The 57,671-nt window shown below is 59.0% G+C and carries 45 protein-coding genes, 1 other RNA gene and 1 riboswitch (2 of these 47 cut by a window edge); of the genes, 31 read left to right on the top strand and 15 right to left on the bottom strand.

The features are described from left to right. The 5 genes from ABC336_RS13115 to ABC336_RS13095 form a co-directional block, all read right to left on the bottom strand. Nucleotides 1-3,400, bottom strand: the 5' portion of a protein-coding gene (locus ABC336_RS13115; RefSeq protein ID WP_413239059.1) for a DEAD/DEAH box helicase. Its footprint begins 1,580 nt before the window's first position; the window shows 3,400 of its 4,980 coding nt (coding positions 1-3,400); the start codon lies at nt 3,398-3,400; its stop codon lies beyond the left edge, outside the window. A 68-nt stretch (nt 3,401-3,468) separates the two neighbouring features. Further along, nucleotides 3,469-4,818: a cryptochrome/photolyase family protein gene (locus ABC336_RS13110; protein ID WP_413239058.1), complete on the bottom strand. Its 1,350-nt coding sequence runs from the start codon at nt 4,816-4,818 to the stop codon at nt 3,469-3,471. Between the two features lie 293 nt (nt 4,819-5,111). Next, nucleotides 5,112-5,546, bottom strand: coding sequence for a C40 family peptidase (locus ABC336_RS13105; RefSeq protein ID WP_413242507.1), 435 nt, complete (start codon nt 5,544-5,546; stop codon nt 5,112-5,114). 12 nt (nt 5,547-5,558) lie between these two features. Continuing rightward, nucleotides 5,559-5,712: riboswitch (cyclic di-AMP (ydaO/yuaA leader) on the bottom strand. 178 nt (nt 5,713-5,890) lie between these two features. Continuing rightward, nucleotides 5,891-6,706, bottom strand: coding sequence for a hypothetical protein (locus ABC336_RS13100; RefSeq protein ID WP_413239057.1), 816 nt, complete (start codon nt 6,704-6,706; stop codon nt 5,891-5,893). A gap of 11 nt (nt 6,707-6,717) precedes the next feature. Beyond that, nucleotides 6,718-8,730, bottom strand: a complete 2,013-nt coding sequence (locus tag ABC336_RS13095; protein WP_413239056.1) for a M1 family metallopeptidase — start codon at nt 8,728-8,730, stop codon at nt 6,718-6,720. Nucleotides 8,731-8,938: 208 nt separating this feature from the next. Here ABC336_RS13095 and ABC336_RS13090 point away from each other — a divergent pair, with 208 nt between their 5' ends. After that, nucleotides 8,939-9,451, top strand: a complete 513-nt coding sequence (locus ABC336_RS13090) for a YwhD family protein (RefSeq protein WP_413239055.1) — start codon at nt 8,939-8,941, stop codon at nt 9,449-9,451. A 202-nt stretch (nt 9,452-9,653) separates the two neighbouring features. Here the strand turns inward: ABC336_RS13090 and ABC336_RS13085 are convergent, their stop codons facing one another. Continuing rightward, nucleotides 9,654-9,806: a DUF1540 domain-containing protein gene (locus ABC336_RS13085; protein ID WP_020618486.1), complete on the bottom strand. Its 153-nt coding sequence runs from the start codon at nt 9,804-9,806 to the stop codon at nt 9,654-9,656. 308 nt (nt 9,807-10,114) lie between these two features. On the opposite strand from ABC336_RS13085, the gene ABC336_RS13080 reads away from it, so the two are divergent. Both ABC336_RS13080 and ABC336_RS13075 read left to right on the top strand, forming a co-directional pair. Beyond that, nucleotides 10,115-11,095, top strand: a complete 981-nt coding sequence (locus ABC336_RS13080; RefSeq protein ID WP_413239054.1) for an iron-siderophore ABC transporter substrate-binding protein — start codon at nt 10,115-10,117, stop codon at nt 11,093-11,095. Nucleotides 11,096-11,155: 60 nt separating this feature from the next. Beyond that, nucleotides 11,156-11,971 carry an AraC family transcriptional regulator gene (locus ABC336_RS13075; RefSeq protein ID WP_413239053.1) on the top strand — a complete coding sequence of 272 codons (816 nt, stop codon included), beginning with the start codon at nt 11,156-11,158 and terminating at the stop codon, nt 11,969-11,971. A 37-nt stretch (nt 11,972-12,008) separates the two neighbouring features. Here ABC336_RS13075 and ABC336_RS13070 read toward each other — a convergent pair whose 3' ends face one another. Beyond that, nucleotides 12,009-14,132: an alpha-amylase family protein gene (locus ABC336_RS13070; protein WP_413239052.1), complete on the bottom strand. Its 2,124-nt coding sequence runs from the start codon at nt 14,130-14,132 to the stop codon at nt 12,009-12,011. A gap of 279 nt (nt 14,133-14,411) precedes the next feature. Here ABC336_RS13070 and ABC336_RS13065 point away from each other — a divergent pair, with 279 nt between their 5' ends. The 7 genes from ABC336_RS13065 to ABC336_RS13035 all read left to right on the top strand — a co-directional run bounded on the left by ABC336_RS13065 (nt 14,412) and on the right by ABC336_RS13035 (nt 25,706). Continuing rightward, entirely contained in the window at nt 14,412-15,176 is a 765-nt protein-coding gene (locus tag ABC336_RS13065) for a glycerophosphodiester phosphodiesterase family protein (RefSeq protein ID WP_413239051.1), read from the top strand. 107 nt (nt 15,177-15,283) lie between these two features. Then, nucleotides 15,284-15,571, top strand: coding sequence for a hypothetical protein (locus ABC336_RS13060; protein ID WP_413239050.1), 288 nt, complete (start codon nt 15,284-15,286; stop codon nt 15,569-15,571). 201 nt (nt 15,572-15,772) lie between these two features. Then, nucleotides 15,773-16,132 (top strand): zinc ribbon domain-containing protein, encoded by a 360-nt coding sequence (locus ABC336_RS13055; protein ID WP_413239049.1) that lies wholly within the window; start codon nt 15,773-15,775, stop codon nt 16,130-16,132. A 12-nt stretch (nt 16,133-16,144) separates the two neighbouring features. After that, a complete protein-coding gene (locus tag ABC336_RS13050) occupies nt 16,145-22,309 on the top strand; it encodes a VWA domain-containing protein (protein WP_413239048.1) in 6,165 nt (2,054 codons plus the stop codon). Between the two features lie 133 nt (nt 22,310-22,442). Beyond that, complete coding sequence (locus ABC336_RS13045; RefSeq protein WP_413239047.1) at nt 22,443-23,114, top strand: response regulator transcription factor; 672 nt, start codon at nt 22,443-22,445, stop codon at nt 23,112-23,114. After that, nucleotides 23,111-25,138 carry a sensor histidine kinase gene (locus ABC336_RS13040; protein ID WP_413239046.1) on the top strand — a complete coding sequence of 676 codons (2,028 nt, stop codon included), beginning with the start codon at nt 23,111-23,113 and terminating at the stop codon, nt 25,136-25,138. The genes ABC336_RS13045 and ABC336_RS13040 overlap by 4 nt, the downstream gene beginning before the upstream one ends. Before the next feature lie 10 nt (nt 25,139-25,148). Next, nucleotides 25,149-25,706 (top strand): hypothetical protein, encoded by a 558-nt coding sequence (locus tag ABC336_RS13035; protein ID WP_413239045.1) that lies wholly within the window; start codon nt 25,149-25,151, stop codon nt 25,704-25,706. A 600-nt stretch (nt 25,707-26,306) separates the two neighbouring features. On the opposite strand, the gene ABC336_RS13030 is transcribed toward ABC336_RS13035, so the two are convergent. Together ABC336_RS13030 and ABC336_RS13025 are read right to left on the bottom strand one after the other, a co-directional pair. Continuing rightward, nucleotides 26,307-27,497 carry an IS256 family transposase gene (locus tag ABC336_RS13030; protein ID WP_413237562.1) on the bottom strand — a complete coding sequence of 397 codons (1,191 nt, stop codon included), beginning with the start codon at nt 27,495-27,497 and terminating at the stop codon, nt 26,307-26,309. A 301-nt stretch (nt 27,498-27,798) separates the two neighbouring features. Beyond that, a complete protein-coding gene (locus tag ABC336_RS13025) occupies nt 27,799-28,290 on the bottom strand; it encodes a hypothetical protein (RefSeq protein WP_413239044.1) in 492 nt (163 codons plus the stop codon). A 340-nt stretch (nt 28,291-28,630) separates the two neighbouring features. Here ABC336_RS13025 and ABC336_RS13020 point away from each other — a divergent pair, with 340 nt between their 5' ends. Beyond that, nucleotides 28,631-30,472, top strand: a complete 1,842-nt coding sequence (locus ABC336_RS13020; protein ID WP_413239043.1) for a DUF2339 domain-containing protein — start codon at nt 28,631-28,633, stop codon at nt 30,470-30,472. 26 nt (nt 30,473-30,498) lie between these two features. Here the strand turns inward: ABC336_RS13020 and ABC336_RS13015 are convergent, their stop codons facing one another. From ABC336_RS13015 to ABC336_RS13000, 4 genes are all read right to left on the bottom strand, one after another. Beyond that, nucleotides 30,499-30,765 (bottom strand): hypothetical protein, encoded by a 267-nt coding sequence (locus ABC336_RS13015; RefSeq protein WP_413239042.1) that lies wholly within the window; start codon nt 30,763-30,765, stop codon nt 30,499-30,501. Between the two features lie 172 nt (nt 30,766-30,937). After that, a complete protein-coding gene (locus tag ABC336_RS13010; RefSeq protein ID WP_413239041.1) occupies nt 30,938-31,963 on the bottom strand; it encodes a 1,4-dihydroxy-6-naphtoate synthase in 1,026 nt (341 codons plus the stop codon). Further along, the gene (locus tag ABC336_RS13005; RefSeq protein WP_413239040.1) at nt 31,960-32,664 is read right to left on the bottom strand and encodes a futalosine hydrolase; all 705 of its coding nucleotides are present in this window, start codon (nt 32,662-32,664) and stop codon (nt 31,960-31,962) included. The genes ABC336_RS13010 and ABC336_RS13005 overlap by 4 nt, the downstream gene beginning before the upstream one ends. 122 nt (nt 32,665-32,786) lie before the next feature. Next, nucleotides 32,787-34,895 (bottom strand): transglycosylase domain-containing protein, encoded by a 2,109-nt coding sequence (locus tag ABC336_RS13000; RefSeq protein ID WP_413239039.1) that lies wholly within the window; start codon nt 34,893-34,895, stop codon nt 32,787-32,789. A gap of 186 nt (nt 34,896-35,081) precedes the next feature. Here ABC336_RS13000 and speE point away from each other — a divergent pair, with 186 nt between their 5' ends. The 3 genes from speE to ABC336_RS12985 all read left to right on the top strand — a co-directional run bounded on the left by speE (nt 35,082) and on the right by ABC336_RS12985 (nt 37,486). Further along, nucleotides 35,082-35,909, top strand: a complete 828-nt coding sequence (gene speE, locus ABC336_RS12995) for a polyamine aminopropyltransferase (protein ID WP_128660662.1) — start codon at nt 35,082-35,084, stop codon at nt 35,907-35,909. A gap of 34 nt (nt 35,910-35,943) precedes the next feature. Next, entirely contained in the window at nt 35,944-36,813 is an 870-nt protein-coding gene (gene speB, locus ABC336_RS12990) for an agmatinase (RefSeq protein WP_413239038.1), read from the top strand. Between the two features lie 304 nt (nt 36,814-37,117). Beyond that, complete coding sequence (locus ABC336_RS12985) at nt 37,118-37,486, top strand: hypothetical protein (RefSeq protein WP_413239037.1); 369 nt, start codon at nt 37,118-37,120, stop codon at nt 37,484-37,486. Nucleotides 37,487-37,583: 97 nt separating this feature from the next. Here ABC336_RS12985 and ABC336_RS12980 read toward each other — a convergent pair whose 3' ends face one another. After that, entirely contained in the window at nt 37,584-38,414 is an 831-nt protein-coding gene (locus ABC336_RS12980; protein WP_413239036.1) for a helix-turn-helix domain-containing protein, read from the bottom strand. Nucleotides 38,415-38,600: 186 nt separating this feature from the next. Between ABC336_RS12980 and ABC336_RS12975 the strand changes: the two genes are divergently transcribed. Both ABC336_RS12975 and argS read left to right on the top strand, forming a co-directional pair. Beyond that, nucleotides 38,601-39,041 carry a YwiB family protein gene (locus ABC336_RS12975; RefSeq protein ID WP_413239035.1) on the top strand — a complete coding sequence of 147 codons (441 nt, stop codon included), beginning with the start codon at nt 38,601-38,603 and terminating at the stop codon, nt 39,039-39,041. After that, nucleotides 39,038-40,720 (top strand): arginine--tRNA ligase, encoded by a 1,683-nt coding sequence (argS, locus tag ABC336_RS12970; protein WP_413239034.1) that lies wholly within the window; start codon nt 39,038-39,040, stop codon nt 40,718-40,720. The genes ABC336_RS12975 and argS overlap by 4 nt, the downstream gene beginning before the upstream one ends. Before the next feature lie 27 nt (nt 40,721-40,747). Here the strand turns inward: argS and ABC336_RS12965 are convergent, their stop codons facing one another. Continuing rightward, nucleotides 40,748-41,881 (bottom strand): S8 family peptidase, encoded by a 1,134-nt coding sequence (locus tag ABC336_RS12965; RefSeq protein ID WP_413239033.1) that lies wholly within the window; start codon nt 41,879-41,881, stop codon nt 40,748-40,750. 405 nt (nt 41,882-42,286) lie between these two features. Between ABC336_RS12965 and rpoE the strand changes: the two genes are divergently transcribed. The 15 genes from rpoE to ABC336_RS12890 all read left to right on the top strand — a co-directional run. Then, a complete protein-coding gene (rpoE, locus tag ABC336_RS12960) occupies nt 42,287-42,835 on the top strand; it encodes a DNA-directed RNA polymerase subunit delta (protein WP_413239032.1) in 549 nt (182 codons plus the stop codon). A gap of 293 nt (nt 42,836-43,128) precedes the next feature. After that, complete coding sequence (gene pyrG / locus ABC336_RS12955; RefSeq protein WP_413239031.1) at nt 43,129-44,736, top strand: CTP synthase; 1,608 nt, start codon at nt 43,129-43,131, stop codon at nt 44,734-44,736. Between the two features lie 122 nt (nt 44,737-44,858). Then, nucleotides 44,859-45,257 (top strand): response regulator, encoded by a 399-nt coding sequence (locus ABC336_RS12950; protein ID WP_413239030.1) that lies wholly within the window; start codon nt 44,859-44,861, stop codon nt 45,255-45,257. Between the two features lie 440 nt (nt 45,258-45,697). Further along, on the top strand, nt 45,698-46,552 hold the full coding sequence (gene fba / locus ABC336_RS12945) for a class II fructose-1,6-bisphosphate aldolase (protein ID WP_413239029.1): 855 nt from the start codon (nt 45,698-45,700) through the stop codon (nt 46,550-46,552). A gap of 156 nt (nt 46,553-46,708) precedes the next feature. After that, a complete protein-coding gene (gene murA, locus ABC336_RS12940; protein WP_413239028.1) occupies nt 46,709-47,962 on the top strand; it encodes a UDP-N-acetylglucosamine 1-carboxyvinyltransferase in 1,254 nt (417 codons plus the stop codon). Between the two features lie 87 nt (nt 47,963-48,049). Continuing rightward, complete coding sequence (gene rho, locus ABC336_RS12935; protein WP_413239027.1) at nt 48,050-49,396, top strand: transcription termination factor Rho; 1,347 nt, start codon at nt 48,050-48,052, stop codon at nt 49,394-49,396. Nucleotides 49,397-49,409: 13 nt separating this feature from the next. Continuing rightward, on the top strand, nt 49,410-50,675 hold the full coding sequence (locus ABC336_RS12930) for a radical SAM family protein (RefSeq protein ID WP_413239026.1): 1,266 nt from the start codon (nt 49,410-49,412) through the stop codon (nt 50,673-50,675). A 124-nt stretch (nt 50,676-50,799) separates the two neighbouring features. Continuing rightward, nucleotides 50,800-50,997: a 50S ribosomal protein L31 gene (rpmE, locus tag ABC336_RS12925; protein WP_413239025.1), complete on the top strand. Its 198-nt coding sequence runs from the start codon at nt 50,800-50,802 to the stop codon at nt 50,995-50,997. A 68-nt stretch (nt 50,998-51,065) separates the two neighbouring features. Beyond that, on the top strand, nt 51,066-51,473 hold the full coding sequence (locus ABC336_RS12920) for a hypothetical protein (protein WP_413239024.1): 408 nt from the start codon (nt 51,066-51,068) through the stop codon (nt 51,471-51,473). 100 nt (nt 51,474-51,573) lie between these two features. Continuing rightward, nucleotides 51,574-51,841, top strand: an RNA gene (ffs, locus tag ABC336_RS12915) — signal recognition particle sRNA large type. A gap of 181 nt (nt 51,842-52,022) precedes the next feature. Then, complete coding sequence (locus ABC336_RS12910; protein ID WP_413242506.1) at nt 52,023-53,465, top strand: ATP-binding protein; 1,443 nt, start codon at nt 52,023-52,025, stop codon at nt 53,463-53,465. Between the two features lie 135 nt (nt 53,466-53,600). Continuing rightward, entirely contained in the window at nt 53,601-55,388 is a 1,788-nt protein-coding gene (dnaX, locus tag ABC336_RS12905) for a DNA polymerase III subunit gamma/tau (RefSeq protein ID WP_413242505.1), read from the top strand. Between the two features lie 57 nt (nt 55,389-55,445). Further along, nucleotides 55,446-55,757 carry a YbaB/EbfC family nucleoid-associated protein gene (locus ABC336_RS12900; RefSeq protein WP_413239023.1) on the top strand — a complete coding sequence of 104 codons (312 nt, stop codon included), beginning with the start codon at nt 55,446-55,448 and terminating at the stop codon, nt 55,755-55,757. A gap of 83 nt (nt 55,758-55,840) precedes the next feature. Continuing rightward, nucleotides 55,841-56,440, top strand: a complete 600-nt coding sequence (gene recR / locus ABC336_RS12895; RefSeq protein ID WP_413239022.1) for a recombination mediator RecR — start codon at nt 55,841-55,843, stop codon at nt 56,438-56,440. A 487-nt stretch (nt 56,441-56,927) separates the two neighbouring features. Beyond that, on the top strand, nt 56,928-57,671 hold the 5' portion of the coding sequence (locus tag ABC336_RS12890) for an NAD(P)/FAD-dependent oxidoreductase (protein ID WP_413239021.1). Its footprint extends 498 nt past the window's final position; 744 of the gene's 1,242 nt are visible here — the first part of the coding sequence; the start codon lies at nt 56,928-56,930; its stop codon lies off the right edge, out of view.

Genomic DNA, 57,671 nt, shown 5'->3' with positions numbered 1-57,671 from the left:
AGGCGCAGAGCAGATCCAGCGTCTCCCGGCGGTAGTCGTGCAGCCGCGAGGGGAGGATGATGGATTCCCAATGCGATAGCGGCAGGAAGAAGCCTTGCAGCTGCCCGATGACGGTACGCAAGCCCTCGCTGCCGCTCAGTCGGGCGCTCTGGGTCACATGCTGCATCCTCGCGATTTGTCCGCACCAGCGCTCGGGACTGGCCGGCTCGCCCTGCCGTCTGGCCGACTGGATCGACAACCGTACGATGCGCGAGGCGACCTTGCGACTGCTCCACAGCGGCTCGTCCGGGTCTGCGGCGAACGGAGCCTGCTCGATCTTGTCCTGCAGCACCAGCTCTTCGACCACCTGCTCCGCTTCGCTGTCCGACAGGGCAGGGTAACGATCCTGCAGCTCTTCCCGGGTAAAGGCCATGCGGTACTCCGCGAACCGGCCCGCAATCAGGGCTACAGAGGCTGGCGTCGCAGGGAACTGCTCATAGAGCTCCTGCTCGTCGGCGCATACCCAGCGTTCCTCTGCGCCGAAGGCCCGGCGCAGGGCAAGCCGCGAACGCTCCAGCTCCTGGAGCCAGCCTGCTGTCTCCGCGCCTGCCAGCCGCTGGAGCTCGCTCAGGGAAGCGTCGCCGCGCCGCTTGAGGAGGCCCAGCAGCTCGCCTGCGTCGCGCGGAGTCTGAGCCGGCTCGGCCAGCCGCTGCCGCTCGCGCTCGATCACCTCGGGGTCGAGCGCCTGCTGCAGCGTCTCCTGCCCGAACAGCCGCCCGGCCCATTCCTTGCTGACCTGCATCAGCTGCAGCTGTACAGCCGGATCCAGCCCCTCGCCCTCGTACAGCTGCATGCTGGCATAGTCCTCGACGAAGCGGGCGGCCAACGGCGAGGGACGGCGGGTCTCGCAGATCTCCACGGCAATCTCACCGCTCTGGATCCGCTCGAGCTGCTGCTTGAGGGTATCGAGATCCAGGTAAACATGCAGACACTCCTGCATCGCTTCCTGCAGATAGGGGAACTGCTCGGCGTAAGGCAGCGATTCCTTCAGCAGCTCCTCGCTGCGCAGCCTTTTTTGCCACATCGGGGTGCGCTTGAAGCTGCGGGAGAGCAGCAGCGACGTCTCGGCGATCCGCCGGAAGGCGATGGCGAGCAGCGGCGATCCCGGAATCGCCGTCAGCAGCAGCTCTTCCAGGCTGTCCGGCGTCACCTGCCAGAACAGCTCCAGCCAGGAGCTGTCCCACTCGGGCAGGACAAACTCGATGCCGCTGTCCTTGGCATTGCCGTAGATCCGGTAGGGGAGCACTTGCTGCATCTGTCGCTCCAGCGCCAGCTGCCAGGTGCGGTTGACCCTTCGGCCCCAATGATTGTGCAGGATGACATGCGTCTTGCCCTGCAGGTCCTGATAACGCTCGATGACGAGACAGGTGTCGGTGGGCAGCGGCGTCACGGCGGCTTGGGAACGGATGAGCTCGATCAGCCGGTCGCCGGACCGCCCATCCATGCCATAATCGTCGGACAGCCAGTTCATGACCTGCTCAGGCATGCCTGCGTCTGCAGGATCCCGCTCAAGGCGCTCCAAGAGCTCAGCCAGGAAGCGGCCGAGCGCCTCGCCTAGCTCGTAGGAACGGCCACCCGCTTCATTGCGCCAGAAAGGGATCTCGCTGAAGGCATTGGCCGTCTCGGCCACATACACGCGGTCCTGGCGGATCTCGCGGATCATCCAGGAGCTCGTGCCGAGCTGGAAGACGTCGCCGACACGGCTCTCGTGGACGAACTCTTCGTCCAGCTCACCCAGATGTGCCCGGCTATCGGCGTGGTGGACCGGGTACCCGGAGCTCTGAGGGATCGTGCCGGCGCCGGTGAGGGCGGCCATCGCCGTGCTGCGGAGCTTCGTCAGACGATCCTGTCCCTTGTCCCACTGGAGGAGCGGCCGGGCGAAGGGATAGAAGCCGGAGAGCACCTGCAGCATCGCCTCCAGCCGGGGCTGAGGCAGACTGCGGAAGCTGTCGCTGCGGACGATCAGGCGGTGCAGAGCGGTCAAGGTCCAGTCGTCCATCGCAGCCATCGCGACGCATTGCTGGGACAGTACGTCGATCGGGTCGCGGGGGATCGTGATCGCTTCGATATCCCGCTCGCGGATCATCCGCGAGAGGACGGCGACCTCCGGCAGGCCGCCCGGGTGGCGGGCCAGCAGATAGCCGCGGCTCGGCGCACCTACCTGATGGCCGGCTCTGCCGATCCGCTGGATGCCGGCAGCGGCGCTGAGCGGCGAATCGATCTGGATAACGAGATCGATATGTCCGACGTCGATGCCGAGCTCCAGCGAAGAGGTTGCGATCAGCGCACGGAGCTCGCCGTTCTTGAGCTGCTGCTCGACCTCCAGCCGGCGTTCGCGGGCGAGGCTGCCGTGGTGGGACTTGGCCATCTCATAGCCGACATAGTCATTGAGGCGCAGGGTCAAGCGCTCGCACAGCCTGCGGCTCACCGTGAAGATGAGCACCGAGCGGCAGCCCTCCATCAGCTGGAGGATCCGGTCCATCAGGGGGAACCACACGGACTCGCGGGTCGTCATCGGCAGCCCTTGATCGGGCATCGTCACCTGGACATCGAGCCGCTTCTCCATCGGACTCTCGATGATCGTCACAGGGCGGGGGCGGTACCCGAGCGGGTGCCGGAATGTCTCACTCTCGTCCGAGCTGCTATCCATCAAGGCTGCTCCTCCTGCTGCTTCCCCGTCCGGCTCCCAGCCGCCGAGGAACTGCGCGACCCGCCAGAGCGGACGCTGGGTAGCCGAGACGCCGATCCGCTGGATCGGACGGCCGCAGGCATGGACGAGCCGCTCCAGCGTCAGCGAGAGATGGGAGCCCCGTTTGTCGGAGGCCAGATCGTGGATCTCATCGACGATCACCTGCTCCACAGGTGCCAGCATCTGCCGGCCTTTCTCCGATGTGAGCAGGATGTAGAGCGACTCTGGGGTCGTCACCAGCACGTCTGGTGGCTGCCGCAGCATGGCGGCGCGCTGGCTGCTCTTGGTGTCGCCTGTCCTCACCGCGCTGCGCAGGCCGGGCCACGAGCCGCCGCTGGCGACAGCGGCGGCATCGATCTCTGTCACGAACGATTCGATATGATGATGAATATCGTTGTTGAGCGCCTTGAGCGGCGTGATGTAGACGACACGGACACCTCGCGGGGCGCCACCCCCGGCCAGCTTGGCCCGGACGATCCGGTCGAGACAGGGCAGCAGGGCAGCGAGCGTCTTGCCGGAGCCGGTGGGGGCGGCGATCAGCGTATCCGCTCCGGAGCGGATCGCCCGCCAGGCGTCGACTTGCACGGCTGTCGGCTGCCCGAAGGCAGCGGCGAACCAGTCTGCTAGCACAGGATGGAAGAGCAGGTGCGCTTCATGTGATGAAGATGCCATGGCGAGGCCTCCTTTGTTGATAGCTATATACTCATTGTAGCCGCCAGGCGGGGTTCGTCAAACCCGGATCAGGAGCGAAGGATCTCCTTGTAGACTTCGATGGCGCGGGCCCGGGAGGTCTTCAGATCGACGATCGCATCCGGCTGCGGACGGTGGATTGCCTTGTCATCAAGATCGGCGAGATGAGGCAGCCAGCGGCGGATGTAGGCGCCGTCCGGATCATGCTTGAGCGACTGGCTGGCAGGATTCATGATGCGGAAGTAAGGCGCCGCATCGTAGCCGAGCGAAGAGCTCCAGAGCCAGCCGCCGCGGTTCTGACAGTTGTCGTAATCCGTGAGCTGGCGGCGGAAATACTGCTCTCCGAGCGTGAACGGACAGAGGAGGTTTTTGGTCAGAAACATGGCGTTGATCATCCGCAACCGGTTGTGCATCTCGCCCGTCTCGTTCAGTTCTGTCATCGAAGCGTCGATAATCGGGATGCCGGTACGCGCTTCCTCCCATGCCTGATAATGATGATCGGATAGGGCAGAGAGGTCGTAGCGGGATTCGTAGCGGAAGAAATCTTCGTTAAAAATAGCCTGGTAGAGATAGAAGTCGCGCCATGCCAGCTGCCGCACCCATGTCTCGCCTTCGTCCTTGTCCGATGCCGCCGCATACGCGGCACGGGCGGACAGGGCGCCGCTGTTCAGATACCGGGCGATCCCGCTGGTGCTGTCCTCTCTGGCGTATCGGTCGCGCCGCGAGGCATAGCTGCCGAGACCTTCGCCCTCTGCGAATTCCGCCAGCTGCGACCAGGCATCTTCGGCTTCATCCCGCTGTTCCTGCAGCTGTTGCCGCAGCTCAGAGGGCAGAGAGAAGGAATCCCACCCATCGCCTGTCAGCTCATCCACCGTGTCAAGGTCCGTCAGCTCGGCCGAAGCCTGTGGGCTGGCATACTGCTGCATATACGAGCGCCATTTATTATAGAAAGGGGTGAAGACCTTGTAAGGCTCGCTTCGCCCCGTATAGCTATGAAAGTCTTCGGGATCGGCCAGCGGCAGGTCGTCGATCAGCACCCAGGGTACGCTGCGGCGGTCCGCGATCTCCTGGATCCGCTCATCACGCGAGTTTGCATAGGGCGTGTAGTCGTTGTGGGCGACGATGCCCTTGATGGGATGCGCCTCCAGGAGGGCGTCTATGACCTCCCAGGGAGCCCCGTACAGCAGATGGAGCGTGCGGCCCGCTGTGCGATACTGCGCCTCCAGCCGGGCCGCCTCGCGGAGGAATCGCCGCCCGCTGTGGGCATCCATCCGGCCGTCCCCGAGCAGTCGGGGGTCGAAGATCAGCAGATGGATGCCGGGCATGTCCCGTTTCTTCAGGGCGTCGAACGCCCGCATATCCCGGATACGCAGATCTTTGCGGTGGATAAACAAGTACAATGATGAAACCTCCTCGAGCGGGGGTCGTATAAACCGACATAAGTTGTTCGGCAGAACAGCTTCCCAAATGATAGATACAAGTATAAGCCAATACACCAGCCGGCGGATTCGTAAACACCGGGAAGGTGACCCTGCGGCGCTCATCTGCGTACAAAAAAGCAGCCGTCTGCGGAAGCAAACAGCTGCTGGGAGATGGGTGCGGGTCTAGGGCCGAGCCTGGCCTGTGATCCGCAGTGCAAGTCGGATTGATGAGATCACACCCCGACTTGGCATGGTTAATCGTTTGTACTGGACTAGAGCCCAGCTACGCGGCGCGCGCCCATGTAGCGCGTATCCCAGTAGGCTTCGCTCAGCTTGCTGATGATGACGCCTTTGCTCGAGGAGGCGTGAGCGAACTTGTCGTCGTCTACGACGATGCCGACATGGGATACGCCCTTGCCGCTGGTGTTGAAGTAGACGATATCTCCAGGCTGGAGCTCGTCGCGCTCGACACCTTCGCCATGCTGCGCCTGACCGCCCGAGGTGCGGGGCAGGCTGATATCGAATTGCTTGAACACGTACGCGGTAAAGCCGGAGCAGTCGAAGCCGCTCGTGGTGTTGCCAGCGTACTTGTACGGCGTGCCGATCAACCCGGCGATCACATCCTCCATCTTGGCGAAGGAAGACGCGGATACGGCTCCTGCTGTCAAACTCATGATCAAGACAAGAGCCGCCAATGAGGTCAACACTTTTCTCAAGCAAAAAGCTCCTTCCGTGCCTACGAGGTTAGCTGAGGGTTCGGTTGAAGGCTCCCTATGGTTCCTCCGGTCAGCCTGCGTAGCAGGCGGCCGGGGATCAATTCACCCGGAATGGGTCCCCCGTTTCCTGATGTCAGGAACTCGGCTTTCTATGTAATACATCGACATTCATTTCGAGGCTTTTTTTAGTTTTCCTGCTTTTGTCACATAATGTTCACAATTGAAAGCGATTTCCTAAGCCTTAATTGGCAGTTTTTGTGTGATCGTGGCATGCAAAATTAAAAAGACATAGCAAAAAATCGCCTTCTGCCGGAGCAGAGAGGCGATGGGTACGATCAGCTCTGCTTGGACTGCCAGAGCTTGTATTGCGATGCGAGTGTCCAGACCCTGATCATGGAGCGGATCAGATAGTAGGTCTGGTGGAAGATCAAGGCAAGCAGGCCGGCCCATATAAGCGAGACTGAAGAGGCCGCCAGTCCGATCCCCGCCCCGATCCCCCACATGATCACCGTGATCATAGCGAGCGGCAGGAAGGCGCGGACGGAATGCAAGGTGCTGCCCAGTACTCCTGACCCGGAGGCGACCCCAAACTGCATCGAGAGAAAGAGCAGATGCAGCAGCAAGCCCCAGAGCAGCCAGCCGGCTGCGTAAGGCGCTGCGGCCGTAGCGGCTTCCGTCAGCGAACTGCTGGAGAGCAGCAGCTGCAATCCGGCAGGCAGCAGCCACCAGGCAGGAGCAAGGGTGAGTATGGACTTGATCCAGTAGAGCAGTGTAATCTTCTTCCAGCAGGTCCGGATGCCTTGGAAGAACCGGGTGCCGCTCTCCTCGGTGGCGTGGGTCAAGGAGTAGAGCAAGCCGCTCTGAATCAGCGGCGTAAGCAGCATGCGGAGCAGGATCAGGATGCCGAAGGTGAGGAGATAGGGCTGGATCAGATCGGTCTTGAGCAGCTGGAACTGCGCTTCCATCAAGAAAACTTTTACTGCCTGCTCGGATGGGAGCGTATCGGGATAACGCTTGAGCAGCGGGATGAAGGTGGCTTCGACATAACGATAGAGTCCGAAGCCCCACAGCAGCTGGTACAGGAACAGGAAGATAACGATATAAAAATGCTTGACGGCCAGACGCCAGCCTTGTCGGATATGTTCTTTCATGTTCTGCCTCCTCACCAGCCCAAGGAGCCGAACAGCCCCTCGATGAATTTGACGATGCCGAGATTCCAACGGGTGCCGCTGCGACCCGGCAGCTCGGCTTTCATATAATTGTTGATCCGGTTGTTGTCGAGAACGATCGTATAGCCGGGATCAACGGCGGCCCATTCCAGCGGAGCGCTATGGGTGATTTTATATTGTATATGCGTCTCCTGCGCGTCCCATATCTTCTCGACCGTTTTTCCGTCCCGGAATTGGAGCAGGATCGGCACTTTATCATAGTCGCCGCCCCGCTTGCGGATGAGCACGACCGATTCATACACCTTCTGTTTATCCTCCTTAACGGCGCGTACAGTGATCGATTCAACCGCAAAATCGGCCATTTGCTTGCCATAGATGTATTGGTCAAAATAGGACTTCCAGCTCTGCCTGGTGACTTGCTCGACAACGCGCTGGAAATCGCCGGTGGAAGGGTGCTTGAAGCGGTACCTTTGGAAGTAAGTCCGCAAAATTTTGCGCATCGTCTGCGCACCGACCCGCTGCTCCATGTCGACCAATACCAGCTTGGCCCGCATGTACACATTTTCGGCATAGTGATCATGATCGCGATACGACCAGGACAGCTGCTTGAGCGGCGCGGGGTGGGTCATGTAGCTGGATTCGACGAGCAGATTGGGCAGTACGCCATACTCGCTCTCCATCACCTTGTCCTCCGCATAGGAGGTGAATCCTTCGTCCAGCCAGGCCTCTTCGAACTCGCTGGAAGCAACCATCCCATACCAGTATTGATGGCCGATCTCATGGACGACGACCCGCTCCAGCTCATAACCGGGATTGTCCGTCTCGGCAGCAAACGCGGTGACGAGCGTCGGATACTCCATACCGCCGGCGCCCCCGCCGCCTGCAGGCGGGACTACGATCGAGAGCGTAGAGTAGGGGTACTCGCCGTACCACTGGGCATATTTGGCCAGCGCGGATTTGGCGGCATGCATGTAGCGGTCCTGCAGCTTGGCATGCAGCGGGTCGAGATACAGCTTGATCCGCACGCCGGGCACGCCGCTGGTCGAGTAAGGCTCCTCGGCATAGATGAAGTCCGGTGAGGCCGCCCAGGCGAAGTCATGGACATCGTCGGCGTAGAACTGATAGATCTTGCTTCGGCCCTCAGTGACAGGGGATTTGGCAGGGAAGCCGGTAGCGGCGACTTTATAATCGGCTGGGACCTGGATGCGTACGTTATAGATGCCAAAATCGCTGTAAAACTCCGAGTTGCCATGGTACTGGTGGGGATTCCAGCCTTCGGCATCCCTTCCCCGGGTACCGGAGGTTTCATATTTGGCCAGCTTAGGGAACCACTGACCGGCCATGACGAAATCGCCGGCGTATCCCATTCTGGCGAAGACGGCCGGCAGTTGCACGACGAATTCGGTGGACAACGTCACGCTTTGGCCTGGCAGCACCGGGTCCGGGAGCTTCAGCTTGGCCAAAGTACGGTCATGCGTATTGCCATCGTCGGGTTGTACATAATGCAGGCGGGGCAGCAGGCTCTCGCCTTTCTCGGTCTTCAGACTCAATAGCTCCATGGAACCGATGCTGGAATCGGTAGCCTTGTCCTCCCGCAGCTTGCCTCCGGACTCCTGCATGAAGGTCGACTCCGGCGACGCAAAAGCGTTGGGGTAGAGATGCCAGTACATCTCGGCTACCGGCTGCTTGCCGGGATTGGTCCAGGTCACAGTCTGCTTGCCCCGCAGCTGACGCGCCTGCTCGTCCAATCTCACATCCATGTGATATTCGGTGATCCGTTGACTGAGCACGCGTGTAGGCGGGATCTGGATGATCTCCGGTTCGGCCGCTTCCACAGACGGGCTTTGGCCGGGCTCAGCGGTGCTCTGCTCCGCCTTGGATGATGGAGCATAAGCGTACGTGTACTGCGACTGCCAAGCCTCTCCAAAACCGTGCTGCAGGGACCATACGAGCAAGGAGGCCAACAGGACAACAAAAACGATTTTCTTGGCATGACGTGGGATCATGGCTCCAATACCTCCCGTTGACAAGCATTCTAAGGCATGTATATGTTGGCTTTTCGCGGATTATTAGCTAAAATAGAATTTAAATTCGCACCGGAGGCCAGATGGCCATGCCGGTGCCTGATCTGAGTAATGACGGATGCGCCGTCCGGGCGGGCGGGCACGCTGCGATAGGACAACCAACTATAGACAAGCGGGAGTGGATGGACATATGGAGCAGAGTAATGGTCCGGAGAAAAAAAAGAAGCTGGCGTTTAACGTCATCGCTGGAGAGAAGCACAGAGGGTTCGGCGCGGGCTCTATCGATCTGAATTCGGTCGCTTGCGTCATCATCGACGGCGACGAGGCGTACATGGATGCGGGCGCGATGCACGCCAAGAGCAAGATCGAGAAGCGGATCAAGTTCAGCGTGAACAAGGAGGATGTCCCAAACGGACGGCAGTGCTGGATCGTCTGGGTAGCGGTGGACCGTGCCGAGGAGGGCGCTTTCTATGGAGGAGCGACTGCATGCGAGATGTTGATCGACGAGGAGGCGCGGCGCGGCTGGAAGATACTCGCGGATCACGTCAACAAGCTGGATTATGCGCTGAAGCGCCGGTATATCCTTGGCGAACTCGGCGACAAGGAGAAGGGCCTCTTGAAGAATCTGCTGACCCAGCACAATGAAGAATGGTGGAACAACTCCCCGGAAGCGCTGCATGAAGCGCTGGATGTGAGGAACTGATCCAGATGGTCTGGTAGCATCCCCAATCACTTGCCGTCCGGTACAAAAAAAGAGCATCCCCCAATGATCAACCGATCATTGGGGGATGCCCCCTTTAGATGAGCAGAAAAGAAGTTTCAAAAAAAACTTGATAATGGTTATCATTATTGGTAAAATACAAAAAGAAAGAAGGGACCGTCGAAATCCCTTCAATCTTATCAGCTTATTTCGGATCAAACGTTTTGCAGTCGGTTTCTGCGGAACGATGCGCGTTGGACTCTTTATTGTTGACGATAAAGATCGACTCAGCGCTGCAACGATTGTTGCCTGCCCAGTTGCGGCAGGAGCTGACTTCACAGATTACATCTTTAGCCATGTGGATTCACCTCCTCTGCCTGTGCACAATCGCATAGACCGGTACAAGCGCCAACTTGTACCATCGCCAGCTAGCCGTTTCCTTTGTGGAAAGGGTTATTTGTGCTTTTATTGTATTACCCCCTCATTGTAGCAGACAATCATGGGGTTGGCAATCATGGCTGTGGTGTCCTCCGGCACACCGGAACCCCAAGATCCGATGCATAAAATCCATCCCTCCAATGCAGATACTCCATTGTTCGGGACGCATAGATTTCTTATACTGTATATTGATAGTGATAATCAGTATCAACTAAAGGGGATTACAGGATGAATATGAACAGAACATGGATGAGACTGCTTGCGGTCACGGTGACAAGCGTATGCGTGCTTCTGGCGGGCTGCGGTAGCAATCATACTTCGACGAATAAGAAGGATGCTGAAGGGAACCGGGTAGCTGGTGACAACGGTCTGCGAACCGTTCAAGATGAAAAGGGAGAACAGGGTGTGCCGAACAAACCGCAGCGAATTGCGGTCACGTATTTTGCGCTGACAGAGCATTTGTTGGCGCTGGAGAGCCCGCCTGTAGCAGCCAATTATTTCGATGAAATGGTCTCCAAGCTGGTAGCGCTGAAGCCCTACTATGCAGGGACTGAGATTATCGACATCGGAAGCTATAATGAAATCAATCTGGAGCAGTTAGTGGAGCTGGCGCCCGATCTCATCTTGGCTGGCGGCGCGGAGGGGGACCCCTCCGGCAACGAGCTGATCTATGACCGTTTAACGAGGATTGCACCCGTGTTCTACGTCGATACGGCCAAGACCAACGACGACTGGCAGTTCGGCCTGCGGGAAGTGGGCAAGGCAATCGGCAAAGAGCAGGAAGCGGACGAACTCATCGTCGCTTTTGAAGAGAAAGCGGAGCAGGCGCGCTTGCAAGTTGAGCAATACAGCGATCAAAGCGTACTCTTCATTGATGTACAGGAGAAGGATTTCTATGTCTGGGGAGCCGATCGTATGGCCCCTTATTATGATGGGCTGGGTCTAAAGCTGCCTGACGGGTTTGACGGCGCCGCAGCCGCGATGTCCCTAGAGGGTCTGAGTGCCATCGACCCGGATCATCTCTTCGTGCATAACCGCGCCGATGAGCAACTGGAACCGCTACTCGAGACGTTGAAGGAAAGTGCTGTATGGAATCAACTGCAGGCTGTAGAGGCCGGACAGCTCCATGTTATCGACAGCTCGGCGTTTTCCCCTGGTCCGATCGGTACTGTCTATGGCATCGATGCCATCCTGGAAGCCTTGGAATAGCGCTTCGAACATGGTATAACTGATGTGATAGTGAATGGTGTCTGAGGGGTTGCTCGGAAGATGATTGAACATACAGACCTGGCCAACATAGCCGGATTTTTTGCCAGTAGCGATGTGCGTATGACCGAATTGTACTGGGTGGATCTGGAGGAAGGATTCGCTCGGGACGATTTTCTTACGCCTGCTCCTGGCTTTCTTTATATCTTGCAAGGGGTGGGGAGATTCACATTCGGTGACGCCGGTTACCTGCTCCGTCCTGGCGAGGTGCTGCACGGCGGAGGAGATACGCGTATGGCGTTCAGTAACGCCGGTCAGAACAAGCTGCAATATTGCCTGATCCATTATGCGCTGCTCGGAGGGGAGTCCTCCGTATGGACACAGCGGCATTATCGTCTGCAACCCGGTCCCGAGCCGGTAATCACCGGGCTGCTCCTGGAGCTTCGCAGCCACCAAGACACGCCTGGTGCGCTGGCTGAGCTGCGGAGACGCTTTTTGCTCTATCAACTCATTCATGAGACCCTCACATGCTGTGAGCGGAGTAAGCAGCCTTCGGGATACGAGAATTTTGTCCAGGATGCAATCGCCTACATTCAATCCCACTATGCGGAACCGCTCACGCTGTCGGACCTGTCGGCCCGTTACGGAGTCAGCCGGGGATTCTTCTCAGCCCAATTCCGTAAAATCGCCGGCATCAGTCCGATCGATTATCTGATCGGCATTCGGATCCGCAGAGCAAAGGAATTGTTGTCGTTCAGCGGCTCCTCCGTCAAGGAGATTGCCAAAAGCGTCGGTTACACTGACATGTACTACTTTAGTAGACTTTTCAAAAAACATACAAGCCAGCCTCCCAGCAGCTTCCGGCCGCAGGGAGACTGACCCGTCAAGCGCCTGAGCACAGCGGACGCTCGCTCGTCTACTCCAGCACGATCAGCTCGTGATGGACGATCTCGGGCAGCTCGAGGTGGGCCCAGCCACCGCGGAGCACCACCTCGTGCGTAGTACCTGCTACGCGCAGTTGAGCCGTCTTTGCCTGGCAATCGTCCATACGGACAGAGACGCGGATCGGACCGACGGGCAGATATTCCTCTAGCGGCCCGGGGGTCTGGTTGGCACCGCTGAGATTGACGATATGGACGATTCGCCTGCCTGGCTGGCGGTAGATCTTGCAATCGAGATATCCCGGTCCGCTCACCTGCAGCGGGATGCTGTCCGCCGCTGCCCAGGAGACGCTGCCAGCCAGGAGATCGCCCAGATCGGGCAGGTGCGTACGGCCATAGCAGCGATCTGCGTCAGCAGCGAGATAGACGATCCGGCCGCCCCCGGCGTGTTGGCCGGCAAGGAGAGCGGGGGTAGCCGTGTGAGACGTCCGCATCCAGCTGAATTCCGGCGGATACATAGGAAAGCTTGGGATATATGTGGCGATCGGCTGCATCGATCCGCTGGACGTCACCCGATGCAGCTTGCCGCCGAACGGCAGGATGGCCGTGTCCTCGAACTTGCGCATCACCGGGTGTTCGGGCTCCGCAATGCGAAGATAATTATGCGCCTCATGCACCTCAAGGTTGAAGTCTTTAGACTCCAGCGCCCCATCGAGGTTATGCTCATATCGGATCCCCGTCCATGCCTCCAATGGGGATACTTCCCTGATCTCTCCCCACTCATCTCGCGTAGCCGTTGCTCCTGTGAACACCAGGCTGCCCCCTTGCATGGCGAATCGCCGCACCGCCTCGCATTGGCTGTCGCTCATGGCCGCCAGATCGGGCAAGATCAGCACCTGCAGCGATCCCGCATCGCGCTCGATATGATCGGCATGTACCGGAACGAACGGAATCCTGGCACGGATCATGGCCCGGACGAAACCGCGCCAGGGCAGCGCTACCCGCTCCTTGGCATCCTGTCGTCCATAGAAATCCGTATTATCTTCGCTCCAGACCAGTCCTATGCTGGCTGCCGGCTCCCGGTTGTACAGATACGCTTCATTGGCTTCATGCCACTGCATCACCGGAGGCGAATTGGCGAACTGCCGCTTATCCTCATGGGTGGCACCGATATGGTGGTACCAGGGCGAGATGCCGCCGGATATGCCCTCGATCATCCACAGCTGCGATTCTGCAGACGGATTGCTGGCCTTGCGGAACATATGCTTGCCCTTGGCATAGTTGGCCATGCTCTCTGCCACGACAGTATCCCAGCCGGCTAACTGATGGATCAGCGAGCCGCTCACCCCGTTCTGCTCGAACCCTTGCTCCGCCTCGCGGGATTGCTGGTCGCACAGGACGATCTTGGAGCGCTCGGTGACGGCTTTCAGACTGCCACATGAGTAGGTGTTGACCGGTGTGCCGTGAATCATACCGATCCACAGGCAATCCGCTCCGCCCGTATGGCGGGTCACCTGGTTGAACAAGTCCCAATTATCGGTACGGCAGACGTAGCTCCAGCGGATCCAAGCCCGGTAGGCCGGGTCGCCGAAGTCGGCCTTGGCCGGCAATGCATATCCGCTATCCCGCTTGAATCGGGCCCGGCAGTTGGCACAGTAACAGATGACGCTCCGCGGCACGCCGGTCCAGCTGTTGTCTGCGAAACCGTCGGGCTGATAGCGTGTGATGATCTCCTCCAGAACGCTCGGGATATATTGCTTATAGTAGTCGCTGTTCACGCAGGAGAAGTAACGGCCGTTGGAGAGAACGGGCTCACCTGCGGCGTCGACGACGAACCAGTCGGGATGGGCCTCGTAGAACTCGCCGGTCGCCCGGTTCGCATCCATCCTGGCCAGCACCGTGAGGCCCTCGCGCCGCGCTTCGGCGGCCAGCTCGCCGAAGAGATCATGCGATCCCAGCCCCTCCGCGCGATATTGCAGCGGGATGGAGCTGGGATAATAAGCGACGATCCCGCCCGCATTGATAATGACGCCCTGGATGCGCGTGGCGCGCCAGTATGCCTTCCACCAGTCGAGATCGACATGTCCGGCATCCCACTCCGTCAGATTGGTCTGTCCCCAGCGATGTGTCCGTGTATACCAAGCTTTATGAGTACTCATCGTGCGAAGATCATTCCTTTCTCTATTTGCAGTAAGGCCGCGCTATCTCCCAGTGTACACGCTTTCTCTTGCGGTCTCCACCTTTTCCCAACCTGATTACTGAACACAAATGCGCAAATATTAAGATATAATGTTGATTTTTCTAGCAAATAGGAAAATAATTCGAACAATTATACAATAAAAACTACATGGGTCACCGGTGTGGAGTACATCGATTAGTGATAGCTGGATGACCATATATCAAGTATTGCGCTTATCCGCGCAGAAAGATGGTGGAGTATGATCGAACGGTTGACGCAGACGGAGGGGGTCGTAGTCGCCGCCCATCGGGGCTACAAATCAAAGTATCCCGAGAACACGCTGCTTGCTTTTGCCGAAGCGGCAGCGCTCGGTGTCGATATGCTGGAGCTGGATCTGCGGCTCTCCAAAGATAAACAGCTGATGGTCATTCACGATGAGACGGTCGATCGGACGACCAACGGATCCGGGCTGGTGAGTGAATGGGAAGCTGCGGAGCTGCAGGAGCTGGATGCGGGGGGCTGGTTCGGAGCCCGCTTCGCCGGCCTGAAGATTCCGCTCTTCTCGGAGCTGTGCGCCTTCATCGAGGGGTATCCGAACATGCTTCTCAATGTGGAGATCAAGCCTGCGCCGGATGCGCTCGAGGCGGCGGATCTCGCTGTTGCCGCGCTCGAGGCTTGTGGTATGCGGGAGAACTGTGTGTTTACGAGCTTTGATGCTGTGGTGCTGGCGCATCTGTATCGGCATCATGGGGTGCGGACCCAGGGCTTTCCCGGAGAGGTGATGCATCATTTTGCCGCAGGAGAGGACGGGACCTACGCTGCGATGTGGGCGGCAGGCATCAGCATGAAGCTGCTGACACCGGAGAGAGTGGCGGAGTTCCGGGCGCGGGGGATCCTGCCCTGGTGTTACTGCCCGGACGATGAAGAGCAGGTGCGCCATGCGATCGCTTGCGGCGCGACGCTCCTGACGTGCAATGATCCGTTGCCTGCGCTTCGGCTCCGTGAGCGGCTGCAGGCGGGATAAGGCAGGTAAGGTTGAATGTCGCTTAGGATTTGGTATAAAGTGTAAGGAGGGTGAGGCCAGAGTCGGAAACGAATAATCGCCAGATCGTTTGCGGAGGAGGTGGACGTATGGAACCAGTCATCGCTACACTGCCTTATTACAAGGTAGAGCGCGAGGTTGACAAGCTGTCGATTGATACGGTCGTGTATGAGCATGAGATGCAACTGTGCGCCTCCTCTCTGAGGACCGCGCACAAGGAGATTCCGATCGCCCATCTGTATGATATTTCATACAGGCGTATGTGCGGACAGGATGGTATGCTGTATCTGCACACCAATCAGGGGATCGTCTCGTTTACCGTACAGGTGGACCCGTGCGACTTCATCGAGGCATTCCAGAAGCTGGCGGGCAAGTGAAGGGCAGCTTCTATAACACGGAGCGGACCGCAGGTTCGCAAGGAGCGGTGCTGGGGACGACCCCCGGCGCCGCTCCATTTTATTTGGGGCCATGCCCCAGGAGTGACAAAAACAATGACAGGTTGTAACTGTCGGATCAATATAGGCCCCCTATACAATAGAAGCAACGTAAGGAGCATATTGAATCCGGGAGGAATGGGCATGAGCTTTTTGGATAAGGTGAAATCGGGACTATCGGAAGCGGGCAGCAAGGCGAAGACGGCCGTAGAGGTGAATAAGCTGAAGATGCAGCAGAGCGCCAAGCAAAAAGAAATCGAGCAGCGCTATCAGACGATCGGCCGGATCGTCTTCCTGACAGCAGCTCTGCGGGAAGCGGAGGAGGCCGGAGAGAATTACCAGCCTGAGGTCGAAGCGATCCTGAAGCTGGAAGAGGAGATCCAGACGATCCACAAGCAGATCAAAGGGCTGACGGGCGAGAAAGACTGCGTCTGCGGCCAGTCGGTAGCGCTCGGAGTGAAGTTCTGTCCCTCTTGCGGACATACCTTCGCGGATGCGGAATAAGAGGCGGAAGCGATGAAAAGCTGGTTAATAAAGCACGCCAAAACAAAGCTGGTCCTCGCCGCAGCTGCAGTCGTACTGGTGCTGGCAGGGGCTGGCCTCTTCCTCTACCTCGGGGAAGGCAAGACGGCTGATCCGAGGGAACAGCAAGTGTCCGTACTGTCCGGGCGCACAGGAGCCTACGAGCCGGTCAAGGACCGGCCAGCCAGGCCTTCCTATCCGATCGGGCCCTGGGATACCGCCATCCCTTACATCAATCCGTTCGGCAGCCAGAGCGGCTATCAATCGGTGACCTACCTGACCAATCAACAGCAGGAGCTGCGCTATATCGACCCGGACAACCGGGAGATGAGCCGGTTGACGGCGGGGGAGAAGTGGGAGCTGGAGGTCGAATGGAAGGATCAGGAGAACGATCCGATCGACGATCTGATCGCATACGCCGTAGAGCTGGATGCGTCGTTCTATCGCGGAGTTCAGGAGCAGCAATGGCTCGTCCATGCCCGCGACACAGAAGGTGCAGACTGGTGGGCGATCGCTGCAGAGGGCGGCTCGGGATACCGTCTCACGGTGTTCAAGGAGCTGCGATTGCAGGCCGGCCAGACCGTGACCGCTCTGACCGGGGACTACGAGACATCCGAGCTGTATTTCGTTACGAACAATGAGAACCGGCGGTATCAGAGCCTGAAGGTATCGCTGGGTGAGGGGCAGCTCCAACTGACGGGCAAAGGCAGTTATGTCCAAGGCCAATTCCGCCGGGATCTCAGCTACAGCCGGACATTGGATGCGATAAAGACGCGGGATTACGTGCTGGGCGACCTGCCGCAGGAGACCTCGGTTCCGCTGCTGTGGAGGATGACCTGGAGCGCAGCAAGCGAGCCGGGCGAGATTGGCATCACGCTGGAAGAGACGGGAGAGCTGCAGCCGGTCCGGGATGGTGAGAGGCTTGGTGCGCTGAAGGTAAAGGGGGAGCAGCTCGGCAGCATCAAAGTCGAGGCGTCCCCCGGAGTGGCGCTGCAGCATCCGGAGCTCAGTCTGACGGGCGACCGGACGCCGGAGGGCGATACGCTGTTCTGGCTCCCGCCAGGCTACTGGAATATCGTAGTGGAGCAGGACGGCCATCCGGGCGGCAGCGCGCCGCTGCGCTCACGCTTGATTCCTGTCAGTGCGGGCGAGATGACGGAGCTGGATATGAAGCCGCTCATCGCGGGCAGCTACCGCACGGCGGAGCGGGGCGACGCCAGCGGCGCGGACAGTGAGCTCAAGATCGAATCCGTCAGCGAGCAGGGAGACACGGCGACTGTCCGCTTCATGCTGTTAGATAGCCAGAACCGGCAGTTCGTTCCCGCCGCTAAAGATGTGGAGATCCTGGAAGGCGGGCAGCCTGGCAAGCTCGTCAAGCTGGAGCGGCTGCAGACGCCGCCGAGTGTCGTGCTGGCGCTGGATTCCTCCGGCTCGATGGCGAAGTCGATGACGCAGGTGCTGGGTGCCGCCCGTGCTTTCATCCAGGGACTGCCGGATGATACGCATATCCGGGTCATCGATTTCGACTCGCAGGTGCAGGTACTGGAGGGGACGACCAAGCAGGAGGTGCTCGCCGGTCTGTCTCAGGTCAAGGCCAAAGGCAATACGACGCTGTACGATGCCATCATCCGTGCGGTGGATCTCTTGCAGGAGAAGGAGCGTCCGACGGTGGTCGTCTTCAGTGACGGCGTAGACAGCGACGTCGAGAAGAAAGGGACCGGCAGCAAGGCGAGCAAGGATGAAGTGGTGCAGGCCGTGCAAGCTTCCGGCATCCCGCTCTACACGATCGGGTTCGGACCCGGGCACGATGCTTCGACGCTGTTGGAGCTGGCGGCCTTGTCCGACGGCACCTATTATGCGGCAGACGACACGGCTGCGCTGGACCATGTGTTCTCGGCGATCCGCGACCGACTGGGCAACCGGTACGAAGCGACCTACCAGCGGCCGAAGAAGCAGGCGCCCTCCGATGTCCCGGTCGTCTCGCTGACGCTGGACGTCAGCGGCTCGATGGATGTCGAGCCTGAGAGCGGCAACGGCGCTTACCGGATCGATAAGATGCAGGCGCTGTTCCACGACTTCATCAGCCAGGCGCCGGACAACAGTCTGATGCAGCTGGTAAGTTTTTCCTCCGAGATCTCGTTCGAGCAGATGTTCACGAGCCGCAAGCCGGAGCTGCTGCAATCGCTCGGTCTGCTGCGAGCGGGGGGCGGTACGGATATCTTCAATTCGACGTACCGGACCTACCGGTCGCTGAGCAAGATCCCTTCCGACAAGCGGGTCGTCGTCTATCTGACCGATGCCGCGCTGGACGTCGAGCCGGAGCAGAAGGCCGTCTTCGAGCAGCTGCTGTCGGCGATCAAGGAAGAAGGCATACAGGTTCTCTGGGTAGGTATGGGGACAGAGGACGACGAAGAAGCGTTCCGGTGGGCGGCAGAGAAATCCGGCGGCTCGTATGTTATCTCGGAGGATCCGGCGGTGCTCGCAGAGGCATTCGAAGAGGTGCTCGCCAAGGTACAGGAGCGTCCTGCCGAGAAGGTGGCTTTGTCGCTGGCGGTTACCAGCCCGGCTGTCAACGGGGAGACGCGCGCTTACGCCGCAAGCACTCTGGCTGATCTTCCCATGCAGACAAGCGAAGACAACAAGGCTTTGCTGCAGACGATCAGCTACGAGTCGGTCGGCAAGATCGCCCAGTACGAATCCGGCGCGGCCTCGCTGCTGTATGGCAGCGATCTGCCCGGCCAGGAGGTGAAGATCCTCAAGCGGATGCCCCTGGATGCCAAAGCGGAGAACAAGGTGATGGCATGGTCGGCACGGGAGCTGCTGTTCCTGAAACGGCTGGGCGGGGTGGATGCGCCTGCAGGCCGCATCTTCGCAGCGGTCGACATGGAGCTGAGGAGCACGCAGGCCAAGGGAGCGGCATATGTCATCCCTGACTTTGCCTCCCACTTCTTCCTGCAGACTAATGGTGCAGGCAGCTACCCCGCCTCCACCGCGACCTGGCTGGCCGAGACGCCGCTGGCGCCACCGGGCGAGAGCGGCGTGACGCTGGGATCGGGTGAAGCGCTGCGCGGGATGCTGGTCTTCCTGGTGCCGGATGAGCGGATGGAGCAGGCGGCGCTGCATTTCTACGACACCAATAACGGTCATCTGACCTTGCCTCTGACCGGTCGTGCGGAGCGGCCCGAGGTCGAGCTGGCGGCGCTGCCGACGACGGCGGAAGGCAAGCTGTCTGATACGTTCCGGCTGAAGCTGACAGCTGCGAGCGACCAGGACAGCCTCGGACCGGTCCAGCTCAAGCCGGAGACGAGTCTGTTCAAGGTGCTGGAGGGGGAGCTGGCGTCCGCGGTGCAGGCGCAGCTGAAGCTTGATCCGCAGGAGCGCTTCTATCTGCGGATGACGACCGGCAAAGGCCCGTTCCTCATACCGGTCCATACTGGTACAGCGCTGCTCCCGCACGGGCTGCTGCGGCAGGTCACGCTGGCGCCGGGCTCGACGAACAAGACGAGGCTTGCGTTCCAGATCCCTGCGGCGCTGCGGCAGACGCCGTCGGAGCTGTATGTCGATCTGTTCGGCGGCGCGGCCGTCCTGCCGGTCAGCGGGCAGGCGCCTGCAGCCGTGCAGTCCGCCGCAGGCGAGACAGTCTACCAGGGCAATGGGGTCAAGCTGCGGGTCCACGCCTTCTCCCGGATCCAGGACATCGAGTCGAGCCGGGGGGACTATATCGTGGCGGATGTGACGCTTACCGATCTCGCTGACGGCGAAGGCGTCTCCGGGTTTCGCGAGACCTTCCTGCTGGTGCCGGAAGGCGGGGAAGCGGCGGATGGGCTGCGTCCCGACGGAATCACCGATGAGCTGGTGCTCGGGATCGGTCCGGACTGGGCCGTCTTCGATGGCACCTCGCGGCGCGGTCTGCTCGTCTTCGCGCTGCCGGCCGGAGCGGGAGATCGCAGCTGGACGCTCCGTTCCGAGCTGTTCGGCGAGCTCCGGCTGCCACTCGGGCAGGACGATTATCCGGAGCCCGGGCTGTTGGTCAAGCACGTCACCCTCCCGCAGGATCAGGCGTTCGATATCGCCTTGTCGACTGCGCTGACCGAGGCGATCCGCCAGCACCGGGCGCGGATCTCGGCCGATGCCGAGCGGGAGGCTCTCCAACTCGCCGGGCTGGATGAAGGCCGCGAACGGCCGGGTCAGGTGCCGGCGCCGCTGCCGGTCTTGCATGGGCTGCGCCAGCTGGCTGAGGTGAAGACGATGGAGCAGATGCAGTCGCTCTTGGAGGAGGTGAGGTGGCTCCCTTCATCCGATCCGTACTATGCGTACCGCCACTCTCCCGAGGCGGTCCTGACTCAGGGCTGGGGCACCGAAGGCGATTTGGCCCGGTTGACGGGCGGGCTGCTATCCAAGCTTGGGACGGTACCGGCGCTGCGTCAGGTGAAGCTGACTGCAGAAGGCAGAGAAGCACTGCTCGAGCTGAGCGGGGTTGAGGAGATCAAGGCCGAATATCTCCCGGCCTGGGCCTATGAGGACGAGACGGGCGAGCCGCGTATCTTCGTCGTCCCGTTCATGAAGGATCTATCCGAGCTGGGCGGTCTGCTGTATTACCCGGGCTCACAGGACGTGCAGGCTCTGACGACTGTCGAGCGGTCGATCCGCGTAACTTATCTGGTGCAGCCGCAAGGCGAACGGGGGATGGGCGGCGCTACTGGCGGCATCACCGGCAGTATCGGCGACGTGCTGGGCGGCGGCGGGGGAGGCGATGTGCCTGAGTCTGCCGTAGAGGAGGTACTCGTGCTGGACGCCTCGCTGCGCCTGGATCAGCTCGGCAACGAGCCGCTCGATATCCGGGCGGGGGCTTCGGGCAAGCTCTATACTGCAGTGATGGAGAACGAGACGCTGCAGTTGATCGGCAAGCAGGCCGTGGATACCAGCACGAACACGATCGTCGGCGTTCGGATCGAGGTGCAGCTGCCCGGAGAGATGCGGGTGCACGAGACGAAGCTGAAGCCGGGCGAGTCGATCGACGGTGTGTTTCATACAATTGCGGTCAATCTGCCGGATCTCCCCGAGACTGCGGCTGCTACGCTCCAGCGAGCCGCAGACCGCGATTACAGCCAGGCGGGCAAGCCGGATGACGCCTCTGCCCTGCGGTGGTATACGCGCCATATCCTGTACCGGTTCGTGACCAATCAGACGGCCTATGAGCGCGAGCTGGCCGAGAGCCTGGAGGTCGTATCGGGGCGGACGGACAAGGAGCGGGTCATCGTCGTCACGGTCCGCAGACCGGACAAGGGCGCCGAGCTGCACACAAGCATCGACCTGCAGCAGACCGGCGGCAGGCTGCATGCGGGCAGCGAAGATGCGAGAGCGGCGTTTCATATCGCCAGCGGATTGTTCGCCTCCCGTCTCGAAGGAGCGGCGCTGCCGGGCAACAAAACGGATTTTATGGATATCTGGATGGAAAGTCCCGACGATACGAAGTTGTTCCTGAGCCTCTACAGCAACCGCCAGTCCGATCTCGTCCATATGGAACAGATGGCGCTCCCCGAGACGCTGATCGAGCGTGCACGCACATCGATGAAGGCATTCCTGGTGCCGGACCAGCCATCCTTGATCGGCGGCGAATCACGCTGGGCCTGGCTGGAGATCGATCCGGTGACGTACGAGACGATCTCGGTGCTGGATACAGGCGAGCATGGCGGGTTTGCGGAGTATCTGATGCAGATGGAGAAAGTCTCGCCGGTCGGCGACGACTATCTGGCTTTCATGGCGGGCGCATTCATCGGCGTCAGCAGCGCGGTCTGGAGCGTCGGCGCGTACGCGCTGGAGCTGGATGATTACGAGCAGATTATCAATGCGGCCAAAATGTACACGTATGGGCTCGGTGAAGTGCTGGGCGGGATGATGAGCAACAAAGATCTGCCGAAGCTGGAGTACAGCATCGGTCCGCTGAAGCTCAAACTGGTCAATAAGGAGTTCGACTATCTGGCCAAAATGATCGAAGAGACACAGATGGGCAAAAAAAGGGACTGGGGCGCTGATATTATCGGTTTTGCCCAGGGCTTCAATGCCGGGGCGGCTTATTACTTCAAGCAGGCAGAGCCGCCGCAGAAAAAGAAGCAGGGGCCGCCGGGTCCGCGAGGCGGGGCGGCCTCGACACCATAATCGATCGCGGAGGCGCCGTCGTCAGCCAGGCGGCGCCTTCGAACGGCTCTGTACGATGATGGCGGCATCTGCTACACTCTTATCAACGCAATGTTAAATGATGGGATATCTGAAGATAGAAGGGGACGGGAACATGATTTCGATCCTCATCGTGGACGATCAGCGGTTGCTACGGGAAGGGCTGCAGACCATCCTCCAGCTGGAGGACGGGTTGCGGATCGCAGGCATCTGCGCCAATGGGGCAGAGGCGCTGCAGGCGGCCAAGGAACACAAGCCCGATGTCGTACTGATGGATATCAAAATGCCCGTGCTGGACGGCATCGAGGCGATGAAGCGGATCAAGCGGGAGCTGCCCGGCACAGTGGTGCTGATGCTCACGACGTTCGCCGAGGACCGATTCATCGTCGATGCGATGGCGGGCGGGGCGGACGGCTTTCTGCTCAAAGACATGCCCTCCCGGGTCATCGTGCAGACGATCCGCGAGGCGATGAACGGAGTGGTGATGCTGCCGGCGGCGATTGCCTCCAAGCTCGCGGCGAAGCTGTCCGTGCTCTCGGAAGAACGGGCGGACTCGCTCGATGAGGCGAAGCTGAAGTCGGGCGGCTATGTGTTCACGGAGCGCGAGCGCAAGATTATCGTCCTGATGGTCGAGGGCTACAGCAATCGGCAGATCGCCTCGCTGCTCTTCATGGGCGAAGGGACGGTCCGCAACTACATCAGCGTCATCTACAACAAGCTGGGCACCAGCGATCGGCAGACGGCGATAGCCATGCTCAAAGACTTGCTTCTGGAGGATGCGTATTGAAGGCCTGGATCCGGGAACGCTGGTCGCTCGCTGCGTGGCTGCTGCTATGCGTGATTGTCTTCTGCACCTTCCTTCCCTCGCTGTTGATTGACCAGGACAGCCGGATGGACAGGGAGCGGGAGTCCTTTGCAGCCCTGGCACGGGATTGGGAGGTGGGCTGGGGGCCGCAGCAGCCGGCGGCAGGAGAGTGGCAGCCGCTGGATGCCGGGGCCCGGGCGGCGCTGGACGATTATGCGGGCGTCGTATGGCTGCAGCGCAGCTTGCCGGAGCTCCCGTGGCGCAGCCCGTATCTGGTGTTCTCGCAGATGAGCCGCTTCGAGGTCTGGCTGGCTGGCGAGCCGCTGTACCAGTTCAATGTTGACGGTAGGCTGAAGTATATCAACCCGCTGAAGTCGATGCATCCGGTACCGGTGACCGGAGAAGCCCAGGGACAGCAGCTGCTGATCCGGGCGGAGTGGGACGGCGAGACGCTATACGGCCATGATCTGGTGCTGGCCGGAGAGCTGGATCAGATGCTGTATGCGCTGCTGCACGCTGAGCTCTCTTATCTCATATACGGCTTGCTCAGCATGACGACCGGTCTTGTAAGCTTGGTGCTCGCGCTCAGACGCCGGGAGACGTTATATGGCTGGTTTGCACTGTTTGCCGCCGCCATCGGAGGGGCATTTCTACTGTCATGCCGCTCGCTGCAGTGGTTCGTGCCGATGCTGGAGCTGTATTACTGGCAGGAGCTGCTGACGCCGATAGCGATCTGGGCGTGCACCAGCTTCTATGCCGCCGCACTGTATCCAGCCAACCGAAGGCTTCGTCGGACCTTCCATCTGGCGAGCGCACTATATTTGATGCTGGTGCTCAGTATTGCAATTTGGCTGCCTCAGCTGTTCAGAGCCGTAGCGCCGGATGCCCATGCGATGATTGCTTTTGCTGGATTCGCAGTCATCACTTACGCACTGGCAAGGTTCGCGGCGGTCACCTATTTGTTTAATCGTTCCTGGCGCGCGGCCAGGCAGCCGCATGACCAGCGGGCGGAGCAGGTCTGGCTAATGAGGGGCTATTGGACTTTTACACTATGCGCATTGGTCAGTCTGGGAGCTTCGATGTTCCCGGGACTGCTCACCCAGCTGCTGAACACCCGGCCTTACCTGTATCGTGTATTCGAGGGGCTGCTCCCCAACGCCCTGCTGCTGTTTATGATTTGCATGGTCATGTTCATGATCAACAGGATGCGTCGGATCCACCTGGAGGCCGAGCGCAGCGCGGCGGAGCTGCTGGCCAAGCATCAGGAGCTGGCTCTATTCCACCGCAACTTGGAGGGGCTGGTCGAGACACGGACTGCGGAGCTGGAGAAGGCGAACCGGACCCTGGCTGTGACGCTGCGGGAGAAAGCGGAGACGCTGGCCGAGATGTCAGTGCTCGAGGAGCGGAACCGGATCGCTTATGAGATGCATGATGGGGTGGGCCACACGTTGACGGCGGCAATCGTACAGCTGGAAGCGACGAAGCGGCTGGCGGAGCGGGACGAAGCGATGCCGCTGGAGAAGCTGGATCTGCTGAGCGGGTTGGTGCGCAAAGGGCTGGACGACATCCGCCGGACCGTCCGGCTGATGAAGTCGGACGAGGTGCAGCCGCTGTCGCTGGAAGCGTCGCTGCGGGAGCTGCTGCAGTATACGGAGGATACAATGGAGATCCGGGTAGATGCTGACATCTCGTTGCCGGACGATCTGGAGCTGGGCAGGCTGACCGAGCAGACGCTCTATCACGCGCTGCAGGAAGGGCTGACGAATGCCATACGCCACGGACGCTGCTCGGAGGCCCGCTTTGCTCTGCAAGTCGAAGACGGTATGCTGCAGTTCCGGCTCGTCAGCGACGGCAAGCCGTTCGGCGAAGCTGTCCCCGGCTTCGGCCTCAGCTCGATGATGGAGCGGGTGGAGCTGCTGGGCGGGGAGGTGTCGATCGGCTCCGCCCGAGGCTCGGATGGCGCGCCTGAGGGCTGCCAGCTGTCGATCGACCTGCCCTTGGTATAGGAGGTTGTACATGAATAGACTGGCATTTGTGATGCTTTTACTGATGCTTTTTTGTCTGGGATGCGAGCTCGACATAGAGCCTCCCAAAGGAACGATGACCATTGAAGAGAAGCTGGAGGAGTCGGAGGCTTCGGTTAACCATGTCATCCAGGAGATCCCGTTGCCGGACATCGAAGAGGCGCTTGCTGTGTATGATGATGAAGCGTTTGTCAATGTGGACTACCTGAAGCTCCACGATGGAGCATGGACGCTCCAGAACCGGGCCACGATGTCAAAAGATCATAGTTTTCCCTTCACTTGGTCGTTTCATTTTTTCCGTGAACGGGATCAGCAGCAGCGTGCAGTTGCGAAGCATCACCTCGCTTACGGTCTTGTCTGGGATGAGGCGATCGCACGCATGGTGATGGTTCAAGAAGGACAAGCCTATGAGGCGCGTATCGTGGATACACGGTATGACTACCGCTTATGGTATTACTTAAAAGCGCCAGATGAGCAGTTGGAGGAGCAGGGCAATTACGGTTTTGAAGCCTATGACGCCAATGGAGAGCTGGTCTTTGAGCTAAAATAAGCCTGTCATCCGCGCATCAGCCAGCCCCCGTCTGCTACCGTCATTTCGACGGAGTGGGCGGGGGCTGGGGGCGCGGCGGGAGACCGCCAGGCGCTTTTGGGATGCTTTTATGTGCAAATTGAACCGGGATGTACGTTTTCTGCACAGGAGCGCTGTTTCAAACTGAAAAAATGGGATAAATAGGATAGGTAAGATCATCGGACGAGAGTGCACATGAAATGGCAACCGATCGCACATTGAAAGACCTCTACGGCCTGGACGAAGCTCCTGAAAACCCCGCTCATGAGGACCTCAAATTCGAAGAGTCTGAAGAAAAACGCAATTCTTGATCGTGGTGTTCGGCCCACGAAAGGACACAGTAGCTTTTATTTCGTGCAGGAACGTATTTTTAGCTCGATTTACGGACAGAGGATACGTTATCGATCTAAAAAAGGCGTTTCACGAGCACAAAACCAGCACATAACGGATCGTGTGTCCGTAGGACCAGCTCCCGTTGGTAGCGTCAAGAAGTTTGTGTAGTAAGATTATCCATCGGGACGATGGGTGGTATATAGGTTGTCGTTCTGGTGGCGAGTGTAGCCCAAGCGAAGGCGCGGGAGGCTAGTGCTTGTCGCTCGATCCTCTGGCATACCGCTCACGGTACATGGTATCAAACGCGGCTTTCGTGTCGGAATCAACGAAGCCTCGTATGGCTCTACCGCACCATTTTTCATTGTAATCCGTCGCCTGCAAGTAAATAATCTTTTCGGCTGCTTCAATGTTGGTCAAGCTATTCATTGGCTTAAGGCGTTTGCGGAGTTCTTTGTTCATTCGCTCAATCGGGTTGGTCGTGTAGATGGCAGGCCAGGTGAGCGCGGGATACTTGTAAAAGGTCAGAAGTGTTGACAGCTGTTCCTCCCAAGACTTCACCTCTTTTGGGTATTGCTTGCGCCACTTCTCCTTGAATCCTTCAAAGACCGCGCGTGCCACATCGCCATCAATGGCCGAGTACACTTGCTTGAGGTCAGCGAGAAATTCGGTTTTGTCTGCGACACGGATTTTGGGGAACGTCGCCCGCACTTTGTGGACGATACAGTGCTGGACGTCAGCCATCGGATAGATTTCCTGAAAGGCTTCCTCCAGGCCGGGTAAGCCGTCAAACACACCGAGCAGCACTTCGGTCGCACCACGCTTCTGAAGGTCTTTCAGGACCTCACGCCAGCCGTTTGAGCTTTCGTGACCGCCGACGTAGAAACCAAGAATTTCACGAATGCCTCTCTCGTCGATCCCCATGGCCAAGTACACGGCTTCACTGCTGACCGAGTTGCGTTTGAGTTTGACGTAAAGTCCATCGAGATAGATGACGGAGTACCGCTTCTCCAGAGGGCGATTCTGCCATGCCTCAATGTCTTCCATGACCGTCTGCGTGATGTTGCTGATCGTGGTGGGCGAGTAGTGGGTACCGAACATAGACTCAATGAACTTGGCGACCTCCCGCGTGCTCATGCCGCCTTTGTACATGTGAATGATGGTTTCCTCCAACCACCCCTCACGCCGCTGGTACGGCTCAAACAAACGAGTATGGAACGTACCCTTTCGATCGCGTGGAACCCGTAAGGCTCGAATTGTTCCGTGCTGGGTCTGGAAGCTTCGTTTGTAGTGTCCGTTCCGGCTATTGCGTACATGCGGTTGTTCGACGCTCAGGTGGTTTTTAATTTCTTCTCGCAAGAGAAGTTCCAGCTTCTCTTGCAGCAGCTGGGTAACAGAATTTTCAAGTAGATTGCTGTACATGGTTTCGGGTATAGTATTCATCGAGTAGGGTTCCTCCTTGGTGATCTTAGCAATCCCGAGGATACCCTACTTTTTTATGTTTTGGATAGACTCCAAATCATGGTACACAAACTATTGTACTTCACCCTCCCGTTAGGGTTTTGATCGAAATAGGATCTATTGTGTCCGTGCCGGCAGTACTGGCCGGCGTGGGTTCTCCCCGCGCACTTGCTTGTGCTGTTCCAGTACTGGCGGTCGCCATGAAACGAGGATCGAGCGTGTTAAAGGAATGAGTGATGGGGGAAGCGGCCGGGATGCTGAGAGCCCAGCCGCCTACCCAAGCTCAGCCCTTGTTGGTGTAAGCGATCGAGCCGTAAACCCAGCCTTCCTGATCAAAGTTGCGGTTCAGGATGACGACCAGTTGCTCTTGATCCCTGGTGCCCGAAAACCAAAAATGATCCTCCTCCTGCGTCGTTGGCATCGTCTCTGTAAAGCCGCCTGCGGCAATCGCGTCCTTATAAAGCTCGATGACTTCTTCGAGCGGCTGTTGGACGTCAAACGAGATCGTCACCGCCCCCTGGTCCGGCTGTTCCATGCTGCCTGCGATGATGGCTTGCTCCGGGAGGGGGATGTCCTCATGAAGCATCTCCGAGCGTTTGTTTTCACTGGATGTCGTCATTTTGCCGCCGGTGGGCGATTCGAACGTGATCGAGCCTTGTTCTTTGGCGGGCGCGGGAGCCGGAGGGGCCGATGCGTCGTCGGAGTCTCCCGAGCAGCCGGCTGCGACCAACGCCAGGGCCAGGATAGCTGCAGTAACCATACTTTTTGTATTCATTTATACAACACCCTTTCCTTGCTTGAAGTGGATTACCTTCATTGTAGAAGAATCCGCTTGGCGCAAGTAGTTACAGGCTGTCATTAATGTTGTCATGAGTGTCACTTGGTTGTGGCTGCACCGGGCGCGGCCCGGTACGGGTGTAGTGAGCCATGTTGGCAGTTTACCATGCTGCAAGTGTGACATCGAGTAATACTTAGTAATGTTATGCGTGTCGACTAAAGAGGCTGCGGCGTACAACGGTTGGGAAGGATTGGAGTGAGTGATTGCATAATATTGGTTTGTAGCTTAAGATAAATCCACAATTGGAAGCCGACACAGGTCACAGAGGAGGAAGAGCATGAACATAGAAGATCGGGTACGCGCGCTGGAAGCCAAGGTTGCGCGGCTGGAGGAGGAATTGACGACACTGCGCGGCCCGGATATTGCCAGGCGGCAGAGCGAGCAGGGGAGCGCTCGCGGAAGTCTGCTTGTGCCGCCCCAAGCAGCAGGTGCGGCACCCTTAGAAGGAGCCTATCCGCCATCGTATGGGGAGCCGGGCTCTATGCCGCCGCAAGCAGGTCCAGGACCTTCTGGCGGAGCTTATCCGTCACCGTATGGGGAGCCGGGCTCTGTGCCGCCGCACGGAGGGCCCGAGCCCGCCCGGCCGCTGCAACCTGGCTATGGGCAGCGGCCTGCAACGCGCGAACCCGCGCCGGCGACAGACTGGGAGCAGGTAGCTCGGGTTTGGCTGCCGCGGGTATTTGTTGTCGTGCTGCTGCTCGGGGTCGTCTGGGGCTTCACGGCAGCCGTGACGGCAGGCTACATCAACGAGCCGGTGCGGTGTCTGCTGGGCGTACTCGCGGCTGGGTTGATGTACGGGCTAGGCGAGCGGCAGATCAGGGGCGGCCGGGACGCCCTCGGCCAGGTGCTGGTCGGCGGCGCCGTGGCCATCCTGATCCTGGCGGGATTCGCAGCGTACACGTTATATGAGTTGATCCCGGCTTTGCTGGCTGCAGTCTACTACGCGGGCACAGTTGCGCTCGGCGTGTTCGCGGCGCTGAGGCACCGCTCTGAATCGCTGATCATGATCGCGATGGTCGCAGGGTATCTGCTGCCGGTTCTGTTGACCAGAGATTCGCCCGATCCATGGCTGTATATCGGGTATGAGGCGTTGTTTTCTGTGGCGATGCTGACGATCTCAGCCAAGTTCGGCTTCCGCTTCGCCTATGGAGCGGCATTCGGGTTGCTCCACCTGCCCCTTGTGCTGTATGCGTCCTATGATTATGAAGACCAGCGTCTCGTCTTCCTGCTGGCGGTCGTGCTGCAGCATCTGGCGCTGTATGCCCTGATGTTCCTTTACCGTCCGGCCAAGGAGGAGATGCCGCCTGCCCACCGACAGGCTGTCCTGTTTACCGGATTCATGGTGCTGGCAGCCTGGCTGTACGCCATGTATGGAACTCATTCCCCGGGACTGTACAGCGGGCTGCTCGGCGCAGCGACCATATTGCATGGGGCAACGGCTTATATGCTGTACAAGCGGCGGCAGCCCTACGCTGTCTTTGGCGTCATCGCATCGGTCGGTGTAACGTTGTGGCTATTCCAAACCGTTCAGTTCGAATTTTTGGCGGGCACGATTGTGCTGCAAGGCGCGGCGGCGGTCATCCTCGGGCTGCATCTGCGGAATAAGCTGCAGTTGTACACGGGACTGGTGATCTATGGCTGGGGCGCCTTCACGACGATCATCACGCCGATCACGACGCTGATGTCGGGAGTGACGCTCGGTTGGATGCTTCTGCTGGCTACGCTGCCTTTACTTTACAAGTATCGGACAGCAGCATTGGAAGAGGGGCAGCAGCCATCGCCTTCGGTCCAGCTGCTCATGTGGGCGGAAGCGCTGCTGCTGCTCTACTTCATCACCCGGGTGACGCAGTTGCTCACGGTCGACCTGACGGGCGAGGCTCAGCGATTAATCGTCTCGGGCATCTGGATCATCTATGCGATCGCTGTGGTGGTGACGGGGATCTTCCTCGAGAAGGCCAAGGTCAGACTCGCCGGCGTGGCCTTTCTGTTCCTGACGCTGATCAAGATTATCTTTGTCGATCTGCCGGATGTCTCCCCCGCGATCCGGGCAGTGCTGTTCATCTTCCTGGGTGCAGCAGGGATCGCTGCATCCCGGCTGTTGTACAGACGGAAGGAATAAACCAGCACGGGACCGGAGACATCGGTTTATTCGGATTCTCCGGCTGCAGCTTCCGGCTCTTGCGCCTCCCGCACGGCATCCGCCATGCGGGAGGCGTGTTTGCGTGTGAGCACCATCCCGCGCGCGGCATCCCGGAGCGGGATCAGCACCTCCAGCTTCAGAACCGCCAGTCCCTCAGGGGACCAGTCCATCTTCTGATGGAAGTGCTCTTCGAACGCTTGTTTCATCTGTTCCCGGTCCTCTTCGGACAACTCTTGGAGCAAGGTTCCCAGCTGCCATTCCTCAAGACGCATTGCATCACCTCCGTTTGTTCTGACTAGCCGTTAGTGGATGTTCCCGGGGGAGTGCGCCGATTCGCGTACATCGGACTCGGCTTCGGGTCGCGATTCGCCTCTTGCGTACGACAAAGGCCCCGCAGCGGCGTGCAATGCGGGGCCTTGGCTCTTGTGCAGTGCGCGTGTGCCTCTACTGCCGCAGCAGCGCCAGATCAAATGCGGGCACGAGCTCTTCCGCCATCGCCCTGCCGAGCAAAGCTGTGACCGCCGCGTAGCCGTCCTCGCCGAGCTCTTCGGTGTAGCGGTTCACATAGAGGTCGATATGTGCCTTCGCGACATCCTGCGACATCTCCTGCGCATGCGCCATGACGTAATTCGAGGATGCCTCCGGGTCCGCCCAGGCGCAGCGGACCGAAGCCCGGATCCAATCGGCGATCCGGCTGGCATCCTGACCGCGGCGGGCGATGATCGCGCCCAGCGGGATCGGCAGTCCGGTATCGCTCTCCCACCAGCTGCCGAGGTCGGTCATCAGCTGCAGGCCGTAGTCGGGATAAGTGAAACGGGCTTCGTGGATGACGAGCCCGGCGTCGATCCGGCCGTCGCGCACGGCAGGCATGATCTCATGAAACGGCAGGACGATGATCTCGCCGACGCCGCCGGGCACATGCGCAGCCGCCCAAAGGCGGAACAGCAGATACGCCGTCGAGCGCTCGCTCGGCACGGCGACCCGCTTGCCCGAGAGCTGCGCGGGATCCGCGCTGCCCATCGCAGGGGTCAGCGAGACGTCGGGCGGGCCGTCTGTGCTCAGGCTGCCTGCCGCCGCGGGATTGGTCAGACGCTCGCCGCCAGATGGTACCGGCAGGGCGGCCAGCGCTGTAGCGTCCTCCAACGTCTCTAACGCGGCTTCTGTTACGGCTTCCCCGGCAGCATCCGCTGTCGGTGGTCTGTTCCCGGTCCCCCGCGTCAGGACGAGCGGACCGCAGCCGCGTCCAAGCGCGCCGCCGCAGGGCAGCAGGGTATAGTCCTCCAGCACCCAGGGAAGCGCAGCGTAAGAGATCTTCATCACCTCGGGACCGCTGCGATTAGCTGCCAGCTTGTTCGTAATATCGATGTCGGCGTAGGTCACTTCCAGCGGCGGTGCATCCGGGATGAGACCGTGCGCCCAGGCATGGAAGACGAAGGTGTCATTGGGACAGGGGGAGTAGGCGATCCTCATGCGATCACCTCCCGCAGCACGGCGCTGGCGTCAGCCAGCGCATCCAGCGCTTCCTTGATGCGCCAGGCGAGCCGGTCGCGCGGACCGATCCGGTTGGAGATGGCGCGCAGCTCCAGGACGGGGAGGCTGCGGGCCTGTGCCGCCACCGCAGCGCCGTATCCTTCCATCGCTTCCGCGACAGCGCCGGGGATGCGGCGGGCGAGCAGCGCCGCAGTGTCTGCGGTGCCTGTCACTGTCGATACCGTAAGCACTGGACCCGTGCGTACGGTCAGTCCCGCCCTGTCCAATGCTTGCCTGCAACGGTCTACCCATGCCGGGTCACACTCGACGACGGACGTGCCAAAGCCGAGCTCGTCCACACTCTCGAAGCCGTCCGGCGTCTCCGCGCCAAGATCGGCGGCGATGATGCGGTCGGCCAGCGCCAGTTCGCCCAGCTCGGCATGGGCGGTGAAGCCGCCAGCGATCCCGGCGCTGATCACCAGTCCGTAGCTGCGCTCGGCCAGCGCCATCGCTGTGCCGGCAGCTGCGGCGGCGGGCCCCACGCCGATGGAGCGGACGTCGAATACGGCGCTGCCGGTACGGCTGTCGAGCCCGCGAAGGACGGCGTCCCGCTCGGCGGCGACCGCCGTGACGATCAGGATGTGCAGCGGCTCATCCGCTGGTCGCACAGATTGGGCTTGGGATTGCGTAGGTTCATTCATTGGGTCAGCTCTCCTCGTCGTTATCACACTGCTGCGGATAACGCTTTGCCTCTATTGTAACAGGAGTCGACCCTCTGAGTAAAAGCCGGCCCTGGGTGCAGCTTCCGCAGACCGGCTCTGATCTAATCCCACCACCGCTTGAGCTGCTGCCACCATGACTGGCGTTTGTGCACCTCCGCATCGATAGTACCGCTGTTGTCGTGCTCCTCTGCCTGCTCATCGGCTTCGCCGCAGGCGACCTCTATAGGCTGGGTGCCGGCGATGAACGTCTCCAGCCGCTTCTCAGCACAGCCGCTGCCGGCGAGCAAGCCCGAGTCGGGATCGACATAGACGCTGACGACGCCTGCGGGCATCGGGAAGATCTTGGGCGGCACAGCCGCCAGCGCCTGTTCCATGAAGGTGGCAAAAATCGGCGCCGCGCTGTGGGCCTCCGACGTATTGATGCTGCGGCCCTTGTCGTAGCCGACCCAGACGGCGGTCGTCAGCTCAGGCGTGTAACCGACCAGCCAGGCATCGGTATTGGTCGTGCCTGTCTTGCCTGCGACCGGCCGCTTGATGAGCGCCGATACGCGGTTGGCCGTGCCTCCAGGCTCGAAGACGCTCTCCAGCAGGCTGGTCATGACGTAAGCTGCCGCCGGGTCGATGACGGTCTCGGCTTCCGGCTTCGCTTCATACAATACCTCGCCGCTGCGGCTCTCGATACGCAGGATAGCGGTCGGCGTGTGACGCACGCCGCCCCCCGCCAGAACGCTGAAGGCCGAGGCCATCTCAAAGGGGCTGACAGGGAAGGCGCCTAGCGCCAGCGAAGGGACCGGCTTCATCGGAGACTCGATGCCCAGGCGCCGCGCCGTCGCGATCACCTCTTCGGGGCCGACTGACATGACGGTGTTGACGGCGAAGATATTATCCGAGCTGGCGATCGCCTGACGCATGCTGATCGCCTCGTTGAAGTATTTGTCATTATGGTTGCGCGGCTGGTACGTCTGGCGTCCTTCGTCGTAGGTGAACACCGTCGGCTCGCTCCGGAAGGTCGAGATCGGCGTCAGCTTGCGGCTCTGCAGCGCCGTCAGATAGAGCAGCGGCTTGAACGAAGAGCCGGGCTGGCGGGTGGTTGCGAATACGCGGTTAAATTGATTCTCGCTGTAGTCCCGGCCGCCGACCATCGCCTTGACGTAGCCATTGCGCGGATCGATGGCGACGAGGGCGCCCTGCAGCTCGGAGTCTGCGGGCAGTCCGCTTGTGAGCGCTTGTTCGGCCGCTTGCTGCGTAGCCTTGTCGATCGTCGTGTAGATCCGGATGCCGCCCTCATGCAGCAGCTGCTCGTCCAGGCCCAACTCCTGGGTGGCGATCGTCTGCACGTAGTCGCGGAAGTATGGCGCCAGCCCCTCTGTCTCAGAGCTCCCTGGTGCCTGTAAGGGCAGCAGCTCTTCATATGCGGCTTTGGCCTGCTCGGGAGTAATGCGGCCGAGCTCGGCCATCGTGTTCAGGATCACCTGCTGCCGGTCCTTGGCATTTTTCATGTTGCGGTAGGGTGAGTAGTAGGACGGCCCTTTGGGGATCCCGGCCAGCATCGCGCTCTCGGCCAGGGTCAGATCCGATGACGACTTGTCAAAATACATCCGGGAAGCCGCTTCGATCCCGTACGCTCCGTGCCCGTAATAGATCTGGTTGAGATACATCTCCAGAATCTCGTCCTTGGCATATTTCATCTCCAGCTGAGCGGTATACATGGCCTCCCGCAGCTTGCGCGTCCATGTCTTCTCATGGGTCAGATACAGATTGCGGGCCAGCTGCTGGGTCAGCGTACTGGCGCCCTGCTTCTTGGAGCGGCTCTCGACATTGGCGACTACCGCCCGCGCCATGCCCTTGATATCAAAACCGGTATGGTCGTAGAAACGCCTGTCCTCGACGGAGATCGTGGCCTCGATCAGATGGGGCGAGATATCGCCCAGCCGCACCGGGCGGCGGTTCTGGCCGGTATGGAACGTATCGATCACTTCCCCGTTCAGATCCAGCAGCTCCGAGGTCTGACTGATGACGGTCGCCGGCAATGCCTGTGTCCGCAGGTAGAGCAGCAGCACGACCGCCGAGACGATGCAGACGGCAGCGGCGATCCCGGTCAGTTTCAGCGTGACGGAGAGCCGGTTCAGCCAGGTCAGCCACATTTCCGCACGCCGGGATGTGCCCCCTCCGCCGGGTCTGTACTGGCGCTTTGACAGCGGTTTGCGCATGTCCTCTCACTCCCTTCCGCTTAGCTAGTCAGTATAGTTATAGTATGGAAAATCGAGGTAACTGCTATTCACGGGAAAGGTGCCTGGATTAAATTTTTGTATAGAGGGCTGCAAAGGTTGCTTTTTCCCCTTGTTTTACTATAATTACGGGAGAACGATTGACCCATAGAAGGGAGTTTGATCACAATGGAACTGTGGTATACCGAAAAACAAACCGAAACGTATGGCATTACGGCCAAAATAAAAGAAACGTACGTCCATGAAAAAACCGACTTTCAAGAGCTTGCAATGATCGAAACGGAGGAATTCGGCACAATGCTGGTCCTCGACGGGATGGTCATGACTACCGACAAAGACGAATTTGTCTATCATGAGATGGTTGCGCACCCGGCGCTCTATACGCATCCTAACCCGCGCCATGTGTTGGTCGTGGGAGGCGGCGACGGCGGCGTCATCCGCGAGGTGCTGAAGCACCCTGAGGTGGAGAAGGCGGTACTCGTCGAGATCGACGGCAAGGTGATTGAATATTCCAAAAAGTATCTGCCGAACATCGCAGGCGGTCTGGATGATCCACGTGTCGAAGTAATCGTCAACGACGGCTTCATGCATATCCATGATCACAAAAATACGTACGACGTCATCATGGTCGACTCGACGGAGCCGGTAGGTCCGGCAGTGAATCTGTTCACCAAGGGTTTCTACCAGGGCATCTACGAGTCGCTCAAGGAAGACGGCATCTTCGTGGCCCAGACCGACAACCCGTGGTTCAAGGCCGATCTGATCGAGAGCGTCTACCGCGATGTGAAGGAAGTGTTCCCGATCGTCCGCGTCTACTGCGCCAACGTGCCGACGTATCCAAGCGGTCTGTGGACGTTCACGATGGGCAGCAAGAAGCACGATCCGCTGGAAGTGGATGAGTCCGCGATTCCAGATATCGATACCAAATACTATTCGCCGCGGCTCCACAAGGGCGCCTTTGCGCTGCCGAAGCTCGTGGAAAATCTGCTCAAATAATCCGTCTAACTAGCGAAAGCGAGGACAAGCCCTCATGAAATTGGATCAACAATATTCCGGCAATGTATTCATCCTCAGCTCCGAGGACTATGAAGCATCCAAGGCGGTCATCTACGGCATGCCGATGGACTTCACCGTCTCGTTCCGTCCGGGCTCCCGCTTCGGACCGCCGCGCATCCGCGAGGTCTCCATCGGTCTGGAGGAGTACAGTCCGTACCTGGACCGCAGTCTGGAGGACATCACGTACTTCGACGCCGGCGATCTGCTGCTGCCGTTCGGCAACGCGGGACGCAGCCTGGAGATCATCGGCGAGTATGTGCGCGGCGTGCTCGCGGACGGCAAGCTGCCGGTGGGCCTGGGCGGCGAGCACCTCGTCTCTTGGCCGATCTTCCAGGAGGTGTACGCCAAGTACCCGGATCTGGCGATTATCCACTTCGACGCGCATGCCGATCTGCGCGAGCAGTACGAGGGCGAGCCGCTCTCGCACTCGACGCCGCTGCGCAAGGCGGCCGGCCTGATGGGCGGGGAGAACATCTACCAATTCGGCATCCGCTCGGGCTCCCGGGAGGAGTGGGCGTATGCGCGCGAGCATATCAACTTCCACCCGTTCGAGGTGCTGGAGCCGCTCAAGAAGGTCTTGCCATCGCTTGCTGGCCGTCCGGTCTATCTGACGATCGACATCGATGTACTCGATCCTTCCTGCGCGCCGGGTACGGGAACAGCCGAAGCGGGCGGCATCACCTCCAAGGAGCTGCTGGCTGCGGTCCATGCGATCGCCGCTTCGAACGTCCGCGTCGTTGGCTGCGACCTTGTGGAGGTTGCGCCGGCCTACGATCCGACGGAGCAGACGCAGATCGTCGCCGCCAAGGTGATCCGTGAGATGCTGCTGGGCTTTATCGACTGATAGAGGTTAGATAGTTGTAATGCAAACAGACCATCGTCCGGCTGCCGGGCGGTGGTCTGTTTGTGCTGGTCCTCCCCCGCAGGGGGAGGGACCGGTCGGCGCCTGAGGTGGCTCGTAAGAAAGGCCGGACTGTGGGTCCGGCGGTCTGTAGATATAGAAACTAGTCTTGGAGAGGTCGGTGTGGCGGTTGACGAGGGTAGCGTGTATTACGCTACTACGCTTCCAAACAAATTCTCTCCAGCACACTTCGCCTCCCCGCCCGCTGCAGCGCAGCGCGCCGCCGCCCGCGGGCCTACAGCAAAAAGTGCCGCTGCCGCGCAGCGCGCCGCCGCCCGCTGGCCTGCAGCGGCAAAAAGTGCCGCTGCCGCGCAGCGCGCCGCCGCCCGCGGGCCTACAGCGGCAAAAAGTGCCGCTGCCGCGCAGCGCGCCGCCGCCCGCGGGCCTACAGCGGCAAAAAGTGCCGCTGCAGCGCAGCGTGCCGCCGCCCGCGGGCCTACAGCGGCAAAAAGTGCCGCTGCCGCGCAGCGCGCCGCCGCCCGCGGGCCTACAGCGGCAAAAAGTGCCGCTGCCGCGCAGCGTGCCGCCGCCCGCGGGCCTACAGCGGCAAAAAGTGCCGCTGCCGCGCAGCGTGCCGCCGCCCGCGGGCCTACAGCGGCAAAAAGTGCCGCTGTAGCGCAGCGCGCCGCCGCCCGCAGGCCTACAGCGGCAAAAAGTGCCGCTGCCGCGCAGCGCGCCGCCGCCCGCGCCTACGCTTTTGCCCGTCCACGGCACTACTGGCTCAGGTAGGCGCTGCGGAACATCATCGGCGTCAGTCCCTCCTGCTGCTTGAACAGCTTGATGAAGTAGCTCGGATGCTCGTAGCCGACCTGGGAAGCGATCGCCTTGACCTCCTTGCGGGGTTGCTGCAGCAGCAGCTCCTTGGCCTTGCGCATGCGGATGCGAGTCAGGTATTCGATCGGTCTTGCTCCCAGCGCCTGCTGGAAGAGGACGCAGATATGCTGCGGGGTGACGCCCTGCAGCTCCGCTAGCTCGGCGAGCGAGATCGAGCGGTCGAAGTGCTGTTCCATAAAAGCAAGGACGGGCGATAGCGCATCCATCTGGTGCTTGCGCGAGCGCAGCTCTGTGCGCGAGATATAGCGGTACAGGTCCATCAGCAGGCCGTACATCGTGGGCGATGACTCCAACACGGTCCCGGGATGCTGGAACTGCAGCATGGAGACGGCTTCCTGATGGTGCTTGAGCAGAACATCGGGGTTGGCGAGGTAGAAGACGCCGGTCTGCTGCATCCCCAGATCCTCCAGCATTTCGCGGACGCGATGGCCGTCGAAGCAGATCCAGCGCACCGACCACGGCTCTGCGGTAGGCCGGTAAGCATGAGGATCATCGGCCATCGTCAGGATGCCTTGTCCAGGCTGCACGACGATCTCGCGGCCATGGTGGGTGAAGACGCCGCCGCCTTGCGTCACCTGCAGCCACTGATAGTAGGGATGGCCGCCCGGCCTCTCGATTGCCTCCTGATTCGTCCAGCCTCCGGCGCTAGTGATGTAGATGGGCAAGCTCTTCTCGTGATCAGTGATGACAGCGAACAAGTTGAGATCCATGAGGCGCCTCCCGGAAAGTCGGATTTAGCTTTATTATTGTCGGAACAAGCTTTTAATCTCATCATAACGGGGAATGCGTCAATTGCCAACCGGCAGCCTCCCGGCCGCAGACCGGGATTGCTTACGGCGGACAGCTGTATTATAGTAAGGTCACGAGAAGCAAACGCAAGGAAAGCGGGGCATACGGTGCAATCAGCGAAGACCAAAGTGAAGATGACATTGGAGAGCCGCCACGACGACGAACTGTCCGTACATACGTACTCAGGCGATTGGGCCGTCAGGAACCGCTCTGCCTTCCTGATCTATGAGGAGCTCGAGGAGGGCCGCCGGCTGCGGACGACCGTCCGCTGGGATGACGGGCTGCGGGAGCTGAAGATTACGCGGCGGGGCGATGTAGAGACGGAGCACCACTATGTGCAAGGGGCCCGCAGACGTGGAGAGTACAGGATCACGGGTGCACGTCTGGAGATGGAGACAGAGACCGATTATCTGGCGCTGGCGCCGGATTCGGAGTCGGCGCACGAGCTGCCGGTGACGATCGAGTGGAAGTACAGATTATGGATGAGCGGAGAGCCGGTCGGCTATTTTCAGCTTAAGATGCACATACAGGAGGTCATAGAGTCATGAGTCAGGGTAATGTATTGGAACAAATGAATGAGCGGATCCGGGAGGGGATCGCGGATGCAGTCGTCGCCGCCGGTTTGGCAAACCGGGAGGAGCTGCCGGTCTTCGTACTGGAGGTGCCAAGAGACAAGTCGCACGGTGATCTGGCCACCAATGCCGCGATGCAGCTCACTAAGCTTGCCAAGAAAAATCCGCGTCAGATCGCCGAAGCGATCTTGGCCCATCTCGACAAACCGGCCGCCTCGATCGAGTCTGCAGAGATCGCCGGTCCGGGCTTCATCAACTTCCGGCTAGACAAGCGGTTCCTGCATGCCATCGTAGGCGAGGTGCTGAAGGCGGGCAGCGACTATGGACGTGCAAGCGCAGGCAGCGGCAAGCGCGTGCAGGTCGAGTTTGTCAGCGCCAATCCGACTGGCAATTTGCATCTGGGCCATGCCCGGGGCGCAGCGGTCGGCGATGCCCTCTGCAATGTCCTTGATTTTGCAGGCTATGAAGTGACGCGGGAGTATTATATCAACGATGCGGGCAAACAGATCGAGAATCTGGCTTATTCTATTGAAGCCCGTTATCGCCAGGAGCTGGGCGAGGCGGCGGAGATGCCGGAGGACGGCTATCATGGCGAAGATATCATCGGCTTTGCCCGTCAGCTGCGGGAGGAGAAGGGCGACGGCCTGATGTCGCTGCCGCCGGATGAGCGCTTCGCGCTGCTGCGGGGCTTTGGGCTTGAACGGGAGCTGGACAAGATCCGCCGCGATCTCGCGCGCTTCCGCGTGCCCTTCGATGTCTGGTTCCATGAGACCTCGCTGTACAGCAACGGCCAGATCGACGCTGTGCTGACTGCGCTGCGGGAGCGGGGACATGTGTACGAGGAGGAAGGAGCGACCTGGCTAGAGACTATGCCGCTGGGCGACGACAAGAACCGCGTCCTCGTGAAAAATGACGGCTCGTACACTTATCTGACGCCGGACATCGCTTATCACCGCGACAAATACGAGCGCGGCTTCGACCAGATCATCAATATCTGGGGAGCCGATCATCACGGCTACATCCCGCGCGTCAAAGCGGCGATGGCAGCGCTCGGCTACGACCCGGACAAGCTGGTCGTCCTGATCGCCCAGATGGTAAGCCTGTTCCAGGACGGCGAGAAGGTCAAGATGTCGAAGCGGACCGGCAAAGCGGTGACGATGGAGGATCTGATGGAGGAGGTCGGCGTCGACGCAGTTCGCTACTTCTTCACGATGAGAAGTATGGATTCGCATCTGGATTTCGACATGGATCTTGCGGTGTCGACCTCCAATGAGAACCCGGTCTTCTATGTGCAGTACGCGCACGCCCGGGTGTGCAGCGTATTCCGTCAGGCCGAGGAGCAGGGCATCGCGACGGACGCCCTGGCACAGGCTGAGCTGGGCAAGCTGACTGCCGAAGCCGAGTTCGATCTGCTGCGCAAGCTCGGCGAGCTGCCGCAGGAGATCACAGAGAGCGCGGAGCTCTATGCGCCGCACCGTCTCGTTCGTTATGTATATGAACTGGCCTCGCTGTTCCACAGCTATTACAAGGCGGAGCGCTTCATCACCGAAGACCGCGAGCAGACGATTGCCCGCCTGGCACTGCTGTCGGCCGTACGCACGACGATTGCCAATGTGCTCCGGCTGATTGGCGTGCAGGCGCCGGAACGGATGTAGAACATATAGAATACGTGCTGCAGGCCGCTAACGATCAGCGGCCTGCAGCATTTTGACGATATCGAGCTCGCCGGCCATCCGGCTCGACTTCTGGCCGCGGATCGGCTGCATCGCCCGCCGGAGGATCGCTTTGATCTCCGCAGGCGCCAAGCCCGGACGCTCGGCCAGCAGCAGGGCGATGGCCCCGCTGACATGCGAGGTCGCCATCGAAGTGCCGCTCATCTCGTGATAGGCGCCCTTCAGCCAGGCCGAATGGATCTTGTCTCCTGGGGCGTAGATGTCGATGTAGCTGCCCCGGTTGCTGAAGGGAGCGATCCGCCGCAGCCGGTTGGTCGCCCCGACCGAGATCGTCTGGGGATATCGGGCCGGGTAGTCGATCGATTTGCGCTTGCCGTCGTTGCCGGAGGAAGCCACGATGACGATGCCGGCATGGTAAGCGTGGTTTACCGCGCCGAGCAGCGCTTTGCTGCGATTCTTCATCCCGAAGCTCATATTAATAATGTGGAGCCGGTTGCGTACGCACCATTCGATGCCGAGGATGATATCGGAGACGTAGGCGCTGCCGTTGTGATCAAACGCCTTGACGGGATGGACGATCGACCGGGGCGCGACGCCGATCATTCCTTTGGGCTGATTGGCTGCGGCGATCGTCCCGGCGATATGCGTGCCATGGCCGTTGTCGTCATGTGGCGCGCTGCCGCGGCTCAGCAGATTGATGCCGCGGGCAAGCGAGCCCGCCAGATCGGGGTGGCCAAAGTCAACGCCCGTATCGATGACCCCGATCTTGATCCGGTGGCCGGTCGTTCGGCTCCACGCATACGGGGCCCGGACATGCTGGACACCCCACGGGATGCCCTTGTCGGCACCGACGCTTCTTTTCTGCACCGTGCCCAGCAGAGCGACCTCCGGATCTTCCTCCTGAGTGAGCCGGAAGCCGGCTGTGGGAGGGGGGGAGGAGACTGCGGGACAAGCGATACCGTTGATCAGAGGCAGCGGCTTAACTTCAGGAAAGTAGGACTGCGGATGGGCAAGCGTTGCCCAGGCGGCGGCGAATGCCCTGTATTCACCGGGGCTCTGGAATCGGAGGATGCGGCGGCCGGCGGCGCCTGCAGGGGTGGCCATCGTGCTGTGCAGCCAGCGGAATAATGCAGTGGTGTCCAAAGTTGGCTTCCCTCCCGACGACCATACTGCAGTATTGTATGAACGAGCGTCCCCGGCCGAATGAGCAACTTGCCTTTTTTGCGATAATTAGGCGGCCAGCCGTGTCATTAAGGGCATCTGCTCATACTATATACCGAGAGTCCATACCGGCTCTTGCAGTGCCGGGGACGGCAGATGGGATGCCGCCTCCGGGCGGATACAGTCAGACGAAGGGCTTGCCTTCGTCTTTTTTTGTGTGAGCTGGGGAAGACAAGCTGCATCACAGGAAGCCGATGCGCAGAGCAGTTTGGGCGGGACGCCGCAAGAGGCTTGCAATTTTGCAGGAAATAGGTTTTACTATAATCTGATATGGGATAAAATGAACGCAAAGCAACGTATATAACTGGCTTGAGAGGATGTGTATAGATGAGTGGCGAGGTAACGCTGAAGATCGACCCTGAGCGACTGAAGGAAATGCCGATGGTGGATCTGGCTTTTGAAGTGCTCAAAACCGCGAATACCCCATACTATTACCGTGATCTGATGATGGAGATCGCCAAGGTGCGCGGCCTGAGCCAGGATGAGATCAACCAGGTGATTGCGCAAGTCTACACCGAGATCAACATCGACGGCCGTTTTGCCTGCGTAGGCAGCAATATGTGGGGGCTGAAGCGCTGGTATCCCGTGGAGAAATCCGAGGATCCGATCGGCAACGCGAAGCGTCCGCGGATTATCAATGACGATGACGACGAGGAAGAGGACGTCTTCGCGGAGGAAGAAGAAGAGACATTTGTGGCCGACGATGAGGATTACGATGTCTATGACGAAGACAGCGAAGAGATCTTCTCCGAGGACGGCGAGGAAAGCAGCGTAGAGGAAGACGAAGAGCTGGTCGACGAGGAAGCCGAGGAAGAAGAGGAAGAGTCGGACGACTTCGAAGAAGAAGAGGATTTTGAGGAAGAGAACGACAGATAAAAGAAGGGGCAAGTCAAGCCTTGACAGCACCCTTGCGACAGAGTAAACTATTGCATGGGCTTCACAAATGATTAACCTTTATAGGGATTTAATATGTAAAAGTGCCCCGTATTACACGGGTGTCACTTTTTTTGTTTTTAATGAAGGCTTCATGCCATAGATTGGATTTTACGGCTCGCTGATCTGTGCTGTCTACAGAGCTTTCGTGTCGGTCCTGGGGGTGGCGAAGTCGGTTTTTGCTGTTCTTATAGGGCATCTCAATAACGAATATCAACTTGGAGGGTAATAGTACAGTGACAAAATACATTTTTGTAACCGGCGGTGTCGTATCATCTCTTGGCAAAGGGATTACAGCCGCTTCGCTCGGCAGATTGCTCAAGAACAGAGGACTTAAGGTTACGATTCAGAAGTTCGATCCGTATCTCAATGTTGACCCCGGTACGATGAGTCCTTACCAGCACGGGGAAGTATTCGTCACCGATGACGGGGCCGAGACGGACCTGGACCTGGGGCACTACGAACGGTTCATTGATATCAATCTCTCCAAGAACAGCAATGTGACGACAGGCAAAATCTATTCCTCTGTCATCAGCAAAGAACGCCGCGGCGAGTATCTGGGCGGCACGGTGCAGGTCATCCCGCATATTACCAATGAGATCAAGGAGCGGGTGTTCCGCGCCGGCAAGGAGGCCGGATCAGATGTCGTCATCACAGAGATCGGCGGTACCGTTGGAGATATCGAGAGCTTGCCGTTCCTCGAAGCGATCCGCCAGATCAAGAGCGATATCGGCCGTGACAATGTCATGTATATCCATGTAACGCTGATCCCATATATCAAGGCAGCCGGCGAAGTGAAGACCAAGCCGACCCAGCATAGCGTCAAGGAACTGCGCAGCATCGGCATCCAGCCCAACATCATCGTCTGCCGCACGGAGTATCCGCTGCATGAGGATATGAAGCGCAAGATCGCGCTCTTCTGCGATATCGATGCCAATGCCGTCGTCGAATGCCGCGATGCTTCCAACCTGTACGAAGTCCCGCTCAACCTGCTCGAAGAAGGGCTCGACGAGATCGTCGTGAATCATCTGAAGCTCGATGCGGGCAAGCCGGACATGACGGAGTGGGTACGGCTGGTGGAGCGGGTCCAATCGCTGAGCAAGACGACTGAGATCGCGATCGTCGGCAAGTATGTGGCGCTGCACGATGCTTACCTCAGCATCGTCGAGTCGCTCGGCCATGCGGGGATCGATGCGGACTCGGAGATCAATATTCGCTGGGTCAACGCCGAGGAGCTGACCGAAGAGAATGTAGCGGAGCAGCTCAGCGGCGTCCACGGGATCCTGGTGCCGGGCGGCTTCGGCGACCGGGGGATCGAAGGCAAGATCGTCGCGATCCGTCATGCCAGAGAGCAGCGGGTGCCATTCTTCGGCATCTGTCTCGGCATGCAGGTGGCCGTGGTGGAATATGCCCGCAATGTGACCAATCTGCCGGGCTCCAACAGCTCGGAGATCGATCCGTCTACGCTCTATCCGGTCATCGACCTGCTGCCGGAGCAGAAGGATATCGAGGATCTGGGCGGCACGATGCGGCTCGGACTGTATCCGTGTAAAGTTGCAGAAGGCACGCTGGCCTGGAAAGCCTACCAGGACGAGCTGGTGTACGAGCGTCATCGTCACCGTTACGAGTTCAACACCGAGTATCGCGAGCGGATCGAGGCGTCGGGCCTTAAGATCTCGGGATCTTCGCCAGACGGACGTCTCGTAGAGATGGTGGAGATCGAGGATCATCCATGGTTCCTGGCGGTACAGTTCCATCCGGAGTTCACCTCCCGGCCGAACCGTCCGCAGCCGCTGTTCCGGGACTTCGTGCGGGCGTCGCTGGCCTATTCGGAGAATAGATAAAAATTCAAGGGTTTTTTCCAACTCATAGGAGGATATTGGGTCGGCGGGGGCGAATATATTAACGATTATGGAAGGTCCGACCATTTTTCGTTTAAATAGAATCGTCCCTAGGAGGGTTTCAGTTGGATAAGAAAAAAGTGTTGATCGTCGATGATCAGAACGGAATCCGCGTACTTCTGGTAGAAGTCTTCAGTAGCGAGGGCTATCTGACCTATCAGGCCTCCAACGGCAAGCTTGCGCTCGAGATCGTCAAGGAAGAGTCGCCTGACCTGGTCTTGCTGGATATGAAGATACCGGGAATGGATGGGCTGGAGATTCTCAAGCACATCAAAACGATTAACCGCGAGATCAAGGTGATTATGATGACGGCTTATGGCGAGCTCGACATGATCAAGGAAGCGACCGATCTGGGCGCACTGATGCACTTTACCAAGCCCTTCGATATCGACGAGATGCGAATGGCCGTCAACATGCAGCTGCGAGGCGGCGAGTCGAATAACTTTTACGCAGTGGGGTCCTAACGGGCCCCTTTTTGCTATAAGCAAGGTCGGACCTCCGGCCGCTGTTGTTCGCAGATATCTTGATGATTAACCTCTTAGAGGTTGATATCTGCGAACAAAGGCGGACGCTGACGCTCCTCCGGCTTCGACCTTGCTCTACCACCAACCCGCGGGGATGGCGAGGGAGGGCCGGAGAGGGCAGGGGCGTTATGGAGAAATGAAATGTTCGCCTTTGTCCCCCGGATTTCAACCCCTGCAGGGGTATGATAATCAAGAAATCCGGGAGACAACAGCGATCGGAAGAACGACCCTGCCAGCGCAGGCTACGAGCACGCCATCCCCACCCTCACTCCAAAAAATTCTGTCCCGTTACCAAAGCTTGTCCTCATGTGGTATAATGACTCCGTGTGACAAGTCGAACGGGCTTGAGATCAAACCGTACTTAGGAGGAGTAAGAAACCATGCCATTGGTATCGATGAATGAATTTTTGCCTAAGGCAAAAGCAAACAAATTTGCTGTCGGTCAATTCAACATGAACAACCTGGAGTTCGCTCAGGCGATCGTGGATGCCGCTATCGAGGAGAAATCCCCGTTTATCTACGGTGTCAGCGAAGGCGCTCTGAAATACATGGGTATCGAGTTCACTGTTGCAATCGCTGAGGCAGCGGCCAAAAAATCCGGATTGCCGATCGCGCTGCACCTGGATCACGGCTCGAGCTTTGAAGTGGCGATGAAATGTATCCGTGCAGGCTTCTCGTCCGTCATGTTCGACGGCTCGCACTATTCGCTCGAAGAGAACATCCGTCTGACCAAGGAAGTCGTACGTGCGGCTCGCGAGATGGGCGTATCGGTCGAAGGCGAGCTGGGTACGATCGGCGGCGTCGAGGACGACATCAGCGTAGACGAGGAGCATGCTTCCCTGGCCAAGCCTGATGAAGCGATCCGTTTCTACGAGGAAACCGGCGTAGACTGCCTGGCGATTGCTGTAGGTACAGCTCACGGCATGTACAAAGGCGAAGTGAAAATCCAGTATGACATCATCAAAGAAGTCACTTCTGCGATTCCTGTACCGGTCGTTCTGCATGGCGGTTCCGGTGTACCGGACGAAGCGATCCGCAAGTCGATCGAAGCCGGCGTAGGCAAGATCAACGTGAACACCGAGAACCAAGTCGCTTGCACCAACGCGATCCGCAAAGTGCTGTCCTCGAACGATACGGTATATGATCCGCGCAAATACCTGACGCCAGCCCGTGACGCCATGGTAGCCGTAGTCCGCGAGAAAATCCGTTTGTTCGGCAGCAACAACCAAGCGTAACTTCTCGAAACAAAGGATGCCAAGACCGTTCAGTCAGCATGACGACTTGTGTACAAGCCGCTTGCTGCTGCCCTCAGCAGCAGTGGTGGATATGCGGGGGAGCTGGCGGAGCGGTCTTGACTTTGTTTTCTTCCGAATGGAGGACATAAGCACCCAATGGAAAAATTAATGATCCGCGGCGGACGACCGCTGCGCGGCACCGTGCAGATCAGCGGCGCCAAGAACAGCGCAGTCGCCTTGCTGCCTGCGGCCATCCTGGCCGAGTCAGAGGTTATCCTCGACAACTTGCCCCAACTAAGCGATGTAGCGGTATACAGTGAAATTCTGGAGGATCTCGGCGGCTCTGTAAGCTGGAGAGGAGACTCCATGGCAATCGATCCCTCCTCCATGTCTTCTATCCCTATGCCTAACGGGAAGGTCAAGCTGCTGCGGGCCTCCTATTATCTGATGGGAGCACTGCTCGGGCGCTTCGGCGAAGCGACGATCGGTCTGCCAGGCGGCTGCAACTTCGAGCCAAGACCCATCGACCAACATATCAAAGGCTTCGAAGCGCTCGGCGCCGAAGTAACCAACGATCACGGCTCGATCCGGATCTCGGCCAAAGAACTGCGGGGCGCCAAGATCTACCTGGACGTCGCGAGCGTCGGTGCGACGATCAATATCATGCTGGCGGCTTCTCGCGCCAAAGGGTCCACAATTATCGAAAACGCGGCAAAAGAGCCTGAAATTATAGATGTTGCCACGCTTCTCAGCGCGATGGGGGCCAAGATTAAGGGCGCAGGTACGGAGACGATCCGTATCGAAGGCGTCGATTCTCTGCACGGCTGCAGACACTCCATTATCCCGGATCGGATCCAGGCAGGCACCTATATGGTTGCGGCTGCAGCGACACGGGGCGATGTCCTGATCGATAATGTCATCCCCAAGCATATGGAAGCGATGACGGCCAAACTGCTGGAAATGGGAGTCGAGGTTCACGAGCTGGATGAAGCCATCCGGATCGTCGGCCAGCCGAGTTATGAGGCGGTCGACGTGCGGGCGCTGGTCTATCCCGGATTTGCGACCGACCTCCAATCGCCGATGACCAGCTTGCTGACACAGGCGAGCGGCGTCAGCATTATCTCCGACTACGTATATAACAACCGGTTCAAGCATGTACCCGAATTGCTTCGCATGGGCGCCAACATCCGACTCGAAGGACGTTCGGCGATCATCGAAGGCGGTGCGCTGCATGCGGCCAAGGTCCGCGCAGCGGATCTGCGTGCGGGCGCTGCGCTCGTCGTTGCCGGACTGACGGTGACGGACGGCGTGACGGAGATCACCGGTGTCGAATATATCGACCGCGGCTATGACTCGCTCGTACACAACCTGCGGGAGCTGGGGGCCGACGTCTGGCGCGAGAGTGATTAGCGGGCGTAAGAATGGGCGAAACTATGAAGATATGTATTTAAGTACGTGTTCAAACCTTGAAGAAAATTAACCTAAAGTGGTGAGAATATGACGGAACTTCAGATCGCTGATCTGGAAGGAATGAAGCTAACCGAGCTGTACAAGCTCGCCAAGCAGTATCAGATTCCGTATTATGGAACATTAAGAAAAACCGAACTTATCTTTGCCATTCTGCGCGCTCAGGCCGAGAAGAGCGGGCTGATGTTTATGCAGGGGGTATTGGAGATCCTCTCAGAGGGATATGGTTTCCTCCGCCCGATCAATTATTTGCCGAGTACCGAAGATATCTATATCTCTGCTTCGCAGATCCGCAAGTTTGATCTGCGCTCAGGCGACCTTGTCTCGGGCAAATGCAGGGCCCCGAAAGAGAACGAGCGGTATTTCGGTCTGCTCCAGGTCAATGCCGTCAACGGCGAGAGTCCGGAGCATGCTGCCGAACGGCTGCATTTCCCTGCCTTGACGCCCCTATTCCCGGAGAAGAAGCTTGCCCTTGAGACCGCTCCCAAAAACCTCTCTACCCGGATCATGGATGTGCTGGCTCCCGTAGGATTGGGTCAGCGCGGCCTGATCGTGGCCCCGCCTAAGGCAGGCAAGACGCTGCTCCTTAAGGAGATCGCCAACAGCATCTCCACCAACAATCCCGAAATCGAGCTGTTCGTCCTCCTGATCGACGAACGGCCGGAGGAAGTGACGGATATGCAGCGCTCGGTCAAAGGCGAGGTCGTGGCCTCGACTTTCGACGAGCTTCCGGAGAATCATATCAAGGTTGCGGAGCTCGTACTGCAGCGCGCGCTCCGTCTGGTGGAGCACAAGAAGGATGTCGTCATCCTGCTCGACAGCATCACGCGTCTGGCGCGCGCTTACAATCTCGTCATCCCGCCGTCCGGACGGACGCTCAGCGGCGGCATCGATCCGGCAGCGTTCCACCGGCCCAAGCGCTTCTTCGGCTCCGCACGCAATGTGGAAGAAGGCGGCAGCCTGACGATCCTGGCGACCGCACTCGTCGAGACGGGCTCTCGGATGGACGATGTGATCTACGAGGAGTTCAAAGGAACGGGCAACATGGAGCTCCATCTCGACCGCAGACTTGCCGAACGCCGGATTTTCCCTGCGATCGATATCCGTCGCTCGGGCACCCGCCGTGAGGAGATGCTGCTGACGCAGGAAGAGCTGGACAAAGTGTGGGCGATCCGCAAGGGGATGAACGACTCGATGGAATTTGTCGACAACTTCCTCAAGAAGCTCGCCGACACCAAGACCAACGAGGAGTTCCTGATGTCGCTTGATACGTCGGCGATGGCCGGGTCCGGCAGCTCATCCCAGAACTCCTCGAGATCTTCTTCATCGAGCAGTCAGTCGGGCCGCCGTCCGGTCCGATCGACGCCGGTATCTTAAGGAGGCTTTATCTGTGAATCTCGTATATGCCGATAAGGATGGCAACGTCTTTGATCATCCCGATTGGACCGCGCTCGGGCGCAGCGGCGACATGGTTGTCGAGCTGATGGACGATGAACTGATCCCGCTGCCTGAGGGAGCGACGCTGGTCGGCTTGCCGTATACCCGGCCAGTCGGGATCAATCCGGCGACAGGAGAGATGGAGCTGCTGCCGGGCGAGGTGCAGGCTGTCGGAGCGCTGCTGCCGCAGGGCTTCACCCGGCTCGTCATCCCCGGCTATGTGAAGACCGACAAGACGCAGAAGCTGCCGCTGTTCGGATACTCCGCCGTCGTCTGGAAGGATGGCGGCTTCTATGTAGCTGCCGATCCCAGCGACGATCCTGAGCCTTGGAACCCGCTGCACTGCGACCGCGAAGAGCTCGAGGTACGCGTCGGCGAGCTGCTGCAGAAGTATCCGGAGAACCGGCTCTACAAGCATCTCTCGCACTGCGCGCTCGGCTATGAGTGTCTGACGGCCTCCAACACATTCCTGCAGCGGTGGGAGGGTGCTGTGCCGGTCTCGTACTCGTGCAACGCCGGCTGCTTCGGCTGTATCTCGGATCAGCCGGACGATAGCGGCTTCCCGGCGCCGCAGACACGGATGAATTTCAAACCGACAGTTGATGAACTCGTAGATATTATGCTGGAGCATCTGCAGACGCCAGAGGCGATCATCAGCTTCGGCCAGGGCTGTGAAGGCGAGCCGTCCACCCAGGCCAAGATCATCACGGAAGCGATGAGGCGTGTCCGGGAGCAGACGGACAACGGGTATATCAATATCAATACCAATGCCGGACTCACTGACCATATCCGTGCTATCGTCGACAGCGGTCTCGATCTGATGCGGGTCAGTACGATCAGTGCGCTGGACGACCACTACAACGCCTATTACAAGCCGCGGGCTTATACGCTGGCCAATGTGGAGAAATCGCTGCGCTACGCAACCGACAAAGGCGTCTATACGTCGATTAATTACCTGATCTTCCCTGGCGTCACGGATCGCGAAGAAGAGATCGAGGCGATGATCGGCTTCGTCCGGCGAACCGGACTGAAGCTGATCCAGATGCGCAATCTCAATATCGACCCCGAGAGCTATCTGGAGCTGATTCCCCCGGCACAGGGGGAGATCTACGGCATGAAGCAGCTGCTGGAGATCTATGCCCAGGAGCTGCCGGATGTCGTGATCGGTTCGTATACCCACGTCCCGCCGTCGCGGCGGCAGTTCAGCAAGCAATCCTGACTGTTCGTATGTCTTGTTAGATTGTCATTGCACCGACAAGTCCATCCGTGCTATAATCGTCCTTGTGTGGATTTAAACTCTGGGCCCGCCTGTTGGCTCAGGGCAAAGGAAGAGGTGAATCGCGATGAAACAAGGTATTCATCCGACGTATCAAGTAACCACAGTAACCTGCGCATGTGGCAATAGCTTCGAGACCGGTTCGATCAAAGAGAACCTGCGTGTCGAGATCTGCTCCGTATGCCACCCGTTCTTCACCGGGAAGCAGAAGTTCTTGGATGCTGGTGGACGCGTCGACAAATTCAAAAAGAAATACGGCATCTAAGCCTTGCCGCAAATTAGCAGCATATAAGAACCTCCCGAAGCCATCCTATGGACAAGGGAGGTTTTCTTATGTTCATGCGGATGCGTCAATCGGTCTTTATCGTCCTTGTCTTGGTCTTTGCTCTCGCGGTTGCCGCCTGCGGCACGCAGCCCCAGGACGACGAAGGCCGCCCAACCACGTATGGCCATGACGGCTATATGGGCTTATCCAATAGCAATCCCGGACTGCCCCGCAATTCCGCTTATCGGAGCTACAGCAGCGACATCCGCTTTATGCAGGAGAAGCTGGAGGAGCTGGGAGGCATCCGGCACGCCGCATTCCGTATCCAGGATCCGGACATTTACGTCCAGCTCACAGTGGCTTCGGAAGTGACTGAGGAGCAGGCGGCCGAGCTGACGGCACAGGCCCACCAGATGCTGGCTGACAATATGCCTCGTTACGTCATCCATATGGAGCCTTACAAGACGGAGCGATAGCAGGATTTTTTTGTGGCGAAGTCCGCCAGCGTCAAGGTCTTCAATCATGTGTGACAGCTTGGCTTGCGTTAAGACTCAGAATCGGCTATACTTAGCTTTGCCGTGCTAGATGGGGAGGTAGCGGTGCCCTGTAACTCGCAATCCGCTATAGCGAGGTTGAATTCCTGTTCGAGGTCATGTGGATGCAAGGTCTGACTTCAGTGAACAGTGTTGACGATCCTGGTCCACCGCAATGGATACCTGTGAACCCGGTCAGGTCCGGAAGGAAGCAGCCGTAAGCATGTTCATCCATGTGCCGGTGGAGTGCCTGGTCTGAGCTGGAATCTGGGGTTCCGCTTGTGTTGCATCGATCAAAGGCAGGTGCACGGTACACCTTTATAATCTACCATAACACCTTTTGGAAGCGGCTTACGCTCTCCAAAGGGTGTTTTTTCATATCCATGAAGTTATTGGAAGGAATCGTGCGGTTCTGCAGAGAATAACATTATGTGCAATTTTATGAAGATTCTCCGGACTGCATCTTTGAAGAGGTGATTTCCTTTGAATGACATGCCTGCGGTTGTGTACGTTCGCCAAGACGCGATGGAATGGTATTGGAACAAGGTGCCATTTGTCATGGCCGTCTTGTGCGACGACAACTATGCAATGATCCGGGCCAATCCGTTGTTCCGACAAGAGACAGGGTACGACGATGCGGAGCTGCTCTGCCGCCCTCTGTCGGACCTTCTTCTGGATATCGACCTGCACGCAGCGGTGTCTGGAGCGTCGCCGCCGGATCACGTCTATCGGCTGCGCACCAAAAATGATGAGCTGCTGGAAACGGAGGTCATGCTGATGTCGATTGAAATCGGAGGGGTTCGCCATTACCTGGCGCTGCTGCATCATGCGAAAGCTTTGCGCCAAACCGGACTGATGCAGCAATTTGCATTAACGCTTTTAAAAGAAGAAAGTATGGGGGTCATCCTGCTTCATGCCGATTTTCGAGTCAATGCGATAAGCCCGCTGGCATGCAAAGTGCTAGGGGTGAGTGAGGATGAGGTGCAGGGTAAACGGATGGATGAGTTGTTCACTCACGCACCGCTGGAGCATCAGCTGCTCAAGCAGATGGTGGTCGAAGAGCAGCCAGTGCGCAACCATCCCTTCCGCTGGAGCATGGCTTATGAACAGAGAGAGCTGCTGATGGATGCCAATCTGCTGCGAGATCATCAAAAACGGCTGCTTGGGGCTTATGTGACGTTTAAAGACGTCTCCAACCTCCGTTCCCTGGAGGAGCAGGTGCAGCGCAGCGACCGTCTGGCGATGATCGGCCAGATTGCAGCGGGTACGGCTCATGAGATCCGAAACCCGCTGACGGCGATTAAGGGCTTCCTGCAAATGTTCAAGAATACAATGAAGGAAAAGGGGCTGAATAAAGAATTTGGCTACACAGAGATCATGTTGACGGAGATCGACCGGATCAATGAGCTGGTCAGCGAATTTTTGCTGCTCAGCAAGCCCAAGAACATCACGTTCGATCTGGTCGATCCGAATGCTGTGATGGGGGAGATCCTGCCGATTATCCAGAATGAGGCGCTGCTGCACGGGATCGTCTTGCAGTACGAGGAGCTATCGGGACTGCCAAGGGTAGTGGCCGATGGGGAGATGCTCAAGCAGGTCTTCCTGAATATCGGCAAAAATGGCATCGAAGCGATGAAAGAAGGCGGCATATTGAAGATATCGGGCCGTGTTGAAAGGGAACAGGGGATGACCCGTTGGGTTAGCATCGATATCGAAGACAATGGACCGGGCATCGAACCGGCGATGCTGGACCGCATCTTCGATCCGTTCGTAACGACCAAGCAGACCGGAACGGGGCTGGGCCTGTCTGTCTGCCAGCGGATCATCCATGACATGGGCGGCATGATCCGGGTGGGCAATCACGACCGCGGCGCCGTCTTCACGATCAGTATCCCCTGCTCGCTCGAGGAGAAAGGGGAGGATCGGGACAGCTGAGGCGATCTGTGCCGGCGGGGGAGTCGCTACCGCCGCCGGTGCACGGTCGCCTGTTTCCGCTGAGGGAGGGATCGTGTATAATAGAACAATCGGGTATCAAGCCCGGGACGAGCGAATTGGAAAGGAACGATGATGGTGAGCCATATCGCTTTGTATCGCGCCTGGCGTCCCCAGACGTTCCAGGACATGGTGGGCCAACAGCATATTATCCAGACGCTGCAGAATGCGATTCGGGAGCGGCGTATTTCACATGCCTACCTGTTCAATGGGCCGCGAGGCACAGGCAAGACCACCGCTGCCAAGATTGTGGCCAAGGCCATCAACTGCCGGGAAGGCCCGACGACGGAGCCTTGCAATGTCTGTGAAGCCTGCAAAGGCATCACGGCAGGTACGATCATGGATGTCGTGGAGATCGACGCTGCTTCGAACCGCGGGATCGACGAGATCCGGGATATCCGGGACAAGGTGCGCTACGCACCCTCGGAGGTTCGCTACAAGGTATATATTATAGACGAAGTGCATATGCTCACGACCGAAGCCTTCAATGCGTTGCTCAAGACATTGGAGGAGCCTCCGGGCCATGTCGTGTTCATCCTGGCTACGACAGAGCCTCACAAGCTGCCGGCGACGATCATCTCCAGATGTCAGCGCTTCGACTTCCGCCAGGTCTCCCTGGAAGAGCAGACGGAGCGGCTGCGCCAGATCTGTGAGGAGGAGGGGCTGGAGGCCGAGGAAGACGCGCTTGTCTATGTCGCGAGGCTCTCGGACGGCGGCATGCGTGATGCGATCTCGCTCCTCGAGCAGGTCGCGGCCTATGCCGGCGGCCGGATCACGCTGGCCGATGCGGTGGATGTCACCGGGGGGCTCGCCGCCGAACAGTTCGCCAAGCTGGCGGAGGCGATCCAGCAACGCGATGTCGCGGCGATCCTGCCGCTGGTCGAAGGGTTGATGCAGGCAGGCAAGAGCGCCGACAAGTGCATGGAGAATCTCGTCTACTACTTCCGCGACCTGCTCCTGCTCAAGCTGGTGCCCGGCGGCGCGGCGATGACGGAGCGGATCGTCGACAGCGAGAAGTTCCTGCCGATCGCCGAGGCTTATGACCGCGAGCGGTTGTTCGCTATGATCGATGTCCTGCATCAATACCAGGTGGAGATGAAGCATGCCGCCCAGCCGCAGACGCTCTTCGAGGTAGCGCTCATGAAGATCTGCACCCTGCAGGAAGGCGGTGTGGTGCCGCAGGGGTCTCAGGCTGCGGCGTCTGCCGCGCAGGGTGCTCCTGCTGCGGATAGCGGCAAGGTCGCGGAGCTCACCCGCAAGCTGGAGACGCTCGAGCGCAAGCTGGAGCAGCTGCTCCAGCAGGGCGTCCCTGCCGGAAGTGGAGAGGGCGGCGGAGCCAAGCCGGCTCCATCGCGGCCGGAACCGCGCGGCGGCGGGGGCTTCGGCAACCGCGGCGGCGGCAGCGTCATGCGGACGCAGGTCAAGCTGCATAACTATACTGCCGCCAAGGACAGCGAGGAATGCCAGCGCATCCGGATGCAGTGGGGCGAAGTGCTGCAGCGTGTCAAAGAGGCGCGGATCACGATCCACGCCTGGTTGATCGACGGCGAGCCGGTGTCGGTGGCGGACGATACCGTGCTGATTGCCTTCAAGAACACGATTCACCGGGAGACGACGGAGAAGCAAGCGAACCGCGAGGTAATCGAGCGGGTGCTGCAGGATGTATTCCAGAAGCCGCTGCGTTTCGTCACGGTGATGGTCAAGGAATGGACAACCGCCGCGGACGATGCGCCCGCCGCGGCTGCCGAACCGCTCGTGATGGAAGCGGAGGAGCCTGCGCACGCTCCCAAGCAGCCGGAGTGGATCGAGGAGGCCGTCAAGCTATTCGGCGAAGAGCTGGTTGTCATAACAGATCAAGAGAAGTAAGCGGGAGCGGATGCATGCGCATGCGGACCCGTCCACTAATCCGATGAGGTGATCCGAATGAATAACATGAACCAGATGATGAAGCAAGTGAAGAAGATGCAGGAGCAGATGCTCAAAGCCCAGGAAGCGCTCGAGAGCAAAACGGTCGAAGGCTCTGCCGGCGGCGGCGTCGTCACGGCGACGATGAACGGCCACAAGAAGCTGCTCGATATTTCGATCAAGCCCGAAGCTGTCGATCCGGACGATGTAGAGATGCTGCAGGACCTCGTGCTGACCGCCGTTAACGACGCCATCGCCAAAGCGGAGGAGCTCTCCAATCAGGATATGGGCAAGTTCACCGGAGGCATGAAAATCCCAGGCCTGTTCTAAAGGTTGTTCAAAAAGCCGCGGTGCTGAAAACCGGCTTTTGAGCTTTCATATGAAGACCCGTCACGAAAGGAGCTGCGGCAGACGTGCAATACCCTGAACCGATAGCCAGACTGATCGACTCGTTCTCCAGACTTCCGGGCATCGGTCCCAAGACAGCGGCCCGGCTCGCTTTTTATGTCCTCCGGATGAAGGAGGACGATGTCATTGATTTTGCCAAGGCGCTGGTCAGCGTCAAGCGCAATCTTCATTATTGTTCCGTCTGCTGCAACATCACCGATATCGACCCGTGCCGGGTCTGTCAGGACAAAGCGCGCGACCGTACGGTCATCTGTGTCGTCCAGGAGTCCAAGGACGTCGTAGCGATGGAGCGCACCAAGGAATTTCAGGGCCAGTATCATGTGCTGCAAGGTGCGATCTCGCCGATGGAAGGGATCGGGCCGGAGGAGATCCGGATCGCCGAGCTGCTCCAACGGCTTAGCGATGAGCAGGTGCAGGAGCTGATCCTGGCGACCAACCCCAACATCGAGGGTGAAGCGACCGCGATGTACCTGTCCCGTCTGGTCAAGCCGTTCGGTATCCGGGTCACCCGGATCGCGCACGGCCTGCCTGTCGGCGGAGACCTGGAGTATGCGGATGAGGTGACGCTCTCGCGCGCCCTTGAGGGACGGCGGGAGCTTGGTTAACGAGAATACAGCAGTAGTATGAATGGTTCAGCCATGGTTTCCATATCATTAAGTTTGCTTAATGACATTGGGCCATGGCTGGGCCGTTTTTTTATACTTAATTTACCGGGGCCCCCGCAAAGTACCTGAGTACGCTTCGAAGCCAAGCCGCACAAGCCAACGAATATGAAATATCAACCTTATTTCAGGGGGAATCGAGATATTCGTTGAATGAATACGATTTTTCATACTCGTTTGCGTTATTTGCGTCATATGCGGCGAATGAATATGAAAAATCGTGTTTAGAGGCAAGTCGGGAGGAGCGAGTACGCCCGGGTCATCGTAGCACGGCTCCCGTTCCGAGTCCCGATGGGCCCCTCTAAGCCCTCCTAAATGCATGACAAAAGTGATGACAGTCTGTAACTACTGAGGCGTCTGCATTTCTTTTACAATGTGATTGGATGAAGCCAGTCATTATTTTCATTACCTGAATGAAGGAGGGGAGTTCTTGCGTAACTACGATGTAATAATTACGGGAGCCCGAGTAGCGGGAGCGACGCTCGCCTGGCACCTCGCCAAGTCCGGTTTCCGTGTATTGCTGCTCGACAAAGCCTCGTTTCCAAGCGATACGTTGTCGACGCATAACTTTTTGACCCACAGCATGGTCATGCTGGAGGAGATGGGGGTCCTGGAGGCGCTGCTGCATACGGGTACTCCTCCGTACAAACGAGCGGTCATTCAATTCGATGACGCGGTCATCGATGGCTGCTTCCCCGAGGTGGAGGGATATTCGGATTGCCTGTGCATCAGACGCCATACACTGGACGAGATCATGTTTCGCCATACGGCATCTCAACCCAATGTAACGGCAATTGAAAGCTTTCGAGTTACGGGCCTGCTCCGTGAAGGCATAGACGGGGCTGTAAGCGGCGTTGAAGGTGTAAGGGGCAACGGCGAGCGACTGCGCTTCCGAGCTAAACTTGTTGTCGGAGCGGATGGCCGCCAATCCAAAATCCGGGAGCTGGCCGGTGGATCGACGCTCATTTCCGTACCGACTGATTTTGCCTCCTATGTAGGCTATTATGCGGACTACAAGCAAGAGGGGGAGCCGCATACCGAGCTGTATAAGCTGGGTGACAAGCTGGGTATCGTCTTCCCGACCGGCGACAACCTGCACGTTGTAGGCGTCATGTTCCCGTTGACCGACTCGCATTGGAGAGCCCGGTTTCTAGCGTCCCCCAGCGAAGCGATG

The organism is Paenibacillus jepli (assembly GCF_047238105.1).
Taxonomy (GTDB): Bacteria; Bacillota; Bacilli; order Paenibacillales; family Paenibacillaceae; genus Paenibacillus_D.
The sequence above is the reverse complement of the archived record's forward strand: the minus strand, read 5'-3'. Positions and strand labels throughout refer to the sequence as shown.

Excerpts from the sequence above, each read along its gene's own strand:
- ABC336_RS13025 (WP_413239044.1), bottom strand. The coding sequence starts at position 28,290 with ATGAATACAAAAAGTATGGTTACTGCAGCTATCCTGGCCCTGGCGTTG.
- ABC336_RS13005 (WP_413239040.1), bottom strand. The coding sequence starts at position 32,664 with ATGAATGAACCTACGCAATCCCAAGCCCAATCTGTGCGACCAGCGGAT.
- ABC336_RS12920 (WP_413239024.1), top strand. The coding sequence starts at position 51,066 with ATGTTCATGCGGATGCGTCAATCGGTCTTTATCGTCCTTGTCTTGGTC.
- ABC336_RS13095 (WP_413239056.1), bottom strand. The coding sequence starts at position 8,730 with ATGATCCCACGTCATGCCAAGAAAATCGTTTTTGTTGTCCTGTTGGCC.
- ABC336_RS13090 (WP_413239055.1), top strand. The coding sequence starts at position 8,939 with ATGGAGCAGAGTAATGGTCCGGAGAAAAAAAAGAAGCTGGCGTTTAAC.
- ABC336_RS13100 (WP_413239057.1), bottom strand. The coding sequence starts at position 6,706 with ATGAAAGAACATATCCGACAAGGCTGGCGTCTGGCCGTCAAGCATTTT.
- ABC336_RS13035 (WP_413239045.1), top strand. The coding sequence starts at position 25,149 with ATGAATAGACTGGCATTTGTGATGCTTTTACTGATGCTTTTTTGTCTG.
- murA (WP_413239028.1), top strand. The coding sequence starts at position 46,709 with ATGGAAAAATTAATGATCCGCGGCGGACGACCGCTGCGCGGCACCGTG.
- ABC336_RS13045 (WP_413239047.1), top strand. The coding sequence starts at position 22,443 with ATGATTTCGATCCTCATCGTGGACGATCAGCGGTTGCTACGGGAAGGG.
- ABC336_RS13060 (WP_413239050.1), top strand. The coding sequence starts at position 15,284 with ATGGAACCAGTCATCGCTACACTGCCTTATTACAAGGTAGAGCGCGAG.
- ABC336_RS13010 (WP_413239041.1), bottom strand. The coding sequence starts at position 31,963 with ATGAGGATCGCCTACTCCCCCTGTCCCAATGACACCTTCGTCTTCCAT.
- ABC336_RS12980 (WP_413239036.1), bottom strand. The coding sequence starts at position 38,414 with ATGGATCTCAACTTGTTCGCTGTCATCACTGATCACGAGAAGAGCTTG.
- ABC336_RS13065 (WP_413239051.1), top strand. The coding sequence starts at position 14,412 with ATGATCGAACGGTTGACGCAGACGGAGGGGGTCGTAGTCGCCGCCCAT.
- ABC336_RS13085 (WP_020618486.1), bottom strand. The coding sequence starts at position 9,806 with ATGGCTAAAGATGTAATCTGTGAAGTCAGCTCCTGCCGCAACTGGGCA.
- ABC336_RS12900 (WP_413239023.1), top strand. The coding sequence starts at position 55,446 with ATGAATAACATGAACCAGATGATGAAGCAAGTGAAGAAGATGCAGGAG.
- speE (WP_128660662.1), top strand. The coding sequence starts at position 35,082 with ATGGAACTGTGGTATACCGAAAAACAAACCGAAACGTATGGCATTACG.
- fba (WP_413239029.1), top strand. The coding sequence starts at position 45,698 with ATGCCATTGGTATCGATGAATGAATTTTTGCCTAAGGCAAAAGCAAAC.
- ABC336_RS13055 (WP_413239049.1), top strand. The coding sequence starts at position 15,773 with ATGAGCTTTTTGGATAAGGTGAAATCGGGACTATCGGAAGCGGGCAGC.
- ABC336_RS13020 (WP_413239043.1), top strand. The coding sequence starts at position 28,631 with ATGAACATAGAAGATCGGGTACGCGCGCTGGAAGCCAAGGTTGCGCGG.
- ABC336_RS12910 (WP_413242506.1), top strand. The coding sequence starts at position 52,023 with ATGCCTGCGGTTGTGTACGTTCGCCAAGACGCGATGGAATGGTATTGG.
- ABC336_RS13000 (WP_413239039.1), bottom strand. The coding sequence starts at position 34,895 with ATGCGCAAACCGCTGTCAAAGCGCCAGTACAGACCCGGCGGAGGGGGC.
- rpmE (WP_413239025.1), top strand. The coding sequence starts at position 50,800 with ATGAAACAAGGTATTCATCCGACGTATCAAGTAACCACAGTAACCTGC.
- rho (WP_413239027.1), top strand. The coding sequence starts at position 48,050 with ATGACGGAACTTCAGATCGCTGATCTGGAAGGAATGAAGCTAACCGAG.
- ABC336_RS13050 (WP_413239048.1), top strand. The coding sequence starts at position 16,145 with ATGAAAAGCTGGTTAATAAAGCACGCCAAAACAAAGCTGGTCCTCGCC.
- ABC336_RS13030 (WP_413237562.1), bottom strand. The coding sequence starts at position 27,497 with ATGAATACTATACCCGAAACCATGTACAGCAATCTACTTGAAAATTCT.
- argS (WP_413239034.1), top strand. The coding sequence starts at position 39,038 with ATGAGTCAGGGTAATGTATTGGAACAAATGAATGAGCGGATCCGGGAG.
- ABC336_RS13015 (WP_413239042.1), bottom strand. The coding sequence starts at position 30,765 with ATGCGTCTTGAGGAATGGCAGCTGGGAACCTTGCTCCAAGAGTTGTCC.
- ABC336_RS13080 (WP_413239054.1), top strand. The coding sequence starts at position 10,115 with ATGAATATGAACAGAACATGGATGAGACTGCTTGCGGTCACGGTGACA.
- speB (WP_413239038.1), top strand. The coding sequence starts at position 35,944 with ATGAAATTGGATCAACAATATTCCGGCAATGTATTCATCCTCAGCTCC.
- ABC336_RS13075 (WP_413239053.1), top strand. The coding sequence starts at position 11,156 with ATGATTGAACATACAGACCTGGCCAACATAGCCGGATTTTTTGCCAGT.
- ABC336_RS13070 (WP_413239052.1), bottom strand. The coding sequence starts at position 14,132 with ATGAGTACTCATAAAGCTTGGTATACACGGACACATCGCTGGGGACAG.
- rpoE (WP_413239032.1), top strand. The coding sequence starts at position 42,287 with ATGAGTGGCGAGGTAACGCTGAAGATCGACCCTGAGCGACTGAAGGAA.